This window comes from Streptomyces sp. DSM 40868, from assembly GCF_011820545.1.
Lineage (GTDB): Bacteria > Actinomycetota > Actinomycetes > Streptomycetales > Streptomycetaceae > Streptomyces > Streptomyces eurythermus.
Map to the genome: position 1 here is coordinate 9049485 of NZ_CP050504.1, position 57671 is coordinate 9107155.

Here is a 57671-nt window from a genome sequence, read left to right on the forward strand (position 1 = left end):
ACCCCAGCGCGCTGCGGGCCCTCGCGGTGTGCACCGTCGTGTGGGCGGTGGTCTGCGCCGTGGCCGCGGTACTGATCACGGCGCCGCTGCTGACGCTGACGGGTGTGACCGCAGAGGTCGCCGCCGAGGCCCGGACCTTCGTGGTGACGCTGTGCTCGGGCATGATCGCCGTGTACGCGCTCGGCGCGGTCTGTGCGGTCCTGACCGGCCGCGGCGACGCCCGCCGGGCCACCGGGCTGATGATCGCCGCGAGCGTGCTGAACGCGGTGTTCGCCTGGCTGTTCGTCGGTCCGGGCCGGCTCGGCATCGCGGGCGCCGCGCTGGCCGTACCGGCCGCCAACGCGCTGGCCGCGGCGGCCGGCCTGACCCGTCTGGTGAGTGAACAGCGCCGGCGCCCGGCCGGAACGTCCGGGGTCACGGCCGCCACGGTCCGCGCCGAGATACGGCGCGGCCTGCGGATCGGCGCCCCGATGGCCGTGCAGTACCTGCTGATCGGCGTCGGTGTCCTGGCCCTGGTGTGGATCATCACGCCCTTCGGGGACGAGGCGCTCGCCGCGCTGACCGTCGTCTCCCGCCTGGAGCTGCTGACCAGCGCGCTGTTCCTCAACCTGTCCGGCGCGCTGATGGTGTTCACCGCGCAGAACACCGGTGCCGGACAGGCCGCGCGCGTCCGCGACGGCGTCCGCCACAGCGTATGGCTGGGCGTCGCGCTCACCGCGGTGGTGTCCCTGCTGCTGCTCACCGTACGCGGGCCGGTCGCCGCGCTGTTCTCCGGCAGCGACGAGACCCGGCTGATCACCGAGCGGTACATCTTCATCACGGCGCCGTTCTTCCTGTGCTACACGCTGACGGTCGTACTGCACGGCTGGTTCAACGGCATCGCCCGCACCGTGGTGCCGCTGGTCTGCACGGTGCTGTCGCTGGGCGTGGTCCGGCTGCCGCTGTCGTACGGGCTGGGCCACGCCCGGGGCGTCGACGGAGTCATGTGGGCGACGGTGATCGGCTGGGGCGCGGGACTGGTGTACACCCTCCTGGCCGCCGTCCGGCGCACGGGGAGCCCACCCGAAGGCGGCCGCGACCGCGGCCACGACATCAAGGCAGGCCCGATGGCGACCTCGGACAACTGGGGCGACCGGTGATCCGCACCCTCTTCGTCAGCGACATCCTGCCCCGCCGTCCCGCCGGCGGCGCGGTGCGGCGGATGGACGTCGTCACCGCCGCCCTCGCCGAACTGGGTCCGGTGGACGCGCTCTTCCTGGCACCGTCCGGTACCGCCCCACCGCCGCGGGAGACCACCCGCTTCGCCCGCACCGGCGTGGCCGGTGTCCCGCCGTACACGGGCGTCCGCGCCCTGCTGGAGATCACGGCACGCGGGCCGTCGGCCGCCTACGCCGCTCACCAGCGCCGCACTCTCGCCCCCGGGCTGCCCGACTGGTCGACCGGCACCCGCTACGACCTCGTCTGGTTCAACCGGGAACGCACCTGGCTGCCGCTGCGCGGCCGGTTCACCGGCCGGACCGTCGTCGACGTGGACGACTTCGAGGACGTGCTGATCCGCCGCTGGACACGGCTCGGCCAGGGCGTGTGGGGGGTGCCGCTGACCCCGTGGCAGCGGGTCCAGGCACGCCGTTCCATCGGCTGGTGGCGCCGCGTCCACCGGCGGGTGGCACGGCAGGCCGACGTGGTCGTGGCCGCCTGCGCCGCCGACGCGGCCCGGCTCGGCCGCGGGGACCGGACAGCCGTGGTCCCGAACACCTACCCCGCTCCGCCCGCTCACCCGCCGGTGCCGCCGCGCCCCGACGGCGGTGCGACCATCCTGTTCCAGGGCTCCTTCGACTGGGCGCCCAACACGGACGCCGCCCGCTGGCTGACCGCGGACATCCTCCCGCTGGTCCGCGAGCGGATCCCGCACGCGAGGGTCGTACTGGCGGGCGCCTCCACACCGGAGGTCGCCGCGCTGGCCGGCCCGCACGTCGAGGTCACCGGCGCGGTCCCCGACATGACACCTCACCTGCGGGGCGCCGACCTGGTGGTGGTGCCGCTGCGCGTGGGCAGCGGCACCCGCATCAAGATCCTGGAAGCCTTCGCACACGGTGTGCCGGTGGTCAGCACCACGATCGGCGCCGAGGGACTCGACGTGGTCGCCGGTGAGCACCTGGCGATCGCCGACACGGCCGAGGGCCTGGCACGGCACTGCGCCGATCTGCTCACCGACCGGGCCGCGAGGACCGCCACGGTCACCGCGGCGGCCCGCCTGCACACCGTCCGTCACCTGCCCGGACACGCGGCGGCCGGGGTACGGCAGGCGGCCCTGCGGGCGACCGGCGGTCCGGCCGGCGTCGCCACCGCCGCGGCCGGGCGCCACGCGCCCTGACGAACGGCTGTGGCCGACCCATGAGGAGCCCCGCAGGCCCTTCGGCGCGTGACCTTCCCGGGCAGCAGGCGGCGGATCCCGGGTGCGCTGTGGTGATCGAGGTCTCCGGTCACCTCGACGACGGGGCAGGAGGGGGTGCTCCGCGTGCGGGTGTTCATCGCGCTCGCTGTTGCTCTTCTCGGTCGGCGCGGGGCACGTGGACGGCCAGGACGGCGGTGTCGTCGTCCACCCCGGTGCCGAGCGTGCCGAGGAGGTCGCGGACGGCTGTGATGGTGCCCTGGGCGGTGGTGGGGGCCAAGGCCCGGACGAAGTCGAGGAGGGCTTCATCGCCGTAGCGTTCACCGCGGACGGCGGTGTGGGCCTCGGTGAGACCGTCGGTGTGCAGCAGGAGGGTGTCCCCGGGATCGAGGCGGAAGGTGATGGTGGCGATGTCGGCGTCGGGCAGGACGCCGATGAGCTGGCCGCCGGGAGTGGGCAGGTAGTCGGCGGTGCCGTCCGTGCGGAGCAGCAGCGCCGGGGGGTGGCCGCCGCTGGCGAGGACGATACGGAAGCCGCCTTGGTCGCCGTCGGGGGTGAGCAGGCCGAAGATGACGGTGCAGAAACGGGGGTCGGTTCCGTTGTACTCGTGGTTGAGGACGGTGTTGAGGTTGCCGAGGACCGCGGCCGGGTCGGGGTCGTAGACGGCGGCGGCGCGCAGGGTGTAGCGGGCCAGGGAGGTGACGGCCGCCGCCTCGGTGCCCTTGCCGCACACGTCTCCGAGGAACAGTCCCCAGGTACCGGCTGCGAGGGGGAAGAGGTCGTAGAAGTCGCCGCCGACCTCGTCGGTCGAGGCGATGTGGTAGTACGCGGCCACGTCCAGTCCGGGCACGTTCTCCACCGCCGGCGGCAGCAGAGTCTTCTGCAGGGTCGTAGCCAGTTGCTGGAGGCGTTCGCGTTCGCGCTCGGCCTCCTGGCGGGCGCGCAGCAGCTCCTGCTCGTAGGCGCGGCGGTCACGGGCGTCGAAGACGGTGGTACGGATCAGCAGCGGCTGCCCGTCGCTGCCGCACTTGACGGTGGAGGTCACGAGGACCGGCATCCGGCTGCCATCGGCCGCCCTCAGCTCCAGTGCGATGCCGCTGATCTTGCCCTGCATGCGCAGGAGCGGCGCGAAGTGCGTCTCGTGATAAAGCCGCCCACCGGTGGTGAGGAGATCACTGAACTTCCTCCGGCCGACCAGCTCCGTGCGCTTGTAGCCCAGCCAGTTCAGCAGAGTGGTGTTGACCTTGGCGATCTGCCCGTCCAGCAGGGTGGAGAGATATCCGCACGGGGCGTTCTCGTACAGGTCCTCGACGCTGTCTTCCAGCAGAGCGGCGAACGTCCGGTCGTCGTCCGGGGGCTGTCCGGGATCCGGGCCGCAGCCCTGGTCGCCGTCGTTCCGGCACATCATCGCAGTGTCCTCGCGAACGCGGCGATGGCCTGGGCCGTCTCCTCGGGAGCACTGAGCTGGGGGCAGTGCCCAGTGGCGTTCAGGGTGACGAGCCGGCTTCCCTTGATCTGGGCCTGGACGAAGGCGCCGACCTCCGGTGGGGCGATGGCGTCGCTGGAGCACTGGGCAACGAGGGTGGGCACCGCCACCTGCGCCAGGTCGGTGCGGTTGTCGGACAGGAACGTCACCCGGGCGAAGACCCGGGCGATCTCCGGGTCGGTGGCGCAGAAGCTGTTGGTCAGCTCCTGCCCCAGTTCCGGGCGCTCGGGGTTGCCCATGATGACCGGTGCCATCGCCCCTGACCAGCCCAGATAGTTCGCGTCCAAGGACTGCAGCAGTTCCTCGATGTCCTCGGCGCTGAACCCGCCGCGGTACCCGGCCGCGGGATCGTCGATGAAGCAGGGGGAGGGGGCGAGCAGCACCAGCCCGGCGAAGTACTCCGGGTGTCGTGCCGCGGCCAGCACGCCCATCATCGCGCTGACCGAGTGGCCCACGAACGTCACCGGACCGAGGTCCAGCTCCCGGCAGATCTCCAGCACGTCGTCCACGTAGCCGTCCATGCCGGAGTAGCGGTCCTCGCTCCACGCCGACAGGTCCGATCGGCCTGCTCCCACATGGTCGAAGAGCACCACCGTGAACTCACGCTCCAGCGTCGGTACCACCAGACGCCACAAGTTCTGGTCGCATCCGAACCCGTGCGCCAGCATCACGACCGGCCCGCCCGGCCGCCCGGACACCCGCACCTCGTTCCTGCTGCGCACGTCCATACGCCTCATCCTCGCAGATCCGGGATGCCGGGAACCGGCGAGCGACGCTCGATGACGCCCTCTCCTGCGACAAGACCGTGTCCTATGTGGTGAGGCGGACGAGGCGCTTGTGTCGGCGCGGGGTTCGGACAGCGGGAGATCGGGACATGTGGCGAGCTGGCGGAGCGGCCGGGATCACGGGCGGGCTCTGGTACGTCTACACGCGGCAGGACGGCCTGCCCGGACCCGACCGCAGGAGGTCTCGGGTGCGAGGCAGGTGGTCCGGGGCAGGGGGCAGAGGCCGCGGGCGTTGGCGGGGGACGACCTGCAGCTCCTACGCCCGAGCACGGCATCTTCCTCACGGCCACCCAGATGCCCAACGTTGCGACGTTCCACTCCCTCTCCCCGCATGACCCTCGTCCACCTGCGGAACGCCATCCGGGCGCACAGACCACCCCGCCCCCACCTGGGCCCCTGACCTTGTTCTGGGCCGCACCTCAGGCGGTGTGCACCCGAGCGGCGCCATGATCTACGGTCTTCTACTGAACCAGTCCTGATTCTTGGCAACGGGGAACTACGCACATGCGCAAGACAGCAACCCTCACCATCAGTCTGCTCGCCGCGGGGGTCCTGGTGACCGGGTGCGGCAGTGAGAAGGAGGACGCCAGTCCGGCCAAGGCGAGCGAGGTCTCGCCGAGTGTCTCGGCGAACGATGAGACGAAGGGCTCGGCCTCGGGCGGGGCTCGGCATCAGGTGATCTTCGAGGTGGGCGGCACGGGCACGGCCCAGGTCATGTGGAATGGGAACAGCAACCACTTCGAACAGGTGACGTTGCCCTGGACCAAGAAGGAGTCCATGCAGTTGGAAGGTGCCGAGCTGAAGGTCGGCGTCACGGTGTCGGTGGTGCCCGGCTCGGTCAAGGGTCCGGACGGGATGCTCAAGCCGGCCCCGTGCACCATCAAGGTCGACGGCAAGCAGGTCGCTGACAACCAGGACGGCAAGTCGGCCAAGCCCTGCGAGTACAAGCTCAAGGGCTGACACAGCCGAGGACGCGTCCAGGCTGGGGTGGAACTGGGTGAGCAGGCCGGGTAGCGGCAGACGCCGGGACCACTTCGAAGGCCGCATCTGGCGGGGCCGGCACCACCACGTCACCAGCCCCGCCCGGTCCCGGACCGCCTGAGCAACCCCCGTTCTGGCGGGCCGCGCGGACCTCGCTCTCTCCTGGCTCGCAGCGGCCGCCTTCCCCCTCGGTCGCCTTCACCTCGTACAGGTAGGGCCGGCTGCCGGAGCCGGCCCGGAAGTCGAAGCCGGCGCCGTCGTCGCCGGACGGGCCTGGAAAAGCCTTGCGGCGGTTGCTCGACACCCAGCAGGTCACGTCCCTGCGGTCCGGGCATTGAGCGCAGAGCCACTGGTATGCGTACCACTCGCCGACATATCCGATGGCCTCCCGCTGGGCCGTGGTCAGTCTGCTGTCCGTGCCGCCGCCGTACCCGCGCGTGCGACCGGTGGTCCGGGTGCGCCCGGTAGGAACTAGCCGACGAAATCCGCAAACTCAAAGACGAGGCCGACGACTTGAAGTACGAGCTCCGCCAGGAGCAAGCGCGGACCAAGACCATGCGCCTGCTCATCGCGGAACTCTCCCTGGAACTGGAACAAGCCAAGGCCGAAATCAAGGACACCTCGGGCATCGCCCGATTGCAGGGCCGTCGCTGACCAGAGCGGCGCTACCAAGCCCGATGGCCAGGGCTTGAGCAGGCATCGCGTCTCGAAGGAACCTCTTCTTCAGCATCGAATTACGATCGGCGGCCAGGACCACTCCAGGCGCTTCCAGTCGAAGACCCGGTGGGGCTCCGGGGCAGGCAGCATACCCTCGGTTTACACGGCCCGGATCCGCCCTCAGATAGGCAAAGAGGTGAAAAGACTCAGACCGAGTAGGGGTAGAGATCAAGTCGATGAGTCGTGAATTCGATGCAGTCACCGAGTCTCGGCTTGGCGGTCTGGTGAGATTGGACGGAGTTCATCGTGCCCGCGAACTCCACGAGCACAATGTCGGTATCGACTTGGAGAGCCACCACAGAGTTATCGGCCACAGAGGCCACGACTCCTTTGATTCGCACTGGTGAACCGGGAAAATCTGACGTCATTATGGCCGGCCCATCTGCAATGGTCCACTGGGATACCTCGTCTGGTACGTCGAACTCGACATCCACAAGAGCGCCCACCTGAGGAATATCGGCTCCACACCACCGGGCCCATGCCTGTCCCGACGTGCCCCTGAAGGCGATCATGGGTCCTTTCTCGGCCTCCGCCTCTGGAGCTAGGTTCATAATCTCAATGCGCACTACTTCAGTCCTAGTGGTACTCGAACCATGGTGTTGTCCACGATCCATGTGTTGGTGGGTGATTCGAAAGTCCAGGTTTCCATGTGGAAGTGGAACTTGGTGGGTTTGCTGTTCATCTCGTGTGAACCGAGTCGAATGCTGCGCCAGCCGTCGGCGGAGACGAGGCGATCCGGATCCGGCATTCCAGTACGTGGATGGATGTTCGTATAAGGGCCCTCCCGCAGGAAATTCTCCCACGCATCCAACACCTCGTGTGGTTTAAGGGGCTTTGGCGCGACGACCTCGGGGGTCTGAACAACCTTCTGTTCCGGAGGACAGGGAGAGAGCCCCAGGGGGTCGGTCCATGTGTGGGGATTGTTGACATAGGTCGCGGGGTTGGGTGCGGGGGTGAGACCGAGGGGGTCGGATGCTAAGTATCGGGCGGTTTCAGGGTCGTAGTGGCGGAAGTAGTTGTAGTGGAGGCCGGTTTCGGGGTCGTAGTACTGGCCTGGGAAGCGTAGGGGGGTGTAGGTGGTGCTGGTTGCTGCCCAGGCCGTTGTGCCCCAGAGGGTGCTTCGGGTGTGCCAGGTGATCTCGCCTTGGTCGTCGATCAGCTCTGTGGGGGTGCCGACGAGGTCGGTGATGATGGCGAAGAAGCGGGAGTCGATCTCCTGCTGGGGGGCTTCCGCCGCGGTGATGCGTTCTGTTTGGGCCAGGGGGCGGAGGCCCTGGTGGTCCCAGGTGAGGGTGATCGGGTGGGGGAAGGCTTCAGATGTTGTTGTCTGTTCGCAGAGCGTTGTGCCGTCCCATGTGAAGTCCACCCGCTCCACGACCGTTTCGCCGTCCTCCGCCAGGCGGAGCTTGGCGGTGCGGCGGCCCAGGGGGTCGTAGGTGTAGCGCCAGCGGGTGCCGTCGGGGGTGACCACCGAGGTCAGGCGGTCTTCGGCGTCCCATTCGTAGTGCCAGGTGTCCGGCTTGCGGGAGAGGCGGGTCTTCTGGCGGAGGGTGTGGCGGCCCAGGGCGTCGTGTTCGTAGCGGACGTTGCCGGCCCGGGTGATGCGGGTGCCGGTGTAGGTGCGGGGGCCCGTCGACTCCGCTCCCGGGTGGGTTGACGGCCAGGACGCCTGGGTTTGGTTGCCTGCCTCGTCGTAGGCGTAGCGTTCCGTCCAGCCTGCCGCGTGGACCGCCGTCACCCTGCCTGTCGCGTCCAGGTCGAAGCGGCGAGGGCCGGACAACTCGTCCTCGATGGCGGTCAGGTTGCCGTCGGCCCGGTAGGTGTACGTCCGGTGCTGAATTCTGCGGCCTTCGGCGCCGGTCACCGACTGGGTCGTCAGGCGGCCCAGCGGGTCGAAGGCGTGCTCCAGGGCGATCGCCCCGGCGACCAAGCGCTTCAGTTCGTGCCCGGCCTCGTCGTAGGTGAAGTCAATCGGGCGGCTGGAGGCCACCATGCCGGTGACGCGGCCCGCCTCGTCGTAGGACCAGGTGGTCTTCGCCCCGGTCGGCGTCACCCGGCTCGCGCGGCGGCCCAGGGCGTCGTATGTGTACGTCATCGTGTGGCCGTCGACCGTCTCCGAGCGCAGCCGGCCGTGGCGGTCCCGCAGAAGGGTCAGTGTCGTACCGTCGGGACCTACGGCCTGGGCGAGCCGGTCGGTCAGGTCGTAAGCGTAGGTCGTGGTTCCGTCTGGTGTGCTCTTGCGGAGTACCTGGCCGAGCGCGTTGCGTTCGAATGTCGTCTCTGCGCCGAGGGCGTTGCGGCGGGAGGCCAGGCGGCCCGCCGCGTCGTATTGGTACGTCAGGGTGCGGCCGTCGAAGTCCGTCTCGGAGAGCAGATGGCCAGCCAGGTCGTAGGTGTACTCCCAGGTCAGCCCTTGCGGGTTGGTGACCTTGCGTAGTTGTAGTTCAGTATCGTGCTCGAACTCGTATCGCACGCCGTCGGGACCGGTCTGGGTGGTGAGCAGGTCGAAGTGGGTGTACTCGTAGCGGGTGACGCCGCCGATGGCGTCGGTGTGGCTGGTGCAGTTGCCTTCGCCGTCGTAGGTCCAGGCTTCTTCGGCACCGTTCGGATCAATCCGGCGCTCCAGTTTGCCTTCGACTGTCCAGGACATACGTGTAATGGCACCGAGGGGGTCGGTGATCGTGATGATGCGGCCGAAGGCGTCACGCTCGCATCGGGTAACCGCTCCCAGTGGGTCGGTGACCGCGATGGGCAGGCCAGCGGCATTGCACTCGACGTGCGTCGTGTTGCCCAGAGTGTCCGTGGCTGACTCGAGATTGCCGCGGTTGTCGTAACCGTAGCGGGTGGTTGCCTGCGCTGCGTCGGTGACTGCCGTGAGGTTGCCGCTCTCGTCGAACTCCCGATGGACTTGCGTTCCGTCCGGTTCGGTCACCGTTACGGGCAGGCCCTGGTGGTTGTAGGCGATGCTGACCGCGCGGCCGCCAGGGCGCACGATCTCCAGCGGGCGGCCTGCCTGGTCGTAGGAGTAGGTGACGGTGTGGCCGAGCGGGTCCGTGATGGTGAGGGGGCGGTGGACCGGGTCGTAGGTGGTGTGGGTGGTGGCGCCGTCCGGGCGGATCTCGGTGACCACCTGCAGCCTGTCGTTGATCAAGTACCGGCTGGTGTGTCCGAGCGAGTTGGTCGCTGTCGTGACCTTGAGGCCCGTCGTCGGATCTGTGTCGTCGTATGTGTAGGTGTTGCGCATGTGTCCGGCTTGGCCGGCCTGGTAGGTGCAGCGATCCTGGTCGTCGTACACGTACCGGTACGACGAGCCGTTGGTGTCCGTCCAGGAGGTGATCCGGCCCCGTTCATCGTTGGTGAAGAGGGTGGGGACGCCGCAGGAGTTCGTCACCGTTGCCAGGTGGCCACGCTTGTCGTAGCCGAAGCGGAGCAGTTCCTGGTCGCTGCCGTCCGCGGCCGCACCGGCCAGGTGGAGGGCGGTGATGCGCTCGCCCCCGATGGTGATCTTCAGGTGGTAGCCGCCCGAGTGGCGGATCGCGGTCGGGGTGCCGTCACTGTCGTAGTCGAAGGTGAGCCATTGGGCGCCGGAGCGGTCGGTGATGTGCGCCAGGAGCGCGATGCCGTGGCCGTCGCCGCCCGGGCCCGCGAAGTCCCATCGACGGCCGCTCTCCGGATCGGTGACTGTGTAGTCGCCATGGTCATCGATGCTCAGCGAGTGGGGATCGCCCTCGGCCGGTAGGACGGGGGCTCCTGGAGCGGGGTGCGGGTAAGACAGCATCGAGCCGTCTTCGCGGATGAAGATGACGCCTTCGGTGTCGATTTCCAGTCGCTGGTCTGCGGTCGAGGTCCAGGAGGGGCCGAACCAGTGTCCGGCTCGGTAGGAGGACTCGAAGTGGCGGGAGAAGACCAGGGGAATGCGGGCCGGCAGCGTGAGGTCCGTCCGTGGGAGGGCCATGCCTCCCGTGGCGAGGTCGACGGGATCGCCGCCGAAGATCTTGCATTTGAGCGGCCTGCTGAGCTCCTTGTGGGCGTATCTGATGCTTTGGCGAGCCGTGCCTCCGACCTGGACGGAGCCGGAGCCGGCTGCGCGGGCGGCTTCCAATGCCGCAGCCCTAGCCTCTTCAAGTCTTAGTGGTTGTCGGGCACTCCCCTTGGCGGCCGGGCCGGGCACCGGTATCACGGCGCGTATGGCCTCCGCGCACTGGGCTTCCGTTTCGGCCACGGTCTGGGCCGCTTCGCGAGCCATCTGTGCCGCGGCTTGCCGTTCCGCCTCGGCTTGCCCCGCGTAGTTGCCGATCTGGACGGCCATCTGGCGGATCTCTGGGGGCTGGTACTGGCTGAGGTGGGCTGCGGTCGCGCCGTTCAGGCCGCGCCAGATGCCGCCCCCCGCGGACGTGACCGGCACCACCGAGTAGAACTGCCGTAACGCTGCTGTGTACTGGGCATGTGCCTCAAGGCCCCGGCTCAGCGCGATCCGCGACTGAATTTTGGCTTGTTCCAGGGTTTCGGCGTACGTCGCGAGCGCCTTGCCGCAGCTCTCGTGGGCAGGCCCCAAGCGGATCGCGGACTCTGGGAGTTCGGCGAGGATGGCCTGGAACCGTGGTGCGTAATCGCCCTCCAAGCGCAGGTCACCGCTGTTGGCGGCGACCTGCCGGAGGCGGTTGGCGTGCTGTTCCGCGTACTCCGCCTCGCGCAGTAATCGCCGTGCCAGGGTCTGGACCTTCGCGGGATCGCCGGGGACGGGGTCGCCGGTCAGGTCCAGGACGCCCCAGTCCGCGTCCGCCATGGTCTTCCCGGCCCCCTTGAGGTCAGTGGCCCGCGCCGCCGGCCAGTCGCTGGTCGAGCTCCTGGTGTCCGCGGACGACGTCGTTCAGGAAGCCGGCCATGCCTTCCAGGCCCTGGATCATGTTCTGGGCACCGGTCGTCCACTGCTGGTACGACTCCTGGAACTTGGGCGAGGCCAGCTGGGTGCGGAACTCCCCGCCCACGAGCTGGTCGACCACGGTCTTGAGGGACTGGAGCTTCTCGATCATGTCCGTGTGGCCGTTGAGCAGTTGCGTCGCCGCATGCTGCACGCCGTCGTAGCCGACACTCACGTCCGTCATCGGTGATCCCCTCACGTCTGCGTGGTTCGGGCGGCAAGTAACTGGTCGAGGTCGAGCGTGCCCTCGGACAGGCCCGCGAACAGCCCGGCGGCCGTACCGACCGACTCGATCAGGTTGGTCCGGGTGGTGGTGGCGGCGTGGAGGAAGTCGCGGAGGGCTTCGGCGACCGGTTGTCCGACCCCTTCGGTCCTCAACCCGCTCAGGAGTTGGGTCAGCGACAACTGGATGTCCGAGCCCGTACGGCTCAACGCACGTGCGACCGCGTCCGCTTCCTGGGGGTCGCAGGCAAACTTTTCCGCCATCGGCTCGGATCTCCCCCGTGAGACCTCTTATGCGAATGCCTGTGCTGGCTGACCATCTCTTGTCAGACTAGCGGTACGAGGCGTCGTTCGACAGGCGATTGCAACAGGAGCGGGGACGTGACGGGGACGGACTCCTTACCCACGGGGCACAGATTGGTCGCCGGGCGCTACCGGCTCACGCGCGTCCTCGGCCGAGGCGGCATGGGCGTCGTCTGGCAGGCCACCGACGAACTGATCGGCCGTAGTGTGGCGGTCAAGGAACTCCGCGCCCCGCACGGCCTGTCGGCGGGGGAGCGTACGGTCTTCGGCGAGCGGGCGCTGCGCGAGGCCCGGACCGCGGGGCGGATCAATCATTCCGGGGTGGTGTCCATTCACGACGTCGTGCCGGCCACGGCCGAGGACGACGCCGTTTACATCGTCATGGAATGGGCGCGGGCGCCGTCCCTCGCGGACATCCTCCGTCAGCACGGCGCCCTGTCCGAGCAACGGGTCGCCGCCATAGGTGCCCGGGTGCTGGAGGCGCTGCACGCGGCCCACGTCATCGGTCTGGTGCACCGGGACGTCAAGCCCAGCAACATCCTGGTGCTGCCGGGTGACGAGGTGAAACTGGTCGACTTCGGCATCGCCCACGCGGTCGACGACACCCGTCTGACCCGTCATGGGGTCGCCGGCTCCACCGGGCACATCGCACCGGAGCTGTTCGAGGGCGAGCCGCCGTCCCCGGCGGGCGACCTGTGGGCGCTCGGCGTGACGCTGTGTCATGCGGTCACCGGGAGGAGCCCTTTCGAGCGGGAGTCCACCGCGGCGACCATCCACGCGATCCTGTTCGACGATCCGCCCTCGCTGGACGACCGGCCTCTGATCGCGCCCGTGATCAACGGACTGCTCCAGCGGGAACCGGAACGGCGGATGAGCGCGCAGGAGGCGGCCGCGGGCCTCCGGTCCGCCACGGCCCCGACGACGATGCCGGCACCGGATCCGGCCACGACCCCGGCTCCGGCCCCGACACCGGACCCCAGTGCCACCCGTCAACCCGAACCCCCGAGGCGGAACACGCCGTCGCCTACCACCACGGGCCCCCGGGCCACATGGGAGGACCGGCCCACCACTCTGGGCAGAGCCCCCGGGCCCCCGCGAAGATCCAGAGCGGGTACGGTCGACCCGGATGACGACTCCGCGTCCACCGGGCCCACGAGTTACCCGCTCGCCCCGGTGCCGCGCGTCCTGATCGTCAACGCGCTGTGCGCGGGCGGAGCGGCGCTGCTGGCCTTCTTCCTGGCCTTCAGGCTCTCCGACATCTGGCAACTCAATTCTGCTGTCACGACAATCTCCACCCTCCTTCCCTTTGTCGTTATGCTGGCGTCGTTCACGGTGATGGGCTCGGTGAGGTGGGACCAGGTCGCCCTCGGCCCGGGGGGCGTCACCCTCAGCCGCCGAAAGAGCGGCTCGTCCGAAGTGACGAAGGCGTGCCGGGTGAAATGGGCACACATCGACGAAGTCGTCGTCGTCCGCAAGGGCCGGAGAACGGTCGTTCACCTGCGCATGGCGGCACATACACCGGCCGACGTCCGAGCAAGTCCACCGTTCCGCGGCTTCGCACGCTTCAAGGGGGAAAGCCCCTTCACCCAGACGCTCGGTGCGATCTTTGCACAACCCGAGGAAGTAGGGGCGGCCTTCCGCGCCGCCGCGCCGCGCGAGGTGACCGTCAGAGTCCCGGCGGAACCGACCCCCGAGGACAGCCGGAATCACGGCACACGACGCAACGGACTGCCGCTGTTGGTCCTCCTCCTGGCGGGGATCCTCGTGAGCACCTACGTCTTCCACCATGACCCCGACGTCACCCGACTCACCGAGGACGACTGGGGCGGCGGAATCGAGTTCAGCCCCGACGGGCGGACCCTGGCGAGCGGTACCTCCCACGACGCCATCACTCTCTGGGATCTGACCACCCACAAGGCCGTCGCCACCCTCCGCGGCCACGGACAGGACATCAACGCGCTCCGATTCAACCCCTCCGGCACGCTGCTGGCCAGCGCCTCCGACGACGACACCGTCAAGGTGTGGGACATGTCCACGCACAAGGCGCGGCGGACCTTGACCACGGGCGGGGCCGTTTCCGCGGTGGCGCTGACGTTCAGCCCCGACAACCAAACCCTCGCCGGTGTGACCGACGACTGGTCCGTCGTGCTCTGGAACGTCCGTACAGGCCGGAGAACCGCCACCCTGACGGTCGAGGGGGACCCGTCCGGCATCTCCGCGGCCGTCTTCAGCTCCGACGGCCGGACCGTCAGTGTCATAGACGACACGAATACCGTGCACCACTGGGACGTCCGTACGGGCACGAGCGTCGGCAAGGCCGGTGCGGACGTCGGGCAATGGGTCGGCTTCTCCGGACCGAGCGTGATCGTGCGGGACGGTTCCGGCTCGTACGTGCGGACCTTGTACGGCCACTCCGACCGGATCACCTGCGCCGCCCAGGCGGGCACCGGTCTCCGCCTGATCGCCACCTGCAGCGACGACCACACGGTACGCGTGTGGCGCACCGATTCCGGAGAGACCGCGGCGAAGCTCTCCCTGAACTACGACATCGGTTACACGGCGAACGCGGTCGCATTGAGTCCGCGCGGTACGACACTCGCCTACGGGAGCGGCACGCAGCTGTGGCTGTGGAGCACAGGGATTGGCTCGTGAGGCCGCACCGCGCACCACCCGTATAACGCGCACACCAGATGGCCCCCCCGCCACCCGACCCCACGCCTCACGCCCACGACGCCCCGGCTGGAGCGGCAGCATGATTCTCCGATTGACCGTTCAGGACGCCGACGCGGCCACGCGGCAGGACGTGGAGGTGGTGGCCGGCCCGGACAGCAGTGTGGCCTCGCTGCTCGCGGCGTTACCGGTGGCCGTCGGCGGCAGGCGGTGTTTCGTCGGGTCGGTCCGACTGCGTCCCGAAGCCACCCTGGCCGGCAGTCCGCTGATGCAGGGGGCGGTGATCAGCGTGGGGGCGCCGGGGCCGGCGTTCCGTGCCGCCTCGGGCGACGGCGTCGGTGTGCTGCGGGTGACGGCCGGGCCGGACACCGGAGTGACCGTGGCGCTGGGACCGGGGAGCCACACGCTGGCGAGGAACTCGGCGGCGGCCGTGTGCCTGCGGGATCCGGACGTCTCGCGCCGTGAACACCTCCGGCTGGAGGTCTCACCGGACGGTGAGGTCGTCGTTGTGGACCAGGGGTCGACCAACGGGACGTTCGTCGACGGCCACAGGATCCACGGCCGGTCGGAACTCGCCCCGGAGCAGACCCTTCAGGTGGGCTCCGACGAACTGCGATGGACGCCTCTCGCAGCCGGAGCCCAGCGCTCCTGGCGCGGCGCGGACGGACGCCTGGACTTCGACCCGGCCTTCACCCCGGCACCGGCGCCGGCCCGTACGGACGTGACGTTGCCGGTGCGGCAGGCCGAGACACGGAACTCGAGCGCTTGGACTATGGGGATGGTGGCGGCGGCGGGCATGCTCGTGCTCGGCGTGGTGACGCACCGGCCCATCCTTTTCGTCTTCACGATCCTGAGCATCATCGGCGCGTCGATCATGGACAGCAGCCAGGAGAAACAGCGCAAGAGCCGCGAAGCCGAACACGCCGCGGCCAGACAGGCTGCCCAGGAGAAGATCGACGCACACGTCACGGAGGAGCGCCGCGTCCGCGTGCTCCTCTCGCCCGGGCCGGTCAAGATCGCGGACATGGCCATGGGTGCCCGGCCGGGCCTGTGGTCACGCCGGGCGGACTCGCCGCACGGACTCCTGCTGCGCGTGGGAACGGCCGACCGGGAGGCAGACAACCTCCACTTGCGGGGGGAACCCTGGGAGGGCTTCGAACAACCGGTGCTGCGTAATGCGCCGGTCACGGTGGACCTGCGGGACACCGGTGTGCTCGGGCTGGTCGGCGCCCGCCGGGAGGTGGAGGCCGTGGCGGGCTGGCTGGTGACGCAGCTGGCCACCCTGCGCGGACCGGACGATCTGCGCCTCGTGGTGATCGCGTCGGACGGGCACGACGGACTGGCGTGGACACGGTGGCTGCCACACGTGGACGCCGGGCCGGCGGCGGATACCGCGTGCACCATCGGCAACACGCACACAACGCGCGCCGCCCGGGTGAAGGAACTGCGTCAGCTCGTCGTCGCCCGTCGCGAACAGCGCGGCGGCGACTCGCGAGCCCGCTTCGACGACGAGGTCGTGGTCGTCCTGGACGGCGCACTGGCGCTGCGGGAACTGCCCGGCATGGACGAGGTGCTGCGGGACGGCCCGTCGGTCGGTGTCTTCGCGGTCTGCCTCGACCAGTACGGGATGAACGAGTGCCGGGGACTGTGCGAGGTGACCGGGGAAACGCTCCGGCTCACCAGCAGTCCCGAGGAAGCCAGCGTCACGGTCACCACGCCCCACACGCTCGACGCGACCGCCGCCGAGCCGCTCGCCCGGGCGCTCGCCCCGATGAGGGATCGGCTGCACAACGGCTCGGCGGGCAACGCGATCCCCGGCCACGTCCGCTTCCTCGATCTGCTGGGCATCGGAGCACCGACGGCCGACGACGTCCGCACCCTTTGGGGGAGCGGGGAGGGACCGCGAACACGGGTCATCCTCGGCTCGGACGCCGGCGGTCCCGTGACCGTGGACCTGGCCGACCAGGGCCCGCACACCATGCTCGGCGGGGCCACTGGAGCGGGCAAGAGCATCCTGTTGCAGACCCTGGTCACCTCGCTGCTGCTCGCCAACCGGCCCGACGAACTCAACCTCGTCCTGGTCGACTTCAAGGGCGGCAGCGCCTTCCTGCCCTTCCAGCACTGCCCCCACGTGGTCTCCCTCATCCGCTCCACCGGCGAGAGCCCGGCCGACGTCTTCGACTCCACCGCGGCGGCCCGCGTCCTCGCCTCCGTACGCGCCGAAGTCAGCCGCCGCGAGTCCCTGCTGGCACGGTACGACGGAGAGATCGACACCTACTGGAAGAAGCGCCGCACCAACCCCTCCCTGCCACCGCTGCCGCGCCTCGTGATGGTCTTCGACGAATTCGCCCGCGTTTTGGAGACCTCACCCGACTTCCTCAAGGAACTGGTCAACGTCGCCGCCAAGGGCCGCTCGCTCGGCATGCACCTCGTGCTGGCCACCCAGTCCCTTCAGGGCAAACTGTCGCCCGAGCTGAAGAACAACATCTCGCTGCGCATCAGCCTGCGGCAGAACGAACCCGCCGACAGCACCGAGGTCCTCGGCGTGCCCGACGCCGCGTCGATCCCCGGCTCGCTGCGCGGGCGCGGCCTGATCCTGTGCACGACCGCCGAGACACGCGTCCCGCAGGCATTCCAGTCCGGGTACCTGGGCTCCCCGCCGCCCTCCGGAGCGGCGCAGCCCGTCACCGTACGCACCCTCCAGTGGGACCAGCTCGGCGCACCGCGCCCGGCCGGGCACCTGACCCGGGCCGACGCGCCCACCGACCAGGAACTGGCGGTCGCCGCCATCGAGGAAGCAGCCCGGCGCGACAGGCTTGCCGCCCCCTTCAGGCCCCTGCGGCCGCCCCTGCCCCTCACCCTGCCCCTGGAGGAACTCGCCGACCGGCAGACCACCGCCCCGCCCGCCACCGCCGTCCCGTTCGGCCTGGCCGACGAACCCGCCGAACAGGCGCAGCCCGCCCAGTATCTCGATCTCGCCGGCACGGACCGGCTGATGGTCGCCGGCGGCCCCCAGTCGGGCCGCACCACCTTCGCCCGGACCCTCATCACCGGCCTGGTCACCCGGTTCAGTCCCGACCAGGCCCACCTGTACGTCATCGAACACCACCCGTCGGGTCTGGCCGACTACGCCGACCTGCCGCACTGCGGCGGCGTCTTCTCTCCCGCCGAACCCGACCGCATCAGACGCCTGATCACCTGGCTCGACGAGGAAGTCCAGCGCCGCTCCACCGGCGGCCGCCCCCAGGCGGCGCAGCGACCGCAAATCGTGGTCGTCGTCGACGGCTGGGAGTACTTCGAGGATCACAGCGCCCCTGCCTTCACCGAGACCTCACTGCTGACCACCCTGCGCGGCATCATCGCCGCCGGCGCCCCGCTCGGGGTGCACGTCGTCCCGCTCGGCGGTCACGACATGCTCAACCACAAGCTCCCCACCTACTACAGCCGCCGCCTGCTGCTCCCCTTCCCCAAGGAGGAGACCCGCCGGGCGCACCTGACCTCCCGCATGACCAGCCCGCCCGCCCTGCCCGGCCGCGCGATCGACGCCGCCACAGGGCGGCACGTGCAGATTTGTCTGCCCGGGCCGCTCCCCGCCGATCTGCCCTCGCGCTTCAGCGACACCGACCCCGACCGTCTGCCCCGGACCTTCCCCTCCCTGCCCACCCACATCACCCTCGACGAACTGCGTCTGCCCGAACCGCCGCCCACCCCCACCTGGATCCCCATCGGCATCGGCGGACCCGACCACAGCACGATCGGCGTCGACCTCATCGAGGGCGCCCACCTGCTGCTGCTCTCCGGCCCGCCGGGCTCCGGCCGCACCACCGCCCTCGCCGCCCTCGCCCACTCCCTGAGCCGAGCCGGCATCGGCGTCCTCGCCCTCGCCCCGCCCCGCTCGCCCCTGCCCGCCCTGCTCCCCGACGACCCGGGAGTGCGCCTCCTCACCGGCATCTCACACAAGGACACAGACCTCCGCGAAGCCGCCGCAGCGTTCGGTGACAGCCCCTACGCCCTCCTCCTCGACGACGCCGACCACCTCACCGTGCTGCCCACCCAACAAGGATTCACCGACGCGCCGACCCTGCTGGACGACATCGCGCGACTGTCGGCACGCGGCCGCCACGCCCTGGCCCTCAGCGCAGACGCGACACCGGTTCTCACTGGCTTTCCCAGCCCGCTGGCACGCCTGATGAACACCATCGTGGCCACGGGCAACCGCATCCTCCTCACGCCTGACGCACGCCCAGTGGCGGTTGCTCACAGCGTCACACTCGAACCAGATCAGTACTTCACGACACCGGCCGGCCGGGGCTACCTCGCCACCAGCCGGTCGCCGATTCTCCTGCAACTGGCCACGCCCCAACGGCTGCACTGACCAGCGGCCTCCCGCACCCACAGACCGATGAGGAACGACAAGAGACCACCGGTGAAAGCCACATGCATCAGGCCCTGCTACTTTCATCCGGATGGTGGGGGTGATTGTCGCATTCGGCTGGTTGGGTGGGTTATTTCAGGTTGTGTTTGTTTACCAGTCCGGCTTCGTAGGCGATGATCGCGGCTTGTATGCGGTTGCGGACTTGGAGTTGGTTGAGGATGCGCTGACGTAGGTTTTGATTGTTCCTTCGACCAGGTGCAGACGCTCGGCGATCTGTGCGTTCGGCAGGCTGGTGCCGAGCATTCCCAGTACTTCCTGTTCCCTTTTGGTCAGGAGTGTGGTGCGGTCTGTGGCCCCAAGGGTGCCGGTCCGGCCGTGACAAGGAGCGCGGCGGTGGCCAGGAAGCTGAGAACTGTTCGATACGTGGCCCTATTGGACCACTGGGGACGGACAGTCAGTGGCGGGGGTGTCAGCGAGAACACCGATGCCCCGCACCTGTCCCTGCCGTCAGCGCGAGCGGACTGGTGCCGAGCGCCGTAGCGATCTCGGGAGCCATGTCGAACGCCCGCCACTTCCACTCTTCCTCGGCCGCATAGTTACGCGTGACCTTGGATGCTGGCCACACCTGGGGCGAGCATGCGCCTGCGGCAGACGGTATAGGATTCCGATGATCAACCCCCTGGCGCGAATGAACTGGCGGAAATCACCGTGACAGCATCACTGACGTGAAGGAAGACCCTTTCTCTCGAAGCGGGATCCGTCTATGCCTGGGAAACTGCGGAAGGTGCCACCGGGAACATTCTGATCGACCTGGATCGATCGGTCGCCCGCCCCTGCACCGTGGAGGGAATAATCCTCGGCAACATGCTCCTCGACAAAAACATCGGAAATTTGGAAAATCCCGACCCGGACCCGACGCTCCGCCGTTCTTTCCTGATCGCGGCATCGGTCATCTTCCGCGAGGGGGAGCGGCAGGGACGACTGCCTGACAAGATCACGCGTACTTACTGGTAAGTGCCACATCACCACCCGAGAGGCCGTGCTCTCCCCGGAGTCCGACTTCTCGGCGTTGCACTGGACCACGGCCACGCCACGAGACGGTGGCAACGAGCCGGGGGAGACGCCGGCGAAGCCCCCGCTCACACCCCTGACGCGGCCTCCGGTCCGGGACCGCCCGGCATCCGCAGGGTGTGGTCGAGACGGCGGAGGAGCGCGGCAAGCGACTGCCGCGGGTCCTGCCCGGCCGTGTCGATGACGATGTGCTCCCGGTTCCACGGTTCGTAGTCGCGGTCGAGGACCTGCTGCCAATCGGGCAGTGGCAGGTCCGGGATGTCGGTCGATCGTGTGGTCACGCGGTTGCGGTGCTCGTCCGGGTCCGAGCAGACGACTTCCACCTCGGCGACGGGGACGGCCGCCCGCACCCCGATGCTCCGCCAGCTGTCACGTGTGACAACCAGGGGGTTCACGGATTCCGCGATCACGCTCAGTCCTTGCCGGAGATGTTCATCGGCCAGGGCGTACCCGATGACGTAGCCGGCCGGTCCCACGGGGTGCCGGGCGAGGCCGGAGCGGACGATGGCCTGTTCGATGGTGTCGATGCGCAGGTGGACCGCGCCGACGCGCGCGGCCAGCAGCCGGGCCAGGGTGGTCTTGCCTGTGCCGGGCAGTCCGCCGATCACGATGAGCATGTGCTCATCCTGCCGGAACAGCACGCACGCATGGCGGGGAGCTCCGCGGGAGAGCGGGTGCCGGACCGGGCGGCGTTCCGGGCTGTCGCCGCCGGCCGGACACCGCCGGATGTGCCCAGGCATTGACGCCGCGCGGACGCCGTCGGTCCGTCACCGCGGGTTCGGGTGGTTGCCGGGCTCGCCGCCCGGCCCGGCCAGTGGTGTCGGCGACAGGGCCGTGGGTTCCTCGCCCGGTTCGAGCAGGGTCTCCGCCGCGCCGACGATCAACGGGTCGGGGGTGCCGACCGCTTCGTGGTCCTTGGCCGGGTAGTCGAAGCGGTCGAGGAGACTGCGCATCGCCTCCAGCCGGCCCCGCCGTTTGTCGTTGTTCTTCACGACCGTCCAGGGCGCGTGCGGCGTGTCGGTGGCCCGGAACATGTCGACCTTGGCCGTGGTGTAGTCGTCCCAGCGGTCGAGGGAGGCCAGGTCCGTGGGGGAGAGCTTCCACCGGCGCACCGGATCGACCTGGCGGATCGCGAACCGGGTGCGCTGCTCGGCCTGGGACACCGAGAACCAGAACTTGACCAGCAGGATGCCGTCGTCGGTGAGCAGCCGCTCGAACATCGGGGCCTGCTGGAGGAACTGCCGGTACTCGTCCTGCGTACAGAACCCCATGACCCGCTCGACGCCCGCGCGGTTGTACCAGGAACGGTCGAAGAAGACGATCTCGCCGCGGGCCGGCAGGTGGGCCACGTAGCGCTGGAAGTACCACTGACCCGCCTCGCGCTCGGTCGGCTTCTCCAGCGCCACCACCCGGGCCCCACGAGGGTTGAGCCGCTCGGTGAAGCGCTTGATCGTGCCGCCCTTGCCCGCCGCGTCCCGTCCCTCGCAGACCACGACGACCCGCTGGCCGGTGTCCTTCACCCAGCGCTGGAACTTCAGCAGCTCGATCTGCAGGATGCGCTTGGTCTGCTCGTACTCGCGCCGGCCGATCCTGTGGTCGTAGGGGTGGTTCTCCCGCCAGGTCTCGATCGGCCGGCCGCCGGAGTCCAGGAGCACCGGCCGTTCCGGCTGCCGGTCGTCCACCTCGAGCCCCCGCAGCAGGTCGTCCTCACGTGCCGTGCCGTGGATCTCCTGGGTCTGGGTCGCCTGCTCGTGCTCGGCCACGACACCGCCTCTCCGCCTCGCCGCTCACCGGGGCCGTCCCGCCCCGGTCTTCTCCCACGTGCCCACCCGAACGGGTCCCATGTACCGTCGCTACGGTCGTTCCTTTCCGTACGGTGCGAGACAGAAAGGCGATCACATGGCCGAACTGCGCCTGGGACCACTGCTGAGGTACACCGACGGCTCGTGCGCGACCGTATGGGTCGAGACGGACGTGCCCTGCACGGCGCATGTACGCTGCTCGGACGGCGCGAGCGGCACGGCCCCCACCTTCCGGGTGGCCGGGCACCACTACGCCCTCGTCACGGTGACCGGGCTCCGACCGGGCACCTCGCCGTCGTACGAGGTGTTCCTGGACGACGCGCCGGTGTGGCCTCTGCCCGACTCCCGCTTCCCGCCCTCGGTCATCCGGTCGCCCGGTGCCGGCGACGCCGTCCGGGTCACCTTCGGGTCGTGCCGCTGGGCCGCGCCCCCGGCCGACGGCAAGGACGCGGTGGGCCCCGACGCGCTCGACACCCTCGCCAAGCGGCTGGCGGCCGACCCCGACGCGCGGCGTCCGGACGTCCTGCTGCTCCTGGGGGACCAGGTCTACGCCGACGAGGTCTCCGAGGAGACCCGACGCCTGCTGGCCACTCGCCGCGACCTCGACAAGGCGCCCGGCAGCCAGGTCGCCGACTACGAGGAGTACTGCCACCTCTACTACGAATCCTGGCTCGATCCGGAGATCCGCTGGCTGCTGTCCACCGTGCCCAGCTTCATGATCTTCGACGACCACGACATCGTGGACGACTGGAACACCTCCGCCGCCTGGCTCGCCGACATGCGCTCCACCGACTGGTGGCAGCAGCGGCTGCTGAGCGGCCTGATGTCCTACTGGGTCCACCAGCACCTGGGCAACCTCTCCCCCGCCGAACTGGCCGACGACCCGGCCTGGGCCGCCGTGCGCGACGCACCTGACGGCACGCACGCGTTGCGCGCCCTCGCCGAACGGGCCGACGCCGATCCCTCCTCGGTCCGCTTCAGTTACCGGCGCGACTTCGGCCGGGTCCGGGTGGTGATGGTCGACTCCCGGGCCGCACGCGTGCTGGACGAGGACCGGCGCGCCATGCTCCACCCGGGCGAGGCCGACTGGCTGCGCGAGCAGGTCCTGGCCGACGAGGGGGCTTACGACCACCTTCTGATCGGAACTTCACTGCCCTGGCTGCTGCCGCACCTGGTGCACGACGCCGAGGGCTGGGACGCGGCCCTGTGCGCCGGGGAACGCGGGGACCGCTGGGCCCGCTTCGGCGAGTGGCTGCGCCGTGGCGCCGATCTGGAGCACTGGGCGGCCTTCCCGCGCTCCTTCGCCGATCTTGCCGGCCTCATCGGCGAGGCCGGATCCGCGCCGGGCGCCCCGGCGAGCGTGTGCGTGCTGTCCGGGGACGTGCACCACGGCTACGTCGCGCGCGCCTCCTGGCCGTCCGGCGGCCCCGGCATACCGGTCGTCCAGCTCACCTGCTCACCCGTGCACAACTCGGTGCCCCTGACGATGCGGATCGGGTTCCGCTTCGGCTGGAGCGCCCCGGCCCGCCTCCTGGGGCGGTTGCTGGCCCGGCACGGCCGCTGCCCCCGGCCGCCGGTGAGGTGGCGCAAGCAGGGCGGGCCCTGGTTCGGCAACCAGCTCATGACCCTCACCCTGCGCGGCCGTTCGGCCCACCTGCGCCTGGAGCGCACCGGTACCGACGAGACACTGCGGACCGTGCACGAGACCGTCCTGACCGCCGGGTAGTACAGCGCCGGGCGGTGTGCCGCACGAGGTCCGCCGGGTTGCTGTTGCTGTGAAGTGCTCGATGCAGCGGATGTGCCGGTGTGCCTCAGCGGTAGTCGGCCAGGCCGTCCGCGAGTTCTTCTTCGTCGCCGTCGCGGCCATGAACCCGGTTCGACCAGACCTCGCATGCCGGGCAAGCGGCACCGTTCGCAGTGCATGTCGTGTCGACCCGCACTATCGCGTGCTCACATCCACCGACAGCACCGCGATGTCCGCGATCGACGGCAACAACAGCTCCTTCAACCGGAGCACGTCCTCTTCCACGGCCCCGAACCGTCAGCCCAACCGTCCTGTGTCTGTTCCTGAGTCTGTGGCACAGGATGGCTCGGCAGCCCGGTCAGGCGAAGCGCGGGCCCCGTGGTGGCCGGCGGCGTGGGATCGCGGGATCGCGCGAGGGTGTCGCCGCGTGCCCGTCAGGCGTCGAAACGGCCGCGTGCACCCTCGATGTGACCGAGGTACTGGTGGGTCCAGCCGCATATCGCGTCGACCGTGGTGCGCAGGGCCCGGCCCGGCTCGGTGAGGGTGTACTCGACGCGCGGCGGCACGGTGGGGTGCACCTTCCGGTCGACCAGGCCATTGCGCTCCAGCATGCGCAGGTTCTGGGTGAGCATCTTGTGGCTGATGCCCTCGACCTCGTTCCGTAGCTCGCTGAAGCGCAGGGTGCGCTCGCCGAGCGCCTCGATGATCAGGAGCGCCCACTTGTTGGCGACGTCCGAGAAGATCTCCCGCGCCAGGGAGTCTGCGCGCCGCAGGTCAGCGTCCTCGGGCAGGCCCTTGAGCAGTTGCTTGGTCACCATCAGGTTCCTCAGTCACCGAAAAGTGCGTTCTTCCAGGTCAGACGTCACTCTCCTACAGTTTCCGAGTAACTACAAGAGAGCGGATCGGAAGGGCGGGCATCGTGGCCACCTCTGATGTCTTCAACTACAACGTGCCGGCCGAGAGCGACTTCGGCTACTCACAGGCGATCAAGTCCGGCGAGCTGATCCACGTCTCTGGACAGCTCTCGTTCGATGAGGCAGGCGAGTTCCTCCACGCGGGCGACTTCGCCGCCCAGCTCAAGCAGACCTACGCCAACATGGACAAGGTCCTGGACCACTACGGCGCCACCCGGAACCAGGTCGTCTCGCAGACCCTGTACGTGGTGAACCTGCGGCAGAACGCCGCGGCGACGGCGGAGGGCAACCTGGGGTACTTCGGCGACCACCGTCCGGCCAGCACGGTCCTGGGCGTCACTGAACTGAGCTTGCCCGGCCAGGTCATCGAAATCAGCTTCGTCATCGACACGAAACTGCCCGCCTGAGGTCTCCTCCTCGTACCTCCCGCAACTCTCCGGAGGGATCCGTTCGTGGAACAGTCACGGTGCCCGTTCCACGAACGCCCCCCAACTCTCGTCGGCGCCATGTTCCTCGATCAGCCGGTGGGAGATCCGGGTGACCGTGTGCCGCTACTTGCGCGGCTTCAGCCAGGCCGAGTCCAGGGCCTTGCGCACCGTCCGCCAGGCAACGTCGTGCTTGCGCGTTCCTCTGATGCGGTGGGTGCGGGCGGCCGTCAGGTTATGGGTGCGGCCGGGCAGGGCGGGTGAGATTCACAGCAGGTTGCCGGTGGGGTCGGCCACGACCTGCGCACTCACGCCGTGACGGCGGTGCTTCTGGAGAAGTCGGCCCGGCTGTCGCCGACCCGGTCGCAGTCGGCGAGTGTCCCGTCGAGCAGGACGTAGTCCGGATCGGCCTCGCGCAGGACCCGCAGGAGGCCCGGCGCCCGGCCGGACAGGTGCTGGACGACGGCCTGGACGTAAGCGTGGGCGGTGCCGACGGATATGCCGAAGCCGCCGGCGATCTGCGCGAGCGTGTCGTGCCGGCGAAGGTACACCAGGCCGACGAGGGCACGCTGGTGGGGCGGCAGCTTGCAACGGCGGTCACCCTCACGGGTGACGATGAGCATGGATACCCACTCGACCAGAGCATGAGGGAGGTCGAGTGCGGCAGAATGGGGAACCAACAGGGCTCCTGTGCCGATGGGTTGAGACTTCGAACACCTCCCTCAACGGCACGGGAGCCCTGTGCGTTGAGGTCCTCATCCTGACTCGGTCTGGGTCACTCGATCAGTGGCCACTCTGAAAGAGCCCACTGTTCTGGCGCCTGAGGTGGATGGCTGTTCGGCCAACTCTGGCGCCGACGTCTCGCACGGCGCGCTGCTGCACTAGGGTGCTCGCTTCGTCGAGCCCAAGGGAAACCATGAAGACCGCCGCCGCGTCACCGGAGATCATCAGCACGCCGTTGAGGATCGGGGCCTTCCGCCGGTTCGCGTCGGCCAGTCTCATCTCGGCGACCGGGTCTGCGATGGCCCCTCTCGCGCTGGCCTACTCCGTCATTCAGCAGGGTGGAGGACCCGGATCTCTCGGCCTGGTCCTCGCCACGAACACCGTCCCCACGATCGTGTTCCTGCTCATGGGCGGCCTCTTCGCCGACCGCTTGTCCCGAAGCCGGATCCTCTTCGTCGGGAACTTACTGGCCGCGGGTGCACAGGGTGCTCTGGCCGTCACCGTGGCCACGGGACATGCGTCGACTGCGTCGATCGCGATGTGCGGCTTCGTCTCGGGAACGGCGGCATCCTTCATCGTTCCAGCCACCCAAGGCGCCGTCGCGCAGATCGTTCCCGAAGATCACCTGCAGCAGGCCAACGCGTTGCTCAGGCTCCCGAGCAATGCGGTGAGGGTGCTGGGGCCGGCCGCCGGCGGGTTCGTCGTCGCCGCGAGCGGTGCGGCGTGGGCACTGGCCTGGGACGCGTTCACATTCGCCGTCGCCTCTGTCCTGCTTCTTGGTCTGAGACTGGAAGCCCCGCCCACTACGCCCGCCGGCGTCCTGGCCGATCTGCGGGCAGGCTGGACAGGCTTTTGGTCCCGTACCTGGCTGTGGACCTATACCGCCGCCGGCACAGTCCTCGTCGCCGCCTGGCTGGCGGGTTTCCAGCTTCTTGGCCCCCTTGTTGCCGCGCGGCAGTACGCCGGAGCGCGTGACTGGGGTCTGATCCAGGCGGCCTTCGCCTCCGGCCTGCTCGTGGGAACCCTCGTATGCCTTCGCTGGAAGCCGTACCGGCTGCTCACCGTAGCGGTGATCACCGGCGGCGCCCTCGCGCTCCCACTGGCGGCCATGGCCTGCAGCCTGTCTCTGCCTCTCGTTCTGGTGGCCGCCTTGCTGGCAGGTACCGGACTCGATGTCGCGATCGTTGCCTGGAACACCGCGTTCCAACAGCATGTGCCGCAGGTCGAACAGGGCCGCATGAGTGCGTTCAACGGCGTCGGGGAACGCCTCGCCGTCCCCCTCGGCTACCTCGTCACCGCCCTCGCCGCCCACTCGTGGAACAGCCAGGCAGTCCTCCTGGCCTGCGCCGCAATGATCACGGTCGCGACCGTTCTCAACCTCTGCGTCCCGGACGTATACCGTGTCAACCGGCTCACCCCGAGCCATCGGTGGAGGGCATCGCATGCCGATCGCGAGGTAGAGCAGGCGTAACGGACATTCCGGTTCGTTTCGGTACGCCGGTAGGCCAACTTCGTACCTCCAGCCGTCGGGCGCTTGGCCTCGGGACCACAGGTGGGCGACGACCTCCTGGTCCCCGGGCAGCAGTACCCGGGTGGGCACCGGCACCGGTTCGGGGGCGGAGGACGTCGTCATGCCCCCACCGTACGGACGGACGCCGGGATGTGACTTTTGATCGTTGGTTGGCGGAGCCGGGTATCGAATCTTTGGGTGGAAGTGGCCGTGGCTTCGTGGATGACTTGTCGGCGGGCCTGTGACCGCTTGTCGGCGAGTCGGGCTGCGCAGCGGTGACCTCTGTGGTGCAGGCGGTTCAGACCCATCCCCGGGCTGCTGGCCGACGCATCGCCGCCAGTAATGTCTCCTCGTATGGACAACGTTGAACTGACTGACGCCTTAGCGGACTTGGCGGGTCTCGTCGGTCGCGTCGAGGAGACCGGCGAGCGGGTGTGCGTCACCGACGGCGGCGAGCCGACGAGTGTGCTCCTCCCTGCAGCGGAACTCGCCGAGCTGGAACACTTCGCCCAACGGACCCCCGGCGGCCTGCGGCCCCGGCCCCGGCCCGGGCCGGGGCCGGGGCAGCCGTTCGGCCCGGACCCGCAGGGCTCGTACATCCGATACGTGCACGCTGACGGGAGACGGATGACCTTCGTGCGAGGCCGGGTGGTCGTGGCCGAGCTGAGGTCCGTGGCGGAGATCGACTGGCTGGAGGACAGGGCGCGCACGGCCCGCCAGAGTTACATGCCCCCGAAGCAGGCGGCCGCCTTCGAGGAGTTCCTCGCCCGCCAGGGCCCGGTGGGCGACGGCGTGGCGTGGATCGCAGGCAGCTGGCGGCGCCAACAGCCCTTCACCAAACTCGAGTTCATCAAGGGATCGACCGCCGAGGACGTCGCCCTCGCTTACGGGGCCGATGCGCAGGACATCGCCGACGGGCTGCTGCTCCACCAGGTCGAGGAACAAGACGAACGGGAGGGCACCGACGACCTCACCCGCGTACTGGCCTTCGGGGAGGAGAACGGCTGGACGTGGCTGGGCTACCACGACTTCGACCATGCCTTCTCGCGCCGCCTCGACCCGCCCCCCGAACAGCAGATCACGCTCGGCGCGACCATGGCCAAGGCCATTTACGCCTTCAGCTACTTCGAGGATGGCGTGTACCAGAATCCCTTCCCCGTCGAGGACGGCGCCGAAGACCGGCGGGACATGTACGAGCTCATCTGGTACACCCCTGGGGAGGCGCCGTTCGCCCCGGAAGCGCCGCTGTCCTTCCTCAATCTGCACCTCCGCATCGCGGAGAAGGCAGGCAACTGGACGGACAACATCGCGCTGTTCTTCGAAGGCTTGGAACGGGCCTTCGGCCTCGCCCTGCCCCGGGACGCGATCACCACCGGGAACGTACGCTGCGCCCGTCCGGCCCGCCGCTGAACCAGAAGCGCGAGGCGCCCTACCGGGGCCGCCGGTTGCCTCACGACATACGGCAGGGCCAGGACGACGTGACCCTGCCCCGGCGTATCGAGGCCGCGAGCGGCCATAACCCACAGCCACCGGACCGCGGCCCGCCAACTACGGATCAGATCGCAAACTATCGATCAACGTCACACGGGACAGCGACGCCCGGCGCGACCTGCCTGGGCACCGGCCTCTGTCCACAGGCGCGCCACGGCCTGCTGGTCGCATGAGCGATGACGAGCAGCAGCAGCCGGCCACGCCGCGGCAAGTTCCTGGAGGCCCTCGCACGGGCGGAGCGGAAGGTGTTCACCCGGCCCGCGCCGAAATCCGCGAAGGCGCAGGTGAAATTCCTTCTCACGCGCGCGAAGGGGGCGACGCAGGCCCTCGCGGATCGTCTGGGCGTCTCGCGCCGCACGGTGGAGCGCTACCGCGCCGGGACGCTGACGACCCCGCAGAAGCGCCTGCGGGCCGCCTTGGTGGGGGAGACGGGATCTGAGAGGCAGCCGCAGGTCAGAGCACAGGCACGGCACCAGGCGGCCACCTTCAGCGGCATGATGGTGGAGGTCACCGCGTACTTCGGATTCACCTGTACGGGCAGCTCGGACGACGGCCGCGAGCGCAGCATCACCACGGCGATCTCGCCCACCTGCGCGAAGCAGATCCTGGAACTCCAGGAGGCCGGTGCGACGGAGGAAGACCTGCATCCGAACGTCGCCGAGGCCATCACCGAGTTGTAGCTCACGCAATGGGGCACCCGCACCGTTGACCTGCGCGCAGATTTCACACACGTCTCGGAAATTGAGTTCCGGTTCTGACCCGGCCGAATCCCAGACCTGCTGAAAACGTATCCGACGAGCCGCCGTACAGCGCTCTGACGGCGGCCCGCTCTCAAATTCCACACCACGAAACCGAGGCCGACGATGACCACTCCCTGGCCGCCCCGGCGCACCGCTCGCCGTCCGCTCGCCCCGCGCCCCGTGAGCTGGTCGACCCGGCCCGCATCGGCCGGCGCGTCGTACGGCGGCGGGCGAAGGACATGAAACGCCGCCGCCGTCGCCCGCACCCTCGAGGACGCCCGGTTCGACGCGCGGCAGGCTTCCCGGCACGAGGACCTGGCCGCCGACGAGTGCCGGAGGGCGGAACTGGCGGAGTGGGAGCGGATCGACCGGCTGCTCGTTGCCGCCGCGCCGGGCACCGTGTACGACCCGGACACCGACGACGTCGTCCAGACCGAGCTCGCCACGGAGGCCGCGGCCGCCGCCGAATGGGAAGCCGCCGTACGCGAGGCGCAGCGGATCGCGGCCCGCTGGTGTGACACGTCCCCAAGGGGGCCGTGACACCAGTGTCACGGCGAGGAACGGCTGTCCACGGAACTAGGGTTTGACCTTCTGCCAGATCAACCAGCCAAATGCCCGGTGCCCGCTGGCGTTCGGGTGGAAGGACTCCACGGTGTCGGGGTAGCTGATGCCGTTGATCCACTCGGGGTCCTCGCATACCGCATGCCCCTTGAAGGACTTCTCGGCGGCCACGAACTCAATTCCTCTTCGCTGCGCGGCGATGGCAGTCACGTCGTTGAGGGTGTGGGCGGCGGCGTTGAGCTTCTGACGGGTGCCGAGACCCATCAGCCCGTCCGCATAGCAGCCGCTCCCTCGCTGCCGCACAAGCTTGGGGTAACCGACCACGAGAACCCGGGCGTTGGGCGCCTTGATGTGGATCGCCCTGTAGACCTTGTCGAGGCGGCCGGGCAGCTCCTGGAGGAAGGCGCGCTGCACCTCGGCGATCGCGTTGTTGCAGATGCGACCTCCGCTGAACAGGATGCACTTCTTGACGACGCCGGTGAAACCGAAGTCGTTGGCGCCGACCTGCACGGTGACCAGCTTGGTCCGCCGGTTCAGGGCGCCGAGCTGTTCGTTGATCACCGCCTTCGTGTTGGCTCCGCAGAACGCCCGGAAATCGAGCCTGGCTCCCAGGGCCTTCGCGACCAACCGGGGATACGCCCGAGTCGAGTTGGGAATCCGCGTCCCGTCGGCGCGGAAGCAGCTGTCCGCGTTCGCGTTCGGCGCGCCCGCTCCGACGCCGGCGGCGACGGAGTCACCGAGCGCTACATAGCGCACCGGGGCCGCGGACGGGCCGGGAGTGCTGGCGGCAGCGGCTGCCGTCGACGGAGCGACGCCTGCGCCGGTCATGAGCGCAGTGACGGCGACGCCCGCCGTGAGTGCGGCACGGCCGGTGGTGAACTTCATGGTCCCCCCTGGTTTTTGGGTGTGCACGCCTTTCGTGATGCACGACGACGAGCCTGTGAAGGGAGAACACCCCGGTCAAGGACGGTGCGCTGTCCCGGACAGGACTGCCATGTCTCCCCTGGTGAGCACGGTGTCCGGGACAGTGCGTAGTACTGTCCCGGACGGAGAGCGGGAAGGCGGGGTGCAGCGCAGTAATCGCACGCCCGGACGGCATGCGGGTGCTGCACGGGTGACAAGGCCGGCGTGCAGCGGAGCGCTGCCGCATCGGCTCGACTACGCGGTCGCTGCTGCCGCACCCGCCTTGCTGCCAGGCCGGCCGCTGCTGCGCCCGCACGCCCGCACGCCCGCACGCCCGCACGGCGCAGTCGAGGAGGACACCGAGGTCGTAGTCGTCATCGAGGTCGACGCCGGAGCCGTGGCGTGCGACCTCGTGGGCTGCCTTCGTGGCCTCCCAGACGGAGGTCTCAGCGAGGGTCGGCTGCTGGCCGTAGAAGTCCGGCGCGCCGGCCGGGTACGCGGCGAGGCCCAACTGGTAGGTGCGGGCCTGGTCGACCTCCTGCACGCGGCGTTCGGCGCGCCGGGCCGCCTCGAACCAGTCCACGGCCGGACCCGCCGCACACCTCCACGGCGGCGACGCCGGACTGTTCGTCACCAACCCGACACACGCGACATCTCTCGCTACACTCCCCACCCGCACCCGGACCCGCACAGGCGGCCCCGGCAAAACCTGCACCACCGCAGACGGCCGACTCCACGGGTTCGGCCCCAACGCCTCCGCCGTCTACCGGTGGACCGGCAAGAGCGACCGCTGGATCGGCGTCGGGGCGCCGTCGGCGGCGTGCTGAGCCTTGTCCATGCCGGGTGTGCGTGCTGCTCTTGCGCGGCGGTTCCGGCTCCGTCGCTCTCCCGAGCGGGCGCGGACCGCGGGCGTCTTCCTCGCCACCGGCGCCCTATCGCGCTGGTGCGGCGTGCGCGGCCACGCCTCGTGGACGGTGCCCGGCCTGGGCCGTGCAGCCGTACTTCGCCGGTCGGCGGCGCCGAGGACGGCCGGTGAGGCGCTTGGCCGGGCTCCTCGGCCCGGCCCCCCGGCAGGGCCGGCCACGGGCCGACCGCCGGACGGTGCCGCGTCACCAGGGGCACCCTCGCCGTTGCCTACTCGAAGAACTTCAGACCCCAGCCGGTGTCGGTGTTCGGGCCGGGGACGTTGGCCCGGCTGTAGGTGGTGTCGCCCCACCAGCAGAAGCTGCCGGTGTACCAGTACCGGTTCTCCCAGGAGTACGGAGTGCCCTTGGGCACCGCGTGGAACATCAGGGGGAACCTGGGGCCGGCCGGGGGGCTCGTGCCGATGTCGCCGTCCAGCAGGACGAAACTGTGGTGCCCGGGGCCGTCGGCATACAGCGTCGGGTCCCAGCCGCGCATCATCGTCTCCCGGTGGGAGCCGAAGAGGCAGCCGTTGGACTTGTACCAGTCCCAGACGTACGTCGGGTCGCCGCCGGCCCGCAGTCTCAGGTCGGCGAGGCAGTACTGGTCGCTCCAGCTGCCGTTGGCCGAGTACACGATGTGCAGCTGGCCGTTCGGGTCCTTGATGGCCTCCGGGCCCTCGTTGATGTACGGGTTGCCGACCACGCGCTCCCAGCCCTCGCGGGGCTGGGAGATGATGTACCGCCCGCCGGTCGGCGTGGTCGGGCTGCTCATCCGAGCGATGTAGAGGTTCTGTTCGACGTTGGTGTCTCCGGCCCAGCCGGACCAGACGAACCAGCGCTGTCCGCCGAAGGTGAACAGAGTGCCGTCTATGGCCCACTTGTCGTCGGGCAGCGCCAGACGGCTCTCCGCGCCGTACCCGCTGTCGGGCGTGGCCGAGCTGATGACGTACATACGGTGAGCGGCTCCGCGGCCCGCCGAGAAGTAGATGTAGTACCGGCCGCCGTCCCTCACGATCTCGGGGGCCCACACCTCGCCGAGGGCACGGGTGTCCGACCAGACCTGGCGGGCCGGTGCCGAGGCCAGCGCTGTCGTCGACGCGGCCAGCCGCACGGCGATGCCGCCGCCGGTCGACTGGACCGAGACGTAGGTGTCCCCGACGCGAAGGACACTCGGGTCGGCGGCGCGCAGGCCCGTCCGCTCCGCCCGCGCGGGTGGAGCGCACGTCAAGGACAGCACGGCCGCGAGCAGGCCGGCCAGCAGGAAGGCGGCGGCGTTGAAAAAGCGGCGGGACGGCTTCATGACCGCGTTCCGTTTCTCGATGTCCGCAGTGGTGGAAAGGGTGACGCCAGCATCCGGACTTGCACGGAGCATGTCAATAAGCCGGGGCGGGCCTACCGGAACGACGTCCTCCTCACGGTCGCAACCGGACGTGCTCGCCGTTCCCCCGCCCGCCTCGGCGGCGACGCCTTTCCCGTGCCCTCGACCGCTTCGTCGCAGTCGGCGACCACGAACTGGTCACCGTTGCTGCCGACGTCCATCACAGCGGTGTCGTCGTCGAGCAGAAGCGGGCGGCTCCATACCCGGACCACGCGATGTCGGTGTCATCGACATAGTCCTCACCCTGCTCTTCGGCTGTTCGCGTGAGGTAGGCGGCCAGTTGGTCGGCCAGTCCGACCAGCCGTGGATCGTCGTCGCCGTGGTCGAGTGCCTGGCCCAGCGTGCGGTAGAACCCGATGAGCTGGGGGTCGGCGATCTGTCGTCGCCTGCGTGCCGTCCACTCCGGGACCCGCTCGGGTGAGTGCGCGACCAACGGGATCCAGCCGTCGCGTTCGCCGCTCCACGTCAGCTCGTAGACCCCGGGCATGCGGCGCACACCCTTGATCCGTAACCCGGGGGCGGAACATGCGGCTGATCCGTAACCCGGGGGCGGAACATGCGGCCGGCAAGCAGGTCGTCGACGAAGGCGGCCACGGCTGGCTGAAGGCGCGGTGCTGCTGGAGGGGAAGGCGGTTCAGGTCGGCGGTGAAGCGGGGCAAGGCCTCGTACGCGGGCACGGCGAACTCCTCCGGGAAGCACGGAGCCCCCGGCCGGGCGGCCAGGGGCCGTACGAGCGGGCCCGCCTCGCCGCCGGTGCCCTGGCCGCCCCGGGTCCGCGCCGCGCGGTGAGCGGAGCGCCTGGGCTCCCGCCCTCGCCCGTACACCGTCGCGGTGCCCGCCGCCGCGGGGCCGCACCCGCGTCCTTCCGCGACGGCCGGAAGGACGGCCGCCTCCCGGAGCCGGACACCGGCGTCGACGTCGATGCGGTGGAGCAGACCCGGCGGACGCTCGAAGCCGCCGCCGCGAAGGTGGACGCCACGATCCGGGACAGCAGGCGGGCACGCGAAGGCGCCCGCAGCCTGCGTCGCGACCCGCCCCGGTGGCGGTCCCGGCCCCGCACACCCGGCAGCCCGGCACCCAGCGCACACCGGGCCGGAACCCCACTGGAGGAGTCAGGTGAACACCCCGGAAGACCAACCCAACCCCGACGAAGCCCTCGCCCTCGCCCGTGTGGCCCGCGAGTAGGTGGCCGTTGTACTTGAGGAGGTTCAGGGGCCGGAAGTTGATGAGCCCGTGGGGTGGGCGTCGCTTTGGAGGCGGCTCTCGGACGCCGGAGTCGAAGGCGGTGAAGAAGGCGGGGCTGTGCAGGCAGCGGAAGCAACTGCGGGGAGCCGGCGAGTGCCGCCTCGTCGTGAGGAATGTGCGCCGGCCCTGGCGCCCGGCAGAGCCGGATCGGCAGCGCGGCCGCGGGCCGCGATGCCCGCGTCCTGTCCCGGGTGCGGCATTCTGGTGCCTGGCTGTGGTGATGATGCGGGACATCGTGTAGTACCAGGCGTTCACGTGGCAGACCAGCCTTCACGCCTGGCTGTGGGAGAGCGGTGGCCCCGGTGGCGGTCACCTTCACAGGTGAAGTCCGCCTTTTGGCGGTATGGCAGGGATCGTCGGCGGGCAGGACCACGGCAGCAGCGACGGTGACGGCCGGCCTCGGCCGGCGGCTGACGGGGGGTGCGGTGAGCGTAGGGGAGATGCGCCGGTTCCGACGTGATCCGCTGGGATATGTCGAGGAATGCGCACGACGGAGTCCAGCAGAGGTGTTCCACCTCCCCTGGGGCGCCTGGTGCGTGAGGGACTCCGAGTTGGCGCTCACGGTGCTGCGCGACCCGGTCTTCCACGGCGGTATGTCCCCCTTCTTCGGCGCCATGCTGCCTTCGCGCACCGCCCAGGTCGCCCTCGGCCGCGCCGTGCGGAAGCTGCTGCGCGCGCACCTGCCCGCCTACCGCCGGCGCGTGGCCGAGGCCGCGGCCGCGCTGGACGTGGTCGGCCAGTGGCCCGCAGCGGGGCCGCTGCTGGTGTACCGGTGCAGCGCGGACGTACTGCTTCGTCCTGACGCGCCGCCGGTATTGCGGCGACAGCTGCAACGGGCTGTGGGAGCCGGCCTGACCGCCCGCCAGCCCTCTGTGCGACAGCGGCTACGGGCGGAAATCGTGCGGCCCGGGCTGCTGGCCGCGCTCGCCGAACATGTCCACCACCGCCGGGCGGAGGGCCCCCGAGCGGGAGAGCCGCAGGACCTGCTGGACGCGGTGCTCGGGGCCTGCCCCGGGGAATCGACCGACCGGACCGTGCTCGATCTCTGGGTGCTGTTGTTCACCTCGATCGTGGGCAACGTCGGCTACGCGGTGGCCTGGTCGCTGCTGCTGGCGGGCCTTCATCACCCGCCCGGCCCGCCGTGGCCCTGGCCCGTCGACTGGCTGGTGCGCGAGGCCGCACGGCACCGCCCGTTCGTGTGGATGGTCGGCCGGCGCGTCCCCCACCCTCTGGAATTCGGTGGCCTGCCGTTCGCGGCGGGCACGGTCCTGTCGGTCAGCCCCTACCTGCTGCACCACGATGCGCAGCGATGGGACCGCCCCCGGACCTTCCGGCCCGAACGCTGGAGCGAGCCGGGCGGACAAGGCCCCTACCTTCCCTTCAGCGCGGGGCCCTTCACCTGTGGCGGCGCGAGCGTCGCCCACGACCTGGCCTGCGAGACGGTAGCCGCCCTGTCCCTGGACGCCCGCCTGAGCATCAGCGGCGCCGATGCCCGGCCCCTGGTGGCCGGCTCCGTCCTCCCCCGTCCCTTCGCTCTGCGACGGGCCCGGAAGACCCCCGTGTGCGCGCCGAGGAAGGGAGGTGAGTGACATGTTCGCTGCTGTCCGCCGCATCATCCGGAACAAGCCCGCCAGCTTCTGGGAGCCCAACGTGTGGCTCTAGAGGTTCCACGCCCGCCGTGGTCTGCACGCCGTACCCAACGGCGTGCAGACCACGGCGGACGCAAGGCGTGCGGGAGCGCCGCGATCTGCCTCCCCCCGGCTCGCGATCCCGCACGCTTGGCCGCCGACGCCGGGGACCTGTCGGTGTGCGGCACCTGCCACGCCGACGACGTCGCCCGCGAGGAAGCCGTTGCCGAAGCCGCCCGCCTCCAGGCCGCCGCACCGCCGGAGTCGGAGGACGACCAGGAGCCGGGCCGTGGCCACGGCTGGTTCTGCCGGCGGGCCTGACCGCACCAGCCCGCTGTGCGGCCGGCAGCCGTCAGGCAGCACAGCGGGACCGCTTCCGAAGTCACCGCACCACTGGACGGGACGGATGGGCCCATCCGATGTCGACAGCACACCGGGGGCCCTACGCAGGGCCGTATGAGACGCAGCCGGGAAGAGACCGCTTTCCAGGGATTCGCCGGGTGGCCTGTGGCACGCCCTGTCCGAGCTCCAGCACACCCACCCCGACCCCGTGGGCCGCGTCGGGTAGCTCGCCCGCCCGGTCGGATGGCTGTCCTTCGCCGCGGACGCGTACACCGTCCTCGCGGCCCGCGTGCACCTGTCCGGCGCGGAGACGATGCACGAACTGAACGAGAGGCTCCGTGCGATCACCGGGGGTATGCACGCCCACTTCACCGGCCCCGGCATCGCGCTGGAGGTCACGCTCGGCAGACGGCAGGAGCTCCCGATCCACGCGGCGCACACCGCCGGCCTTACCCGGCTCTTCCGCCACGCGGCCGGCACCATCGGTGCCCGCAGCACGCCGGGAGGCGGCCGGTGCTTCCACTGCGACGGGACCGGGCACGCCCGACCCTTGTGGGAGCCGGCTGCCGGGCAGGCGTGAGCGACACGCAAGAAGAACCCCCGCGCCCGGGGCCGTCCTTCTGGACGGCGTGGGGCGCAGGCGGGGGAGGGCCCCGAAGGCTTACGCCGTTAGGGGTGCACGCTCCGGGCGCAGCGCCGCAAGCGGAGAACGGCGGCCCTCTTCCACGGCGCGCAGCTGCTCCCAGTCGACTTCCGGGTGTGCGGCGGAGATCGCGTCGACGGAGGCGGTCGTGTAGTTGGGGTGGGGCAATTGCGGGGGGGGGGTGCCCCTATCTGTTTGGTCAAGCCGGGTGAGGATGGCCGCATGACGGATCGGGACCGGTTGGGACGGACGGCAGTGCACTATGCGGCTGCCGACGGTGATGCGGATGGCTTGAGCGTGCTGTTGGCCGGGGGCGCCGACCCGGAGGAAGGCGATCACGCGGGCTGGACCCCGCTGCATTTCGCGGCTCAGGCTCAGGCCCCATCGGCCATCGAGGTTCTCCTGGCCTCGGGTGCGACGGTCGATGCTGAGGATGGTCATGGCAATACGCCGTTGTGGAGGGCGGTGTTCTGCTCGCAGGGCGAGGGAGTGGTGATCCGGCTGCTGCTGGAAGCCGGTGCCGACCCCGACCGGGGCAACGCTCATGGGGTGAGCCCGCGGGCGCTGGCGGGACGGATCGCCAACTACGACGTGGTTGCCCACCTTCCGGGCGGAGACGGGACTTCGTCCTAGGCTCCGCCGCCTGCCGTGACCGGCCGGGATTCGTAGAAGGTTCCGTCTCGGAGCATCGCGAAGAGGACATCGGCTCGTCGTCTGGTGAGGCAGAGCAGGGCTTGGGTGTGATGCTTGCCCTGGGCGATCTTCTTGTCGTAGTAGGTCCGCGATGCCGGGTCGCCCAGGGCGGCGAACGCGGAGAGGAAGAAAGCCCGTTTGAGCTGCTTGTTCCCTCGCCGAGACGGCTGTTCACCGCGGATCGAGGAGCCCGAGCTCCGGGTCGCCGGGGCGAGACCGGCGTAGGCGGCGAGGTGACCGGCGGTCGGGAAGGTGCTGCCGTCGCCGACCTTGATCAGGATGCGGGCTCCGGTCCTGACGCCGATGCCCGAATCGAGGTCAGGACTTTGGAAAGAGGGTGGGCCTCCAGCAGTTCCTCGATCCGCCCGGCCAGCAGTTTCCGCTGGTCAAGCACGGCCGTCAGCGAGGCGGCGAGGCTCGGGACGATCAGCGCGGCCGCCTCGGTCCCTGGGAGCGTCACGGTCTGTTCGTCCAGCGCGACGAAGATCTCCTCGACCAGCCGTTCGGCCATCCTCGGCGCCTTCGGCCGCAGAAGAGTGACCAGCCGCCGCCTGCCGACCTTGCGGTATCTGGGCCGGGGACCCGAACCGTTCCAGCAGCGTGAGGACGGCCGGATGCTGCAACCGCGGCCCCAGAACCCGTTCCAGTGACGGGTGGACCTGGGTCAGCAGGCCGTGGAGCCGGTTCGCGACCCTGGTCGCTTCGCCGGCCAGGTCGTCGTCGAAGCCGACGATCATCTCCAGCTCGGCGATCGTCTCCTCCTCGCCGTCGATCGCCCGCAAGGTGTGCGGCATCGCCCGGGCGGCGTCGGCAATGATGAACGCGTCCTTCGCGTCAGTCTTGGCCTCGCCCGGGTAGAGGTCGGTGATCCGCCGCATCGTGAGCCCTGGCAGATAGGCGACCGGGGCCCATGTCCCGGGCGACCGCGAGTGGCAGAGCGCCGATCGAGGCCAGCTGGTCGACCACGACCAGCACCGTTCCGTGCTTGGCCTGGAGCTTCGCGAAGAGCTCGCGGAGCTTGGGCTCGGTGTTGGGCAGGCGCTTGTCGAACGCCTTCTTGCCGGCGCGGGTGACGGCGGTGGCGTGGTGTTCGCCCTTGCCGACGTCCAGGCCGAGGAAGACGTCGATGTCGCCGGCGTCGATCACGTGCAGGCCCCTCCATCACGTACTCGTCCGGCCTTGCCTCGGCACCGAGCTGCCACATCCACGTTACGGAGAGCTCTTCCGGCCTTGGGTGAAGCCGGTGCTCAAGCCCCTCATCAGCGGTCTGTCGGTGCCTCCGGGCCCGGTGACACCACCCCTCGGATCATGAACAACAAGGGGGAGGAAGTCATGCCGGACCCGAAGGCCGGAGGCCCCGTTGCGGAGCCACGAAGAAGGTAACGGGGGGGGAAGGCACAGCTGATGCCGGTTGCGGGGCAGCGGCTGTGGTCAGGTTGTGGTGCAGGTCCTGCCGTTGAGGGTGAAGGTGGTCGGGGCAGTGTTCGTGGCGCCCCTGTTGGCGATGAAACCGAGAGTGACGGAACCGCCGGCGGTGATGGTGTCGGTGTAGGAGGCGGGGATTACGCTCACGGAGCCGCCTGTCTGGGTGGGGGTACCGCCCCACATGTTGCTGATGGTCTGGCCGTTGGTGAAGGTGAAGCCGAGCTTCCAGTTGCTGACAGCTGCGGCGCCGGTGTTGCGGATGGTGATCTCGCTCTGGAAGCCGCTTCCCCAGTCCCCTACCAAGCGGTAGCCGACGGAGCAGGTGCCCGCCGGGGTGCCGGTGGTGGTAACGGTAACGGTGGCCGAGCGGGTGGAGCGGTTGCCGGCCGCGTCCTTGGCGTAAACGGCGAAGGTGTAGGCCGTGTTGCCGGACAGCCCTGTGACCGTGGCCCGGTTGGACGCCGAGACGGCCACCTGCGTCTCAGTGCCGCCGGTGACACGGACGATGTCGTAGCCGGTGACGCCCACGTTGTCCGTGGAGGCCGCCCAGCTCAAGGTCGCGGAGGTGGCCGTCACCTCGGAGGCGGTGGGAGTCCCCGGAGCGGTGGGCGCAGCGGTGTCACCGCCGGGATCACCGGCGGTCTGGCTGAGCAGGTGTGCCTTGAACCCCTCACCGTAGGTGCTGGTCGGTGTGCCGTTCCAGTCCTCGATGAGCACACTGCCACCGCTGCAACCCCAAGGGTTCCAGGTCCAGGCCGTGTACCCGACCTTGTTGGCGTCCGCCCAGGCCATCACCTGGTCGATGTAGTCATGGGCGCAGGTGTTCTGACCGATCTCGCCGGCTTGGACCGGCACCTGGGCGGCGACCGCTCCGATGTTGCTGTCCCAGCACGAGGTGGTCACGCAGCCGTTGAAGTTGTAGGAGTGCCATGAGGCCATCAGATTGCCGGTGGGGTCGGCCGGCTTGAATTCCAGCCACCGACTCAGGTTGTTCGTCCACTCCAGACCGCCCGACATGATCACGTTGGTGGTACCGGTGGCGCGTACCGCGTTGACGAGGGTCTGCATGCCGGCGACCGGGTAGGTGATCCCGGCGCAGGTGCCGCCGTCACGCAGACAGGTCCATGCGGCCGTGGCGTCGGACCAGTTGTTGGCCGCGTCCGGGTACGGCTCGTTGAACAGGTCGAAGATGACCGCTCCGTTCCCCTTGAACATCGTGGCCACCTCGGACCAGAACGTGGGGGTGTAGCGCGCGTCCGGCATCGGTTTCTGACAGGTGGCCGCGACGTCCGGGCAGCCTCCGCCAGGGCCGGTGTACTCGCCCCAAGTCCAGTGCAGGTCGAGGATCACGTTGATGCCGTTGGCCACCAGGAGGTCCGCGTAGGTCTTGACCGCCTGCTGGTACGCCGCCGCGCTGGGCGCTGTCGGAGGTAGGTTCCCGGTGCCCAGCCAGCACTCCTCGTTCAGCGGGATCCGGACAGTGTTGATCTTCCATGCCTTCATCGCCTCGATGGCCGCCTGGTCCGTCGGCCCGTCGAATATCTCCTTGCCCTGGACACAGCCGAACTCCCCGCCGGACCGGTTGACGCCCAGTGGGCGGAACGTGGAATTGGACCCGGTGACCAGGCGGTTGCCCGACACGTGCAGTGCCGGCGCCGCGGCGACCGCCGATGCCCTGCCGTCTGCGGCGGACTGACCGGCCGCCGGCGAGGCGACCGCCGAGGCCGGGCCGCCGAATCCGGCCACCGAACCCGCCATAAGCACTCCGGCAATGCCGAAAGCCCGAAGGGCTCTTCGCATGCTCATCGCACTCTCCCTCAACGCACGTATTGGACCGATCACTCCATATGGCACCGCCCGGCGAGAGACTGGCCTCAAAGCGGGTTCCACAGTGGGCAATGCGCCTATACCTGGCTGGATGACCTTCGATACTGCGCATAACGCTGATCTGACGACCATGGGAGCGCTCCCATAGGCAGTGAGCCTAGATGCGCCGGGCAACCGGACGGAAGCTCTCTGCAGCACTTGTTTCTGACGCCGAACCCTGAGGGTTCGGAAGCGGGCAGAGGAGGGGCGCTCCGTCCGGACCCCGCGTTCTGGAGAGCTTGCCTCGTGCGCGAGGACGTGGACGGGGATCTGGCCGTGACGTCGTATGCCACCGCCCAGCGGCGTGGTGACCGGGCCTTCCAGTGCGACGCGACCGCCGTGTTCACGGCGCTGGACGGCACCCGTGCCTACGCCCTGCTCGACGGCGTCGGCGACACCCCGGCCGTCCGCTCCTGGACTCGTACCGCAGCTCTCCGCCTGGCCCGCGCCGGCGCCGAGAGCGTGTGTGAGCACGTGCTAGGGATTGTCTGCCGTTGTGATCAAGTCCGTGTTCTGGGGCCTGTCCGGGATGCCGGTGCGGTAGGACTCCGGTGTGAGACGTGGGCAACTCACGGGCGAGGGACGGGAGTTCGTCGGGCCGTTTCTGCCGCTCGGAAGGTTCGGCCCGTATCCCGAGCGGCTGCGAGAACAGTTCGAGGGGGTGATCTGGCGCTTCCGTACCGGGAGTCAGTGGCGGGAGATGCCCGAGCGGTTCGGCGCCTGGCAGACGGTCTACGACCGCTTCATGCGGTGGCGGGACACGGGCGTCTTCCAGGCCCTGCTGGAAAGAGCGATCGCCGAGGCGGCCCGCAGGGACGAGACCGACCTGTCCCTGGTCAGCGTCGACTCCACCACGGTCCGGGCCCATCATGACGCCTCCGGTATGCGGGTCAGCGAGGAGATCCTGGCCGCACTCGAGGAAGCGGCCTCTCCAAAGGGGGAGCACGCGAGGAAAAAGACGGACAGGACAGCGAGCAGGACCACCTCCAGTCCGAGCGGCGACGCATCCGCCGACGACGGCGGGCCCGGCTGAAAGCCGCCCTGCGCGGCCGCTCTCGTGGCGGGCTGACCAGCAAGTCCATCTGGCCGCCGACAGCCCTCAGTTCATCCCGGTGCTGGACAAGGCGCGGGTGCGCCTGCCGGTCGGCCGTCCCCGCACCCGGCCCGCACCCGGCCCGCGGCCGTGGCGGGCGACAAGGCGTACTCCTCCTACACCAACCGCGCTCGCCTGCGTAAACGGCGTATCAAGGCGGTCATCCCGGAGAGAAGGACCAGGCGGCCAACCGCAGGAAGAAGGGCAGCCGCGGCGGCAGGCCCGTAACCCACGACGCCGGCCTACCGCGACCGCAACACCGTGGAGCGGGCCTTCAATAAGATGAAGGACTGGCGCGGCATCGCGACCCGCTATGACAAGTCACCCGAGAGCTACATCGCCGCACTCCATCTCCGCGCAACGACCATCTGGGTCCGCAGCCCCCTGAAAGCCCGTTGATCACAACCGCAGACAGGCCCTAGTGGACGGCTACTTGATCCAGACCAGGTACCGTTCCTTCTCGATGATCCGGTCGTGGGTGGTACGCGTTCTCTAACTGGTTGGCAGACGACGGCGGCCCGCCGAGGATGACCTGGCGGGCCGCTTCGCACATACGGAAGTTCAGTCGCTGCTGGTGCTGGACGACTCCAGTACTGTGCATACGGATTCCCACCAGGGGAGCCCGTGCCTGACCTGATCGAGGCGGTGGCCTGGATAGCTCGGTGGTGCTTCTGGGACCCCCTGGGCATCCAGGAGGAAGAAGTCCGCCGCCTTGCCCTCGATGGACAACTCACCATCCGGGAACAAACCGAGGTCTATCCGCCACATCCGCTTGACCACGGTGGGGGCGCTCGACATGACCGCGAAGTTCAGCAGGTCTCGCTCCAGCGCCTCCTCACTCCACCTGAACGACCGCAGTCCGCGCACTACGAAGAGCGCGGCATTCCCCGTGCGGTACTGCAAGGCCGTGCGCATGTCCAAGAGCAACCCGGCCCGGCCGGTGAGGGGAGACACTCGGCAGTCGAGCAGGCCGGCCTCTTGCAGAGCGTCGGGCTCACGCAGCGGGTCCCAGCCGATGGGGTCTGATGACGCGCCGTCCGCGCCGCTGATGAATAGGTCTTCGATACGTGTCATGAGATCGGGATGTGGTTGTAGGGATCACTCTTGGGGATACCGACCTGGCCAGTGAGGGGGTTCATGGTCTGACCGCCCTCATTCATATAAATCACGTACCCGTTCGGGTACTGATACGGGCCCTTCGTGACCGGATCCATCACGCGGACATAGGCGACGCGCTCGTGCAGCCCATTGGCTACGGCCTCGCTCTTTTTGATCTCGTAGACCCAACCGCTTCCCTCATCGGTGGTGGCGATGGCTTTGCGGCCCTTGGGCAGCCACAGTGTCTCTCACCCTTGGGCCCGACCACGTTACCGATGAGGCATCTGCTGTTGTGCACCAGGACCGGGGTGTCGCCCGCGAGCACGTAGTACGAGTGCAGGCCGTCAACAGTGAGGTTGTAGGATCGCGCGTGCTTCAAGAGGAACCGGTTGGCGCGGACCGTGACGGTGACGCCGTTGTCGGTCCTCAGCGTCATGCCGGGTTGCAGGGCAAAAAGCCTCCCCCCACTTGCCCGCCGACGGCGACCAGAACGGGTGCTCCTCGATGGTGGTCATCTTCTCTTCGCCGCGCGGGGTGGAAAGCGTGAGCTCGGAAAGGTACTTGTCGTCTTCGGTGACGATAAGGGCCGTGACCCTGCGTGCCCCGGTCTCGCCGGTGACGGGGTCCGTGGCCAGCACTTGGTCCCCAACCCGCACAGCCTCGATGCTCGTGACCGAGCGGTCGGCCATCAGCACCTTGGTGCCCGCCAGGAAACACTCGGCGCACTTCTGCGCCAGCCGCGCGGCACGGCTACTATCGATCGCGCCCTCGACGCCCTCGACTGCCTTCTTCAGCAGTTTGAGCTTGCCGACCGGGAGCGCTGACATGGCCGCTAAGGGCTGTCCCGCAAAGGATCTCCGGGAGTCAGCGGTGCGCTACCCCATGACCTCGCGGGCCGCGTCGAGAAACGCCGACCGGTTGCCCTCCAGGTAGTCCCGCACGCTCTCACCGTCGGGCAAGCCGTGCCACACCGTCCTGTTGAGGTCGAGAAAGTGCGCGTGTGCGGCGTCATGCACGGCCAGAGGGAACTGGATGCGGAGGAGTCGATCAGCGACCCACAACCTGTACATGACGTCCCGGGTCGTGAGGTACCAGTCATCGGTGTCCTCCCACTCGGACGGCCGGGTGTAGGCGCAGCGTTCCGCCTCTGCTGATACCTCGATGAACCGCTCCAGCAGCGCCAGCCGTTCCGCGCGTCGGGTCTCCGACAACGCGATCCGCTGCCGCTGCTGTTCAGCACGTTCCGCTGATTGCTGAGTCCTGTGCTGAACGAGGTAGGACAACACGCCGCCGAGGACAACGCCGCCCAACGATATGAGTGACACCCAGACCTGACCTGCCATGCCGATCATCGTTCCACAGCATCGATCTTCGAGACGATCTCGCTGTGCCTGGTGTGATCACGGCGTCCGAGCCGTCCTGGACAGCCCCATTCACCGGGCTGAGCCCACGTCAGTTCGGCAAGCTGCTCACTGCGCTACGGCGAGAGGGCGCGGATCCGGTCCGCAAGGGCCGACCGTGGAGCCTGCCACTGGAGGACCGGGTCTTGTTGGTGGCTGCGTACTGGCGAACGAATCTAACCTTGCGGCAGCTCGCTCCGCTGTTCGGCATCTCGAAGTCTGCAGCTGACCGCATCATCAACCATCTCGGCCCGTCGCTCGCGCTCCTGCCGCGCAAGCGGTTTCGCAAGGACACCGTACTGATCGTGGACGGAACCCTGGTCCCTACCCGCGACCACACCATCGCCGAGCAGTCGAAAAACTACCGGTACTCGACCAACCACCAAGTCGTCGTCGACGCCGACACCCGACTCGTGGTCGCTGTCGGCCGGCCGCTGCCCGGCAACCGCAATGACTGCAAGGCATGGGAGCTGTCCGGCGCGAAGGATGCCGTGGGCAGGACCACGGTTATTGCAGACGGCGGCTACCGGGGCACCGGCCTGGTCATCCCTCACCGCCGTGAGCGCGGCCAGGCCGAACTCCCCTCCTGGAAAGAGGAACACAACGCGTCCCACCGCAAGGTCCGCTCCCGCGTCGAGCACGTCTTCGCCCGCATGAAGGCGTGGAAGATCCTCCGCGACTGCCGCCTGAAAGGCGACGGCGTCCAGATCGTTCAGGCAGTCTTCGCCCTTCGTCATGCCTCAGCGTGAGGGTGGAAGGGGCTCACTGACGCGTTACGCCGTGCCCTGAGCCGGGACGGCACCGCGGTGCTCACCCACGGCCGTGACCTGCTCACCGGGCCGAACACCGCCATCCTGCGCGACGGCCTGCCCCCCAGGTGCCCTCGTGACCGCCCCGCCGTATCCGTACGGTACGACCGCGGGGTGAGGGCCCTGCTGATCGGGTCGGCCGCGTCCGCGGGTATCCCGGTGGAGGAGCTGTTGCGGCAGATCGGCGCGGCCGCCCACGCCCTGGAGCAGCGCCTCCCCACCGGCCCTGCGGCCGGTGAGCCGTCCGGTGATCCAGGGCCGGGGGCCGGGTCCCACAGCGGTTCTGCGGGAGCGACCCGGTGACGAGGAGTGGGGCGTTGAAAACCTGGTTCCGGATGAGCCGGTCGCTCAGCCGCGGCCGTGCAGCGGCCGGCAGGTCTGTCCCTGGCGCCGCGACGTTTAAGCGAGCTGTCGAAGAGACTGACGAGGCGAGATCGAGGGTCGCGATCTGACGCTCACCTTCTTGCGGAGCAAGCGCGAGCAGGCCCGCCGCTTCCAGCGCAGCGATCCTGTCTCCCTCGGAATGCCTGCGATCCCCCATCAGAAACACCAGGCCACAGACAGGTGAGCAACTCTGCGAACACCAGAAACGCGGCCTGGGTCAGAATCAGGGGCATGGATGTTCCCAAGCTGCTGGAAGCTGCTTCCCTGCTCGTCCCCGAGGAAGTCGCCACCGAGAACGACATCACGGTGGCCGACGTCTGGGAGTACCTCACCCACGACGAGTGGGAGGTGGCTCTCGGGCTGCTGGAGGAACTCGGAGACATCCAACCGCTTCCACTCAGCTTCTGGGAAGCTCTGGCCACCGCAGCCGAGCAGATGCGGATGGAGAAGAGCGCCGCCTGGTGCCACTGGCGCTGCTACGAGACACGCAACGGCATCATCCGGGCCGACCTCACCCTCCGCCCGGCCGCCGAGGCCCGACGACAGACGCCCATCTACGGCGCCGGCGTCCTGCGACCGATGTGGGACATCGGAAACCGAACCTCGACCGGCGAACCGGCCCTTAACGTGGCCATGCTCTGGGTTGAGCGCAGGCCCTGCCTCGAACCTGGCGGGCGAGCCTCGGTGCGACTCGCGCCCCTTGATCCCCAGCAGTGGCAGCACCTTGAGTCCGGCCAGGTGATCACCATGCACGAGGACCGATCCGTGGCCGGGACGGCAGTCGTCCTGGATGTCCAGCGACCTGCGGCCACGCCCCCCGCATAGAGTCGAACGATCAGCAGCGCGGGAGGGGCACATGGCGGCGCAGAGTTGGCAGCTCAGACAGGTGAGCGGCTGGTGGGAACCTTGGCCCTCGAAAGCGGCGACATGTTCTGGTCCGACTGTCGCTTCGAGCCCGGCCCAGCCTGGGAAGGGCTCGCTCCCCTGTTCGCCGCGTCCCGTGATGCCTGGCGCCGTGGTGACGAGGATGCGGCCTTGGCCGCAGACGAGACGCTCTACGCCCAAGACCTTGTCCTCGTTCCAGACAGCGGCGGAGCCCCGACCACGGAGTTCCTGATTCGGATCGAGGGGGAAGTTGCCCGATTTCGTCACTGATCCGGCGCGGTCGCGCTCCTTCGGACTTCCAACGCTCGCGTTGGTGCAGAGAAGGCCCAGGGCGTAGGTGCCGCCCAGGGCCGGCGCGTACGTCCCGCCGGCCGTGACGGGATGCTCAGCGTGCGCCGGGGTGCCGAGGGTGAAGAACTCGTCCTTCCAGCATCGGCGGGCCAGTATCGGCAGGTTCGGATCGGAATAGCCCGGGGGCGTGACGACTGGTGGGACGAGGAGGGCTCTGAGATCAGTCGGCAGGAGTGGGAGTCCGTTGTTGCCGCCGATCCCGATCTGGTCATGCAGCCCATCCCCGATGGCTGGCCTGCCGATGCCTTTTCCTCGGCTTTGATGACGACGCGGTCGGAACGGGAGGACGGGATCGAGGTAGATGCAGCCCGTTGGCGGGCGATGTTCGACCAGGCCATGTCGAGGATCGCCGGCCGGTTCCGCCGGGTCGAGCCGAGGGCGACGGCTCGCGCCTACCTGTTCGGACTGCTCTCCGGCATCGAGCGGAAGAACTGCTGGCGGCTGGCCGAGCAGGCTGGCCACGCCCGCCCTGGACCGATGCAGCGCCTGCTACGAACCGCGCACTGGAGTGCCGATGAGGTCCGCGATGATGTCCGTGCCTACGTCGTCGAGCACCTCGGCGCCGACGACGGCGTGCTGATCGTCGACGAGACCGGATTTTTGAAGAAGGGCCGCGGTTCGGCCGGGGTCCAGGGGCAGTACACCGGAACCGCCGGACGGATCGAGAACAGCCAGGTCGGCGTGTTCCTCGCCTACGCCTCCCATCACGGGCGGGCCTTGATAGACCGCCGTTTGTATCTGCCAGAGCAAGCCTGGTGCCAGGACGGCGAGCGCCGGGCCCGGGCTGGCGTCCCCGACCACGTGGAGTTCGCGACCAAGCCCGCCCTGGCCGGGCGGATGATCGAGGCTGCGCTGGACGCCGGGATCACCACTTCATGGGCGACCGGCGACGAGGCCTACGACCAGGATCCGGGCCTGAGGGCGCTGCTGGAAGCCCGCCGGATCGGCTACGTCCTCGCCGTCGCTTGCAGCACCCGGGTGCGGATCAACCAGGACCGCACCGCAATCCGAGCGGACGTTGCCGCCGACCATCTGCCCGCCTCGGCCTGGCACCGGCAAAGTGCCGGAGCCGGAGCGAAGGGACCCCGCTACTACGACTGGGCCTGGATCGACATCGGCGCCGACGGTCACCGCCACCTACTGATCCGCCGCAACCCCACCAGCGACGAACTCGTCTTCTACCTCTGCTGGTCCCCACGGCGAGTGCCACTGTCAGAGCTGGTCCGGGTCGTCGGCACCAGGTGGTGCATCGAGGAGTGCTTCCAGGCGGCGAAGGGCCAGGTCGGTTGAACCACTACCAGGTCCGCCACTGGACCGCATGGCACCGACACATCACCCTGGCCATGCTCGCGCTGGCCTTCCTCACCGTCCTGGCTGCCGACGCAAAGCCGACCAGACGGGCCGAGCCGAACCGCCCCGCTCGGAGCAGCGAACCGATCAGCCTGACCGTTCCTGAGATCCGCCACCTGCTCGGGGCACTGCTGATCCCACTCACCACCCTGAACAAGTTGCTGGCCTGGTCGACCTGGCGCAGGCTCCATCAGGCCACAGCTCGCCGGAGCCATTACCGACGACGGCAACCGTCGCCCACCTGCGCGACCTGCTCATGGACAGCGGCGTCCTCCCCCGCGTCGGCCGTCAAATCCCGCTCTATCAGCGCTGGCTGACCGCACGGCTCGCCACCATCGAGGACCCCGAGCATCACCGGCTTCTCCGGCGCTTCGCCACCTGGCACCAGAAGCGCCGCCTGCGGGCCACGGCGGCGCAGAGGCCGCTGGGACGCTCCCAGACTCACCAGGCCAAGCAGGAGATCACCCAGGCCGGCGCCTTCCTCGCCTGGCTCGCCGAAACCGAGGCCGCACCATCGAGCACTGCTGGCAGGCCGACATCGACGCCTGGCACACTGAGAAGCTCGCCACCCGGCGCCCCGCCCAGACCTTCCTGCGCTGGTGCATGAGGACCGGCCGGATGCCCCGCCTCACCCTTCCACCCCAGGTCATCGCCGAGGACCAGGCGGCGCTGCACCAGCACCGCCGCCTCGCCCTGCTCCGGCGGACCCTCAACGACGACTCCCTGCCCCTGAGGACCCAGGTGGCCGCCGCGCTCGTTCTTCTCTATGCCCAGCCCGTCAGCCGCATCGTCCGCCTCACCCTCGACGACGTCATCGACCTCGGGGCCACCGTCACCGTCCGGCTGGGAGATCCGCCGTCCCCGCTTCCGGAGCCAGTCGCCGCCTCATGCGGACACACGTCCAGTCCTGCCGGCACCTGCCCTACGCCAGCAGCAGAAGCGCACAGTGGCTCTTCCCCGGCCGCCAGCCCGGACAGCCGATGAACCCGGTCAGCCTCCAGGTCCACCTGCGGAAGATCGGCGTCCCGCCGCAGCGCGACAGGATCTCCGCGATCCGTCAACTTGTCCTCAGGCTTCGGCCCCCGTCATCGCGAGGGCCCTCGGCTACCACGACAAGACCGCTACACGGCTGGTCACCGAAGCCGGAGGAACCTGGAGCCGATACGCCCCCGGCGACCACACACGGTGACACCAGATCCATCGGGAAGAGCACGGCGAAAACCCCAGTCGGCTGGGCTACGTCATCCCTGCCCGACGCCCCTGTCGAGCAGGCCCAGGGCTGAGTACAGGGAGACGGAGAGGGTCATCCATACGACGAATGCCCCACCACCGCAGAGCGCTGCGCGTGGCATGCTTCCGTCCGCTGCCCAAGACAGCACACCAGCGATGACTGCGACTAGCAGAGACAGGACAGTTGCCAGGGCGACGAGCAGGAGGCGCGTCAAAGGTCCGGAACTCAACGACCGACATCCTTCTGTGAGGGTGGTCGTTCCGAGACATGCCGTCTCAGCCCGACCACCGAAGCACGATGGTTGGCTGAGACGGTGTAACCCCTGGAAAGCAGCGGACCGCTATGGGTCCACGCAGCCGCGAGGTCACGCCCTCAATCAGTTCTCGGATGATAAGCGACTCCGCGAGCGCACGCCAGAGGTGTGCTCATAGGCGAGAGCCATGGGCCATCGCTCAGGGTGACCGGAGGGGTTGGCTTCGTTCGCCTTCAGTGACAGCGTTTGTCGACCAGTTTGAGCGGCGGTTAGCGATCTCTCGGGCGATGAATGTTCACGAGTTTTGACGGCGCTTCGCGTGTGTGATCTTGGCCTGTGGTCCGTGCGGAGCAGTCGTGTCCGTCGCAGGGCAGGCCCATGACGTTCAGCACGGTTCCTCGCCCTCGGGGATCTCGAAGGTGAAGGGGACAGGCTGCGCAACCTGACGCTCACGGGCCTGAAGGCCGCCGCTCGTGAGCTGGGGCGGCCGGTGGGGGAGATGGGCGACCCGGCCCGCGGCGCCGGCCGCACGGGCGCCTTGCACCCTATGACGGTCAACGAGGCCGTACTCGCCCTGATGCGCCCGAAGCCGGACCTTGCCCAGCTCGACGGCGAGCCGGTCGGCGTCCTCGCCGCCGCGCAGACGGCAGTCGACGCACCCGCCGGGCTGGGCACCATCGCCTCCTACGCGACCGAGGTGGCGTTGCCCGCGACGGGCACCTGGTCCAACCCGGGCAGGGGCGCCGCCCAAGCGGACATCGTCATCACCGCGCCCGAGGACGGGGTGCTGCTGCTGTTCGTGGAGGAATACCCACTCAACGCTTCAGCCACCGCACCCGCTACGGGACCACCTGTAGTGACTACGTTTTGTCAACTGCGCAGCCGTATTCCGTCGTGGCTTCACCGCACAAACCACCTATCGCAAGTGATCTTTCAAATGGCACCATTGGGGCGGCATACACGCCTTGTCCTCATCTCCTCATCGAAGTGTGAGCATCCGTAGATGCGAATATCCCTCGGCACGGCGCGCCGTACAGGTGGCGCGGCCGTGCTCTCCCTGGCCACTGCCCTGGCCGGGCTCGCCTTCCCCGCGACCGCGCATGCGGCCGTGAACTGCTCGCCCGGTGTGTGGAAGGCCCAGTACTACGCCAACACCGCCCTCTCCGGCACTCCGAAGGCCACCGTCTGCGATACCGCCATCGCCGAGAACTACGGCAACGGCGACCCCTCCGGCGTGACCCTGCCGAGCGACTACTTCGGCGTCCGCTGGACCACCACCCGCAACTTCGGCTCCGGCGGCCCCTTCGACCTGAGCGTCGCTGTCCAGGACGGCGCCCGCGTCTACCTCGACGGCACTCGCAAGATCGACCTGTGGCGCAACGTCAGCTCGACCCAGCGCAAGACCGTCCGCCTCACGATCCCGCGCGGGACCCACACCCTGCGCGTGGACTTCGCCGCCTTCACCGGCACCGCCAACGTCTCCTTCTCCTACACGCCGGTCATCGGCGCCAAGTACGACAAGACCGCCCCCTTGGCCCCGGCCGGCGTGAAGTCGAGCTACTCGGCGTCCACCCTGAAGACGACCCTGACCTGGTCCCGCAACTACGAGATGGACCTGGCCGGTTACCGCGTATATCGCCGCGTCGCCGGCACCAGCGGCTGGAGCCTGCGCAACTCCACTCTGATCACGGGCACCACCTTCACCGAAGCGCCCCCGGCCACCGGCGCCACCTACGAGTACGCCCTCCGCGCCGTCGACCGCTCCGACAACGTCTCCGCGCTGTCCGCCGTGACGAGCGTCGTCAGCGCCGACAGGACGGCCCCCGTCGTGCCCACCGGGCTCACGGCCACGTACGACCCGTCTGCCGGCGCCCGGCTCTCCTGGTCCCCGGTGAGCGGGGCGAGCTCCTACGAGGTGCAGCGAGCTGCCGCGCCCCAGGGGCCGTTCGCCGCGGTCGGCACACCCACGCAGAGCTCCGCCCTGACCGACCCGGCCGCCGCCGTGGGCACGACCTACTACTACCGCGTGCGGGCCAAGGACAGCGCGGGCAACGCCTCCCCGTACTCCCCGCCCGTCCAGCTCGACGCCACCGAGGCCAAGCCGCTGCCGCCGACAGCCGTCTCCGCCAACGGCTGGGTCGACCGCAACACCGTAAGCTGGCGGTACGACGGTGACGCCTCCCTCCGGTTCCACGTCTACGCCGCCGAGTCGGCCGGCGGTCCCTGGACCCGGCTGACCGAGACGCCGGTCACCGGCCCCGCCTACGACGACTACGCGGCGCCCGTCCGCGAGGTGCGCTACTACCAGGTCAGGACGGTCACGACCCACGGCACGGAGTCGAACCCGTCAGCGACGGCCTCGGCCACCCGCACCGGCGACGTCACCCCGCCGCACATGCCGTACGGCCTCAACGCCTGGAACGGCTCGGACGGCGTGCACCTCGTCTGGACGCCCAACACCGACGACACGGACCACTACCTCGTCATGCGTGCGGCGACGTTCGGCGCGTGGGAGCAGATCGCCGTGGTGCGGGACGCCAAGTACCTGGACACCAGTACCCCGGCCGGCGAGCAGTTCGGCTACACCGTCCGCGCCGTCGACGCGGCCGGCAACGTCTCTCCCATGCCCGAGCCCGGCTACGGCACCGTCTACGGCAAGCGCCTGCCGGTCTACGAGAAGCCGGCTGCGCCCGCCTCGGTCACCGCGACGGTGGCCAACGGCAACGTCAAGGTGGAGTGGACCGCGAGCACGTCGGCCGATGTGGCCGGCTACTACGTCTACCGCACGACCGGCACGGACCCGGCGACGGCCTACTCGGTCTCCCCGCTCATCACAGGGACGACCTTCACGAGCGAGAACGTGCCCGCCGGCAAGACCTGGCACTACGTGGTGCGCGCCGTCAGCACGCACAGCCAGTGGTCCGACTTCTCGCCGATGGCCGAAGTCACCGTATCCTGCCCGGTCCTCACCGCACCGGCCACTCCCCGGATCACCGGGGGTGGCAGGGGCGCGGACTACGTCCAGCTCAACTGGGAGGTCGGTGCGTGCGACCAGGGGGCGACCGTCTCGTACAACGTCTACCGGTCCACGTCCGGCTCGGACGTCTTCACCCCTGAGCGCCGCATCGCCACGGGGGTTACGGCACTGACGTACAAGGACGCCGGTCTGGCGCGGGCGTACTACTACTACGTCGTCACCGCCGTGGCCGCCGACGGCACCGAATCGGCCCCGCAGGCCGTGCCGTTCGGGATATCGATGATGGCCCCCTGACGCACCGCTCGATCCTCAGCCCCCGCCCGTCCGGTCACCTCATGCTTCCGGACGGCGGGGGCGCGGGTTCCGGTCAGAGTTCGGTGAGGGGAATGGTTCGGCCATGCGTTGGTAGCCGGCGTCGTTGGGTGACGTTTTTGATGGCGCCACCGAGTTCGCAGCCGATAATGTCGGTGTTCGGCCGGAGGTGAGACCGCACGCGCGCCGGGCTTGAGCACCCGTCGGATCTCCTCCAGCACCGCGCGCCTGTTCCGCGCGAAGTTCCTGACCGTCCGGCAGGACCACGCACGCCGCAGGCGGGGGCGGGTCGGTGGCAGGCACCCCGCCACCGTACGAGACGCGTCCCGGCCGGTCCGTCGCAGGGGCCGGGGCGCTTCGCGTGCACCACGTAGGCTCCGACTCCAACGAGTTGGTCTGTCGGAAGAACGCCGACCGCCAACTGGCAGTCGGCTGCCATGCTAAGGAGCTGACCGCCCACTTCCCCCGCTTGGAGAGCAGCGTGAGCCTGAGCGCCACCGGCGACCCTGTCCTCCTGCAGGACGACACCCAGGTCAGCGTCGGCATCGACCAGGAAGACACGGTCTGGTTGGCGATCGTCTTCCGCCGACTGACACCCGTGGACCTCGACCTGGTGTTCTGCGATGAGGGCTACACCTTCGGCGTTCGTCTGGGGCCGGGACGACAGAGGCCGAATTGACGGACCTGGTGAATGCTGCAGGTTGATTTCGGTGGGCAAGGAGGCGCCTGCGGCCGGTGTGAGCTACCCCGCGAACTCGGGTCGACGGCCGCGCCCTCGGCCTTGGGTTGCGCAGGTGACGAGCGGCAGTCCCATGTAACTTTGGCCGGCGGCGACAACGTCCGTGACGACTCCCATCTGGGTAAGGAGCAGCGCGGTGCCCCTGGTTTCTGTGGTGATGCCGGTACACAACTCGGCGGCCACGCTCGGGCCTTCGGTCCGGTCGGTGCTGGCGCAGACGCACACCGATCTCGAACTGCTGATCACCGACGACGCGTCCTCGGACGACTCGATGGACCTGTTGCGGGACTTCGCCCGCCAGGACGAACGTGTCCTGGTGAAGGCTGCGCCCGAGCAGGGCGGGGCGGGCCGGGCCCGCAACCTCGCCATGGAGCGGGCCAAGGGGGACTACGTTGCCTTCCTCGACTCGGATGACCTGTGGCTGCCCGCGAAGCTGGAGCGGCAGATCGCCTTCGCGAAGGCGGGCAATGCGCCGCTGACATACACCTCCTACTACAAGATGGACGCCGACTACACCGGTCAGGCCGCCGACTTCGTACCCAACGGGCGGGTGGTGCAGGCCCGGCCACATGTGGACTATTCCGCGATGCTGCTGCGGGACTACATCGGTGCCCTGACCGCGATGTACGACCGCACGGTGCTCGGCACACGGCTCATGCCGGAAATGGCGAAGCGGCAGGACTACGCACTGTGGTTGAGCATCCTGCGCGACGGCTTCGAAGCCCGCGGACTGACCGAGCCGCTCGCGGTATACCGAGCCAACCGGGCAGGGTCGCTGTCGTCCAACAGACTCTCGCTCATCCCCTACAACTGGGCGCTGTACCGCGAACACGAACATCTGTCGGTCCTTCGATCGACGCGGGCGCTGGCCGGAGCCGTGTGGCAGTCGCTGCGCAACTCGCGCATCTAGACCGCGGCCGCCGGCCTGGCTCGGTGAGCAACCCCCGCTGACGCGGGGGCGACGCGGAGCGCCCGCCCGTACTCCCGGCGCCGCGTGGCTGGCGAGCTACCCCCTGCGGACGCGGCGACGGCCTCCGCAGACGTTGGGCCCCGCGGGGTGGGCGTTGACGTACGGCGCGCCGACGGTCCCGCCCGGCGTCTGGATCGCCAGCACGATCACGCTCGTCGCGGTCACCGCCGTGGTGGAAACGGTGACGGTGCCAGCCGCGAGGACATTCTTGACGCTGACTGCGGTCAGCCGCAGAATGAGGCTAGGAAACCTCTCAACCCAGTCATACCTGGGGCGTTTTGCTCTTCAGGGTCGGTTCGTATTGACCGTCCCGTGCCCCCCGGAGCTATGCAGGATGAGAACAGAAAAAAGAGCCCGAGTGACGCAGAGAACTTGGCGTCGTTAGCTGAGACTGACCAACACGGTGATCCAGTCTCTCATCTGAGCGCTCGGGAGCGAAGTGCTACGAAATTGTCATTTCGGTTCAAAAAGTGCCTACGCTGGCTTAAGAAGTCACTTGTTTCTCTAATTGTATCTTTCGTATCTAAATTTATCTTTTTTCTCGTTGGTGAAGATCTGGTCCACAGGATCCTGGAAGTACTGAGTCAGATGTAATCGAACGGTCCTGCGGCTTAGCCGCAGGACCGTCTCCCATAGGGCGCAGGCCGCGACGGGGCGCTGATCAGTCGACGAGTCCCAGCTCGATGGCTGGCCGGCAGCGCGGGCAGGCTGGCACCAACTGGCGGGGTGCGCCGAGCGCCTGGCTGCGGCCCGACGCCCGCGCGGCGGCGATCGCCGCGCCGCTGACCTGGGAGCCGTCCTTCACGGCCTCGGGGCCAGGGGCGGCGAGGAACACGAGCCCTTGCTGTGGCCCAGGAGCAGGACCTGACGGCCGATGACCTTGCGGTCGGGAAGCAGGGCGCGCAGCCGGCGCAGGCACGAGTCGGCGATCTCACGGTACCCCAGGCGGAACTTGACCTGGGTTGTTTCTGCTTACTTGCAGTGTCGCTGAGCACGGGGAACTGCCGGTGCCCTCCAGCATGTTGCAGTGGGTGCACAGCCAGCCGCGCACCAGCCGGCTGGCTGGGTCGTGATCGTGGTCCAAGGCACGGCGCGCCGGAGCGACCGGGGTGCCGCAGATCGCGACGGCGATGGCGAGACCCACACCGGCCTGCTACGCCTGGCGGGGAGAGCGGCGATCGCTGTCCATCCGCGTGACCCGCAGGTATTCGACAACACAGACATCACCTCGTTGTGACCACCGGGCCGACCGACGCGCTCACCTACACCGCCGGCAGCTGGCCGGCCTCGCGCCGGAGCCCCGGTACATCAGCGGCTTCGCGCCGCATCGTGTTCACCGTCCTGCCCGGCTCGGGAGAGAGGCCGGTGTCCCTGGCCGGGACCCGGCCCCTGCCGGTCCCCGGCGGCTCGACGACGTCACAGGGTGAGCGTGGCCGCCCACCATGCCCCCGGCGGGGGCTTCGGCCAGGAAAGCGTCCCCGCCAAGGACCGGCGTTGGTAGCGTCGGCCGTCGTCGTGTCGGCCGACGCGACGAGCCGGTCGACCGAGAGAGACGCGATGTCCCCGACGATCCGCAGGGCCGTGATCCCCGCCGCAGGACTCGGATCCCGTCTGCTGCCCTTGACCAAAGCCATCCCCAAGGAGATGCTCCCGGTCGGCGACAAGCCGGTCATCGAGCACACGGTGCGGGAGCTGGTGGACTCCGGTATCACCGACATCACCATCGTCGTCTCCGGCGGCAAGTCGCTGATCCAGGAACACTTCCGGCCCAGCCCGGCGCTCGTCGCCCAGCTGCGGGCCGACGGCAAGACCGAGTACGCGGACGCGGTGGAAGAGGTCGCCGAGCTGGCCCGTCGGGGCCATATCACCTACCTCGACCAGCACGGCCCGTACGGTAACGGCACCCCCGTCCTCAACGCGGCCCGCGCCTTCGGTGACGAGCCCGTCCTCGTCCTGTGGCCGGACGATGTCTTCGTCGCCGACGTGCCGCGTGCCCAGCAGCTGATCCGCGCCTACGAACGAACTGGCTGCCCGGTCCTGGCCCTGCTGCCGATGGACCCGGCCGACTCCCAGCGCTACGGCGTGCCCATCGTCAAGGAGGACCTCGGCCAGGGCCAGCTGCGTATTACCGGTCTGCTGGAAAAGCCCGAGCCGGCCGATGCCCCGTCCGAGTTCGCGGCCATCGGCGGCTACGTCATCACCACCGGGATCGTGGACGAGCTGCGCGAGCAGACCCGCCGCTGGTACGAGGCCCGCGAGAGCGGTCGGCCGGTCGGCGAGATCTACCTGACCGACGCGATCAACGCCTATGCCGCCGACCACGCCGTGTACGGGCAGGTCATCCAAGGGACCTGGTACGACACCGGGAACCCGGCCGACTACCTCGTGGCGCAGTTCGCCCACGCCCTCGCCCGTCCCGACTACGGCCCCGTCCTGCGTGATCTGGCTCGTCGGCTCGACGGCCCGGACAGCGCTGTAACGGAGCCTGATTCGGCTACCTGACAGCCGTTTCTGTGCGCGGTCGCGTGCAGGAGACGGCCCAGGCCGTGAGGGAGGCGTACCGACCCGAGGATGGAGCCAATGGTTCGGCAGGTGATTCGTGTCGCCCGAGCGTTTGCCGGCGGGGCATCGGCTGGCGCCCTTGGGCCACGGCACCCGTACCGGGATGCCAGTCCGCTCCGCGTATGCCACCACGTCCGCTGTGCCTCCATACCCTCGCGCCGGCTGTCCGTCCCATACAGCGATCAGCTCGTCGACCAGCTGACGAGGATCTCGGATCCGTCCTGGGGGGCCTCGGACGTCGACTCGGTCAGGCCGGTGTGGTGGACGTGTGCCGCTTGGCCGATCAGCCGGCCGTAGACAGGGTGGTGCCAGCCGGGCAGGCCCGTGCGGTATTCGACGGCCGGCACGACGACCTCGAGCCGGCCCCCGTGCGCCAGCACGATGTCGGCGAACCGG

Annotated in this window: 46 protein-coding genes and 6 pseudogenes (2 of these 52 cut by a window edge); 29 read left to right on the plus strand and 23 right to left on the minus strand. The window is 69.2% G+C overall.

Going from position 1 to position 57671, the window contains the following annotated elements; genetic code table 11:
• A protein-coding gene (locus HB370_RS40645) for an MATE family efflux transporter (protein WP_167513282.1) crosses the window boundary here: on the plus strand, positions 1-1139 show its 3' portion. 256 nt of this gene lie to the left of the window's left edge; the window shows 1139 of its 1395 coding nt (coding positions 257-1395); its start codon lies off the left edge, out of view; its stop codon occupies positions 1137-1139.
• On the plus strand, positions 1136-2374 hold the full coding sequence (locus tag HB370_RS40650) for a glycosyltransferase family 4 protein (RefSeq protein ID WP_167513283.1): 1239 nt from the start codon (positions 1136-1138) through the stop codon (positions 2372-2374). The genes HB370_RS40645 and HB370_RS40650 overlap by 4 nt, the downstream gene beginning before the upstream one ends.
• 154 nt (positions 2375-2528) lie before the next feature.
• Here HB370_RS40650 and HB370_RS40655 read toward each other — a convergent pair whose 3' ends face one another.
• Both HB370_RS40655 and HB370_RS40660 read right to left on the minus strand, forming a co-directional pair.
• Entirely contained in the window at positions 2529-3800 is a 1272-nt protein-coding gene (locus HB370_RS40655) for a SpoIIE family protein phosphatase (protein WP_167513284.1), read from the minus strand.
• Positions 3797-4606, minus strand: a complete 810-nt coding sequence (locus HB370_RS40660; protein ID WP_167513285.1) for an alpha/beta hydrolase — start codon at positions 4604-4606, stop codon at positions 3797-3799. Before HB370_RS40660 ends, HB370_RS40655 begins: the two co-directional genes overlap by 4 nt.
• A gap of 561 nt (positions 4607-5167) precedes the next feature.
• Between HB370_RS40660 and HB370_RS40665 the strand changes: the two genes are divergently transcribed.
• Positions 5168-5623: a hypothetical protein gene (locus HB370_RS40665; protein ID WP_167513286.1), complete on the plus strand. Its 456-nt coding sequence runs from the start codon at positions 5168-5170 to the stop codon at positions 5621-5623.
• Between the two features lie 534 nt (positions 5624-6157).
• Positions 6158-6298 carry a hypothetical protein gene (locus tag HB370_RS40670; protein ID WP_167513287.1) on the plus strand — a complete coding sequence of 47 codons (141 nt, stop codon included), beginning with the start codon at positions 6158-6160 and terminating at the stop codon, positions 6296-6298.
• Between the two features lie 209 nt (positions 6299-6507).
• Here HB370_RS40670 and HB370_RS40675 read toward each other — a convergent pair whose 3' ends face one another.
• The 4 genes from HB370_RS40675 to HB370_RS40690 are packed head-to-tail and all read right to left on the minus strand — an operon-like array spanning position 6508 to position 11768.
• Positions 6508-6927 carry a hypothetical protein gene (locus tag HB370_RS40675; RefSeq protein ID WP_167513288.1) on the minus strand — a complete coding sequence of 140 codons (420 nt, stop codon included), beginning with the start codon at positions 6925-6927 and terminating at the stop codon, positions 6508-6510.
• Entirely contained in the window at positions 6927-11147 is a 4221-nt protein-coding gene (locus tag HB370_RS42595) for a DUF6531 domain-containing protein (RefSeq protein ID WP_167513289.1), read from the minus strand. Before HB370_RS42595 ends, HB370_RS40675 begins: the two co-directional genes overlap by 1 nt.
• A gap of 22 nt (positions 11148-11169) precedes the next feature.
• Positions 11170-11466, minus strand: coding sequence for a WXG100 family type VII secretion target (locus HB370_RS40685; RefSeq protein WP_167513290.1), 297 nt, complete (start codon positions 11464-11466; stop codon positions 11170-11172).
• A gap of 11 nt (positions 11467-11477) precedes the next feature.
• A complete protein-coding gene (locus tag HB370_RS40690) occupies positions 11478-11768 on the minus strand; it encodes a hypothetical protein (protein WP_167513291.1) in 291 nt (96 codons plus the stop codon).
• A 117-nt stretch (positions 11769-11885) separates the two neighbouring features.
• Here HB370_RS40690 and HB370_RS40695 point away from each other — a divergent pair, with 117 nt between their 5' ends.
• Both HB370_RS40695 and HB370_RS40700 read left to right on the plus strand, forming a co-directional pair.
• Positions 11886-14459: a serine/threonine-protein kinase gene (locus HB370_RS40695; RefSeq protein WP_167513292.1), complete on the plus strand. Its 2574-nt coding sequence runs from the start codon at positions 11886-11888 to the stop codon at positions 14457-14459.
• 112 nt (positions 14460-14571) lie between these two features.
• Complete coding sequence (locus HB370_RS40700) at positions 14572-18852, plus strand: FtsK/SpoIIIE domain-containing protein (RefSeq protein WP_208974488.1); 4281 nt, start codon at positions 14572-14574, stop codon at positions 18850-18852.
• A gap of 130 nt (positions 18853-18982) precedes the next feature.
• On the opposite strand, the pseudogene HB370_RS40705 reads toward HB370_RS40700, so the two are convergent.
• A pseudogene (locus tag HB370_RS40705) lies at positions 18983-19197 on the minus strand (LuxR C-terminal-related transcriptional regulator); the annotation flags it as partial.
• A 519-nt stretch (positions 19198-19716) separates the two neighbouring features.
• Between HB370_RS40705 and HB370_RS40710 the strand changes: the two are divergent.
• Complete coding sequence (locus tag HB370_RS40710; RefSeq protein ID WP_167513294.1) at positions 19717-19866, plus strand: hypothetical protein; 150 nt, start codon at positions 19717-19719, stop codon at positions 19864-19866.
• A gap of 125 nt (positions 19867-19991) precedes the next feature.
• On the opposite strand, the gene HB370_RS40715 is transcribed toward HB370_RS40710, so the two are convergent.
• Both HB370_RS40715 and ppk2 read right to left on the minus strand, forming a co-directional pair.
• Complete coding sequence (locus HB370_RS40715; protein ID WP_167513295.1) at positions 19992-20540, minus strand: AAA family ATPase; 549 nt, start codon at positions 20538-20540, stop codon at positions 19992-19994.
• A 150-nt stretch (positions 20541-20690) separates the two neighbouring features.
• On the minus strand, positions 20691-21686 hold the full coding sequence (gene ppk2 / locus HB370_RS40720) for a polyphosphate kinase 2 (RefSeq protein WP_167513296.1): 996 nt from the start codon (positions 21684-21686) through the stop codon (positions 20691-20693).
• Between the two features lie 136 nt (positions 21687-21822).
• On the opposite strand from ppk2, the gene HB370_RS40725 reads away from it, so the two are divergent.
• Positions 21823-23451, plus strand: coding sequence for an alkaline phosphatase D family protein (locus tag HB370_RS40725; RefSeq protein ID WP_167513297.1), 1629 nt, complete (start codon positions 21823-21825; stop codon positions 23449-23451).
• 452 nt (positions 23452-23903) lie between these two features.
• Here the strand turns inward: HB370_RS40725 and HB370_RS40730 are convergent, their stop codons facing one another.
• Entirely contained in the window at positions 23904-24287 is a 384-nt protein-coding gene (locus tag HB370_RS40730; RefSeq protein WP_167513298.1) for a helix-turn-helix domain-containing protein, read from the minus strand.
• A 101-nt stretch (positions 24288-24388) separates the two neighbouring features.
• On the opposite strand from HB370_RS40730, the gene HB370_RS40735 reads away from it, so the two are divergent.
• Positions 24389-24790, plus strand: a complete 402-nt coding sequence (locus tag HB370_RS40735; RefSeq protein ID WP_167513299.1) for a RidA family protein — start codon at positions 24389-24391, stop codon at positions 24788-24790.
• A gap of 288 nt (positions 24791-25078) precedes the next feature.
• On the opposite strand, the pseudogene HB370_RS40740 reads toward HB370_RS40735, so the two are convergent.
• A pseudogene (locus tag HB370_RS40740) lies at positions 25079-25488 on the minus strand (transposase family protein); the annotation flags it as partial.
• Positions 25489-25724: 236 nt separating this feature from the next.
• On the opposite strand from HB370_RS40740, the gene HB370_RS40745 reads away from it, so the two are divergent.
• From HB370_RS40745 to HB370_RS40755, 3 genes are all read left to right on the plus strand, one after another.
• Positions 25725-27002 carry an MFS transporter gene (locus HB370_RS40745; protein ID WP_167513300.1) on the plus strand — a complete coding sequence of 426 codons (1278 nt, stop codon included), beginning with the start codon at positions 25725-25727 and terminating at the stop codon, positions 27000-27002.
• Between the two features lie 393 nt (positions 27003-27395).
• A complete protein-coding gene (locus tag HB370_RS40750) occupies positions 27396-28451 on the plus strand; it encodes a type II toxin-antitoxin system Phd/YefM family antitoxin (protein WP_167513301.1) in 1056 nt (351 codons plus the stop codon).
• Positions 28452-28708: 257 nt separating this feature from the next.
• A complete protein-coding gene (locus HB370_RS40755; protein WP_244405941.1) occupies positions 28709-29212 on the plus strand; it encodes a terminal protein in 504 nt (167 codons plus the stop codon).
• Between the two features lie 636 nt (positions 29213-29848).
• Here HB370_RS40755 and HB370_RS40760 read toward each other — a convergent pair.
• The 3 genes from HB370_RS40760 to HB370_RS40770 all read right to left on the minus strand — a co-directional run bounded on the left by HB370_RS40760 (position 29849) and on the right by HB370_RS40770 (position 33506).
• Entirely contained in the window at positions 29849-30718 is an 870-nt protein-coding gene (locus HB370_RS40760; RefSeq protein ID WP_167513302.1) for an SGNH/GDSL hydrolase family protein, read from the minus strand.
• Positions 30719-31870: 1152 nt separating this feature from the next.
• Positions 31871-32941, minus strand: coding sequence for a glycoside hydrolase family 43 protein (locus HB370_RS40765; RefSeq protein ID WP_167513303.1), 1071 nt, complete (start codon positions 32939-32941; stop codon positions 31871-31873).
• Between the two features lie 238 nt (positions 32942-33179).
• Entirely contained in the window at positions 33180-33506 is a 327-nt protein-coding gene (locus HB370_RS40770; RefSeq protein ID WP_244405944.1) for a hypothetical protein, read from the minus strand.
• Between the two features lie 1264 nt (positions 33507-34770).
• Here HB370_RS40770 and HB370_RS40785 point away from each other — a divergent pair.
• The 4 genes from HB370_RS40785 (at position 34771) to HB370_RS40800 (ending at position 37510) form a co-directional block, all read left to right on the plus strand.
• A complete protein-coding gene (locus HB370_RS40785) occupies positions 34771-35853 on the plus strand; it encodes a cytochrome P450 (protein ID WP_244405947.1) in 1083 nt (360 codons plus the stop codon).
• A gap of 189 nt (positions 35854-36042) precedes the next feature.
• Positions 36043-36213, plus strand: a complete 171-nt coding sequence (locus tag HB370_RS40790; RefSeq protein ID WP_167512920.1) for a hypothetical protein — start codon at positions 36043-36045, stop codon at positions 36211-36213.
• A gap of 334 nt (positions 36214-36547) precedes the next feature.
• Positions 36548-36814, plus strand: a complete 267-nt coding sequence (locus tag HB370_RS42385) for a hypothetical protein (protein ID WP_244405949.1) — start codon at positions 36548-36550, stop codon at positions 36812-36814.
• Between the two features lie 222 nt (positions 36815-37036).
• Positions 37037-37510 (plus strand): ankyrin repeat domain-containing protein, encoded by a 474-nt coding sequence (locus HB370_RS40800; RefSeq protein WP_348273520.1) that lies wholly within the window; start codon positions 37037-37039, stop codon positions 37508-37510.
• Here HB370_RS40800 and HB370_RS40805 read toward each other — a convergent pair.
• Positions 37507-38713: pseudogene (locus tag HB370_RS40805) on the minus strand (IS110 family transposase). The gene HB370_RS40800 and the pseudogene HB370_RS40805 sit on opposite strands and share 4 nt — an antisense overlap.
• A 288-nt stretch (positions 38714-39001) precedes the next feature.
• Complete coding sequence (locus HB370_RS40810) at positions 39002-40753, minus strand: cellulase family glycosylhydrolase (protein ID WP_244405952.1); 1752 nt, start codon at positions 40751-40753, stop codon at positions 39002-39004.
• Positions 40754-41414: 661 nt separating this feature from the next.
• Here HB370_RS40810 and HB370_RS40815 point away from each other — a divergent pair.
• Positions 41415-42353: pseudogene (locus HB370_RS40815) on the plus strand (IS5 family transposase).
• A gap of 162 nt (positions 42354-42515) precedes the next feature.
• On the opposite strand, the gene HB370_RS40820 reads toward HB370_RS40815, so the two are convergent.
• From HB370_RS40820 to HB370_RS40830, 4 genes are all read right to left on the minus strand, one after another.
• Positions 42516-43028, minus strand: a complete 513-nt coding sequence (locus HB370_RS40820) for a hypothetical protein (protein WP_167513306.1) — start codon at positions 43026-43028, stop codon at positions 42516-42518.
• A gap of 178 nt (positions 43029-43206) precedes the next feature.
• Positions 43207-43488: a hypothetical protein gene (locus HB370_RS42795; protein WP_348273521.1), complete on the minus strand. Its 282-nt coding sequence runs from the start codon at positions 43486-43488 to the stop codon at positions 43207-43209.
• Positions 43397-43879: a polymorphic toxin-type HINT domain-containing protein gene (locus HB370_RS42800; protein ID WP_348273522.1), complete on the minus strand. Its 483-nt coding sequence runs from the start codon at positions 43877-43879 to the stop codon at positions 43397-43399. Before HB370_RS42800 ends, HB370_RS42795 begins: the two co-directional genes overlap by 92 nt.
• A gap of 48 nt (positions 43880-43927) precedes the next feature.
• A complete protein-coding gene (locus HB370_RS40830) occupies positions 43928-44404 on the minus strand; it encodes a hypothetical protein (RefSeq protein ID WP_167513307.1) in 477 nt (158 codons plus the stop codon).
• A gap of 35 nt (positions 44405-44439) precedes the next feature.
• On the opposite strand from HB370_RS40830, the gene HB370_RS40835 reads away from it, so the two are divergent.
• The 10 genes and pseudogenes from HB370_RS40835 to HB370_RS40880 all read left to right on the plus strand — a co-directional run bounded on the left by HB370_RS40835 (position 44440) and on the right by HB370_RS40880 (position 54653).
• Positions 44440-45201 (plus strand): transposase, encoded by a 762-nt coding sequence (locus HB370_RS40835; protein ID WP_167513308.1) that lies wholly within the window; start codon positions 44440-44442, stop codon positions 45199-45201.
• A gap of 174 nt (positions 45202-45375) precedes the next feature.
• A complete protein-coding gene (locus tag HB370_RS40840) occupies positions 45376-45564 on the plus strand; it encodes a hypothetical protein (RefSeq protein ID WP_167513309.1) in 189 nt (62 codons plus the stop codon).
• A gap of 312 nt (positions 45565-45876) precedes the next feature.
• Complete coding sequence (locus HB370_RS40845) at positions 45877-46470, plus strand: hypothetical protein (RefSeq protein WP_167513310.1); 594 nt, start codon at positions 45877-45879, stop codon at positions 46468-46470.
• A 72-nt stretch (positions 46471-46542) separates the two neighbouring features.
• Complete coding sequence (locus tag HB370_RS40850; RefSeq protein ID WP_208974489.1) at positions 46543-46800, plus strand: hypothetical protein; 258 nt, start codon at positions 46543-46545, stop codon at positions 46798-46800.
• A gap of 417 nt (positions 46801-47217) precedes the next feature.
• Positions 47218-48548: pseudogene (locus HB370_RS40855) on the plus strand (IS701 family transposase).
• A gap of 301 nt (positions 48549-48849) precedes the next feature.
• Positions 48850-49215, plus strand: coding sequence for a hypothetical protein (locus HB370_RS40860; protein ID WP_167513312.1), 366 nt, complete (start codon positions 48850-48852; stop codon positions 49213-49215).
• 1047 nt (positions 49216-50262) lie between these two features.
• The gene (locus HB370_RS40865; RefSeq protein ID WP_167513313.1) at positions 50263-50718 is read left to right on the plus strand and encodes a hypothetical protein; all 456 of its coding nucleotides are present in this window, start codon (positions 50263-50265) and stop codon (positions 50716-50718) included.
• On the plus strand, positions 50719-52986 hold the full coding sequence (locus HB370_RS40870; protein ID WP_167513314.1) for a PA14 domain-containing protein: 2268 nt from the start codon (positions 50719-50721) through the stop codon (positions 52984-52986). It begins immediately after the preceding gene.
• A 499-nt stretch (positions 52987-53485) separates the two neighbouring features.
• On the plus strand, positions 53486-53683 hold the full coding sequence (locus HB370_RS40875) for a hypothetical protein (protein WP_167513315.1): 198 nt from the start codon (positions 53486-53488) through the stop codon (positions 53681-53683).
• A gap of 196 nt (positions 53684-53879) precedes the next feature.
• The gene (locus HB370_RS40880) at positions 53880-54653 is read left to right on the plus strand and encodes a glycosyltransferase family 2 protein (protein ID WP_167513316.1); all 774 of its coding nucleotides are present in this window, start codon (positions 53880-53882) and stop codon (positions 54651-54653) included.
• Positions 54654-54749: 96 nt separating this feature from the next.
• Here the strand turns inward: HB370_RS40880 and HB370_RS42600 are convergent, their stop codons facing one another.
• Both HB370_RS42600 and HB370_RS40885 read right to left on the minus strand, forming a co-directional pair.
• Positions 54750-54878 (minus strand): hypothetical protein, encoded by a 129-nt coding sequence (locus HB370_RS42600; RefSeq protein WP_280117787.1) that lies wholly within the window; start codon positions 54876-54878, stop codon positions 54750-54752.
• Positions 54879-55374: 496 nt separating this feature from the next.
• The gene (locus tag HB370_RS40885; RefSeq protein WP_167513317.1) at positions 55375-55548 is read right to left on the minus strand and encodes a hypothetical protein; all 174 of its coding nucleotides are present in this window, start codon (positions 55546-55548) and stop codon (positions 55375-55377) included.
• A 722-nt stretch (positions 55549-56270) separates the two neighbouring features.
• Between HB370_RS40885 and HB370_RS40895 the strand changes: the two genes are divergently transcribed.
• Positions 56271-57215, plus strand: coding sequence for a UTP--glucose-1-phosphate uridylyltransferase (locus HB370_RS40895; RefSeq protein WP_167513319.1), 945 nt, complete (start codon positions 56271-56273; stop codon positions 57213-57215).
• Positions 57216-57341: 126 nt separating this feature from the next.
• On the opposite strand, the pseudogene HB370_RS40900 reads toward HB370_RS40895, so the two are convergent.
• Positions 57342-57667: pseudogene (locus HB370_RS40900) on the minus strand (hypothetical protein); the annotation flags it as partial.
• Here HB370_RS40900 and HB370_RS40905 point away from each other — a divergent pair.
• Positions 57551-57671 carry the 5' end (the start) of a hypothetical protein gene (locus HB370_RS40905; protein WP_208974490.1) on the plus strand. It continues 488 nt past the right edge of the window, so the window shows 121 of its 609 coding nt (coding positions 1-121); the start codon lies at positions 57551-57553; its stop codon lies beyond the right edge, outside the window. The pseudogene HB370_RS40900 and the gene HB370_RS40905 sit on opposite strands and share 117 nt — an antisense overlap.

Coding starts and splice junctions, on each gene's coding strand:
- HB370_RS40715 (WP_167513295.1), bottom strand. CDS start 20,540: ATGCTCATCGTGATCGGCGGACTGCCCGGCACAGGCAAGACCACCCTG.
- HB370_RS40810 (WP_244405952.1), bottom strand. CDS start 40,753: ATGGCGGGTTCGGTGGCCGGATTCGGCGGCCCGGCCTCGGCGGTCGCC.
- HB370_RS40760 (WP_167513302.1), bottom strand. CDS start 30,718: ATGAAGTTCACCACCGGCCGTGCCGCACTCACGGCGGGCGTCGCCGTC.
- HB370_RS40870 (WP_167513314.1), top strand. CDS start 50,719: ATGCGAATATCCCTCGGCACGGCGCGCCGTACAGGTGGCGCGGCCGTG.
- HB370_RS40725 (WP_167513297.1), top strand. CDS start 21,823: ATGGCCGAACTGCGCCTGGGACCACTGCTGAGGTACACCGACGGCTCG.
- HB370_RS40765 (WP_167513303.1), bottom strand. CDS start 32,941: ATGAAGCCGTCCCGCCGCTTTTTCAACGCCGCCGCCTTCCTGCTGGCC.
- HB370_RS40745 (WP_167513300.1), top strand. CDS start 25,725: ATGAAGACCGCCGCCGCGTCACCGGAGATCATCAGCACGCCGTTGAGG.
- HB370_RS40665 (WP_167513286.1), top strand. CDS start 5,168: ATGCGCAAGACAGCAACCCTCACCATCAGTCTGCTCGCCGCGGGGGTC.
- HB370_RS40895 (WP_167513319.1), top strand. CDS start 56,271: ATGTCCCCGACGATCCGCAGGGCCGTGATCCCCGCCGCAGGACTCGGA.
- HB370_RS40750 (WP_167513301.1), top strand. CDS start 27,396: ATGGACAACGTTGAACTGACTGACGCCTTAGCGGACTTGGCGGGTCTC.
- HB370_RS40860 (WP_167513312.1), top strand. CDS start 48,850: ATGCCCCGCCTCACCCTTCCACCCCAGGTCATCGCCGAGGACCAGGCG.
- HB370_RS40845 (WP_167513310.1), top strand. CDS start 45,877: ATGGATGTTCCCAAGCTGCTGGAAGCTGCTTCCCTGCTCGTCCCCGAG.
- HB370_RS42385 (WP_244405949.1), top strand. CDS start 36,548: ATGCACGAACTGAACGAGAGGCTCCGTGCGATCACCGGGGGTATGCAC.
- HB370_RS40655 (WP_167513284.1), bottom strand. CDS start 3,800: ATGATGTGCCGGAACGACGGCGACCAGGGCTGCGGCCCGGATCCCGGA.
- HB370_RS40755 (WP_244405941.1), top strand. CDS start 28,709: ATGACGAGCAGCAGCAGCCGGCCACGCCGCGGCAAGTTCCTGGAGGCC.
- HB370_RS42795 (WP_348273521.1), bottom strand. CDS start 43,488: ATGACGCTGAGGACCGACAACGGCGTCACCGTCACGGTCCGCGCCAAC.
- HB370_RS40830 (WP_167513307.1), bottom strand. CDS start 44,404: ATGATCGGCATGGCAGGTCAGGTCTGGGTGTCACTCATATCGTTGGGC.
- HB370_RS40710 (WP_167513294.1), top strand. CDS start 19,717: ATGCTCCTCGACAAAAACATCGGAAATTTGGAAAATCCCGACCCGGAC.
- HB370_RS42800 (WP_348273522.1), bottom strand. CDS start 43,879: ATGTCAGCGCTCCCGGTCGGCAAGCTCAAACTGCTGAAGAAGGCAGTC.
- HB370_RS40770 (WP_244405944.1), bottom strand. CDS start 33,506: ATGCCCGGGGTCTACGAGCTGACGTGGAGCGGCGAACGCGACGGCTGG.
- HB370_RS42595 (WP_167513289.1), bottom strand. CDS start 11,147: ATGGCGGACGCGGACTGGGGCGTCCTGGACCTGACCGGCGACCCCGTC.
- HB370_RS40660 (WP_167513285.1), bottom strand. CDS start 4,606: ATGGACGTGCGCAGCAGGAACGAGGTGCGGGTGTCCGGGCGGCCGGGC.
- HB370_RS40820 (WP_167513306.1), bottom strand. CDS start 43,028: ATGACACGTATCGAAGACCTATTCATCAGCGGCGCGGACGGCGCGTCA.
- HB370_RS40690 (WP_167513291.1), bottom strand. CDS start 11,768: ATGGCGGAAAAGTTTGCCTGCGACCCCCAGGAAGCGGACGCGGTCGCA.
- HB370_RS40730 (WP_167513298.1), bottom strand. CDS start 24,287: ATGGTGACCAAGCAACTGCTCAAGGGCCTGCCCGAGGACGCTGACCTG.
- HB370_RS40685 (WP_167513290.1), bottom strand. CDS start 11,466: ATGACGGACGTGAGTGTCGGCTACGACGGCGTGCAGCATGCGGCGACG.
- HB370_RS40865 (WP_167513313.1), top strand. CDS start 50,263: ATGACGGTCAACGAGGCCGTACTCGCCCTGATGCGCCCGAAGCCGGAC.